We start from the raw sequence: 53,234 nt of genomic DNA on the forward strand, positions 1-53,234 counted from the left end.
CGCCAGCAGTCAGGGTATGAACATGGCTTTGAACGTCTCCGCCCTGCCTCGATCCCAAAGACCTCGCATTTGCAGTGCAAATCTCACTGTTAGGAAAAAATACATGCAGAAAGCCGTATATCAAACCGATAGCAATGGTCTGTACCTCTACGAATCCGTGGCGAATGAGCTCTCTCTGTCACCGGGATCGTTCAATATTCCGTTTGGTGCTTATTTGGACGCGCCGCCAGCGACCGAGGTCGGCAGCAGGCCTCGCCGCGAAGGCGATAAGTGGAGGCTGGTCGAGGACCACCGCGATACGTCTCTGTGGTTCGCGGAAACGGGCGAACAATACACGCTGGGCAACGTGCGTACCGTCAACGGTGTGGACGTCAGCTATCCGGGCTGGGGGCCTCTTCCCGCGTGGCTCACTGATGTCCCGCCACAGCAGTCGGCACCGGACGCAGTTGCGGTGCCGTAGAAAAACGCGTTAAGCGGCAAGCGGCAGAGCGTCGAAATCCGCTTGGCGCTCCCTGCGCATTTCATCGAGTTGTCGCTTGCCGAGAGCACTGCGCGCAAGTTTTTGAGCAAGCTCGCGTCCGTGTGGATGGTAGTACCGCAGCAGCATGCGCGTGTCGACGTTGCCGTTGACCTTGGCCAACTCGTGCATCTCGAACACCGTGGCGAGTTCCGAGGTGCCCTCGTGCCGTAAGTCATGAAAGCGCAGATCGCGGAAGTACGCCGCGTTGGGTCGGCGGCCAAGTTGGCGGCACATGCCCTCGTAGTGCTGCCGGGCGCGCCGCCTGGCGCGAATGAATGCGCGTGTGACCGATCCGGGTTGCATTGAGAAAATGCGACCCCGCATCGGCTTTCCCGTGAGCCAGCGTCTTAAGGTTTCACGCGCCCTTGGGGTTAAGGGCACATCGCGTGCGCGGCCATTCTTCGTGTGAGGCAAGTGAACGACCCCATGCATCATGTCCAAGTTTTCTCGGAGTATTCCAACGACTTCTGACCGTCGCATGCCTGTTTCTTTTGCGACGGTCAGGATGGTCGGAAGCTCGGGGGAGCGCGTGGCCCGGATGATCCAATCCAGCTCTTTGCGCGGACATTGGTCATCGGAGATCCCGCGCAGCGTAATGCGGTCAAACAGCCGTCTATCTCGGGCATCGTCTACCGCTGGCCGCCGAACCAGTTGCACGGGATTGGCCAGTTGGTCAAAGCCCCAGTCTTTCCGAATTACCGTGTAAACGTGGGATAGGAACGCCATCCGTCTTACTACGGTGGCCGGCGCCTTGTCCTTGAGCCATTCATCGCGCAGTTCCATCAGATCAGAGCTGCGGATTCGGTCAACCGGCCGAATTGCCAACCTGGTGCCCCGCCAGATTCGTGCGATCGACACCTCGGACGTATGACCCTTTTTCGTCGATGACACCTCCACCAAATAGCGCGCAAGCGCTTCGGACAAGGTGGGCGTGGACTTTCTGCGGGGCTGACGGCGGGACCAGGGTTTCATGGAAGCAAAAGCCCCAGGTTGTAACGCATATCCGCTTTTCTTATTTGAACTGGACGGCCCGGGGGCGCTTTCGTCCGAACGGCAGGCAATCATGCGAACCGTCTTCAGGAGCAACACATCTATGGAACCCGGTTCTACAGGCCTAGGAGGCCTCGCGGCCTTGAAAGTCGCCATGGCGTACGGCATTCCCGCGGCGATTACCGCCATGCTCGGCCTCCTGATCATGCCGCCGCGCACGGTCAGGGAATTCACAGTGCGTACCGTGTCCACCGTTGCGTGTTCGTTCCTGTTCGGGCCCGCGCTGGCCGGCGCCGTCATTGCCTGGAAGCCCGGGCTGATGCAAGCCATGACCTGGCTGGCGCATCACGGCGCCGGCAGCGATGACGCCTTGCTTGCAAAGTTCTACGTACTTGGCCCCAGCATGCTGCTGGCGGGACTGCCCGCTTGGTGGGTGTTGGGCGCCTATATGCGGTGGATGGCAAGCATGCGGCAAAAGGGCGTGCTGGCGTGGTTGGCGGAAGTGCGCGCCAAAGTGCTGGGTTTGCGGCAGGGCGGGGGAGACGGCCATGGATCTTGACCTGCTCACGCGCAATGCCATCAACCCGGCGCTGGCGTTGCTGCCGCCGCGGATGGACACGCCCGAGGCGCGGGTCATGCTGCTGGCGATCGGCCTGCAGGAAAGCCGCTTTCTGCACCGGCGTCAGATCGGGGGGCCGGCGCGCGGGTTCTGGCAGTTCGAACAGGGCGGAGGTGTACGCGGCGTGCTGACGCATTCCGCCAGCCGGGATGAAGCAAGCAGAATGTGCGCGCTCCGCGGGGTGGCGCCGGTGACGGCGGCCGTCTACGCGGCGTTGGAGGCGGACGATGTACTCGCTTGCGCTTTCGCGCGCCTGTTGCTGTGGACCGACGCCAAGCGTCTGCCGCCGTTCGGCGATGCACAAGCCGCGTGGGAGCTCTATCTGCGGACCTGGCGTCCAGGCAAGCCGCATCCGCGTACGTGGCCGGCGCTCTACGCCCAGGCCGCTGCAGTGGTGGAGGGTGAGCATGCGCGACTGGCTTAACCGCTTTAAGGCTGGAGTGATTGCCGCGAGCGGGGCCGTCATCCTGCTGGTCGCGGCGTATCTGCGCGGCCGAGGCGCCGGGCGAGAGGACGAGCGCCAAGAACGCGATGCGAGTATTACCAGGCAGGCCGATCGTGCCCGCAAGGAGGCAAGGGATGTACAAGGCCAGACGGCGCGCATGGATGATGCCGCTATCGCTGATGAGCTTAAGCGTGACTGGGTGCGTGGCGCCGGCCCGGGTCGGCGTTGAATACTGCGACCATGCAAGACCGGTCTATTTCGCCGATGCGGGCCAGGTCGACGCCACGCCCGCCGATATTCGTCGGCAGATCCGGGACGGGAATGCCACTTGGCGTGCCCTGTGCGCGGAGCGTTGATTCATGGTCTAGTCGTTATTGTTGATTATGGCTCTATATGTATAGGCCAAGACGGTGCACTATTGAGCCTCCAAATTCCCTTCCAGGACCCCACCATGACCTCCCGCCTTGATTACGCCAATGCCTCCCCCGACGGTTACAAAGCCTTTGGCGGCGTCTATGTCTACCTGCAGAAATGCGGGCTTCCTAAAACGCTGATCGACCTGGTCTATTTGCGGGTATCCCAGATCAATGGCTGCGCCTATTGCATCGACATGCATTCCCGCGACCTCATCAAGTCCGGACTGACCGTCGACAAGCTGGTGCTGGTGCCGGTCTGGCACGAGGCGGGCGCCGTGTTCAGCGGCCGCGAGCGCGCCGCGCTGGCCTGGGCGGAAACCGTCACGCGTGTGTCGGAAACCGGCGTTCCCGACGAGGACTATGCCGCGGCTGCAGCCGAGTTCAGCGACAAGGAGCTTGCTGACCTTACCTACGCGATCGGGCTGATGAACGCGTTCAACCGCCTGGGCGTCTCGTTCCGCGCTACGCCCGCTGCGACCGCTGCCGCAGGCAAGGCCTGATTCCACGCAGACGGCAAGGAGCCCATGCTGTTGTTTTTTTGATCCGCGCCGAGCGAGTTCTGGTGGTTGATCCGGCTTCGGGATGCTAGAACGTATCTGATAAAAAATGCGGGCCGGATAGTACCGGGCTGCGATATCCCGATACGGAACATCAGGAGGCCGTTTGCGCAAGCCCAGGATCACCTTGCTTCAACTCGTTGTCGGCCTCTCGGTGTTCAGCGCTACCGTGGCCTTCGCCAATGCGCTGTTCGCGGCCTACAACGTGCAGAAGGAACAACTGGTCGCCACGACCATGGAGGCAAACCGCGCGTACGCGGTCAAGCTCGCCGAGGTGGTGGACCTGTACATCGGCTCGATCCAGCAGCAGCTCAAAGCCAGCGCCAGCCGGGTCGCCGGGATGTTGGAGACGCCGGCGGCGATGCGCGAAGAGGTCGTGCGCGTGGCGGAGCAGTCCGACGGGATCATCGCCGCGGCCATTGTGGATGCCAAAGGCGACATGCTGGCCTATGCGTCGATGCTGCCAGGGGCCGAGACGCAAGGCCGCACGAGCGCCGGCGTGGACCTGCGCGGCGCGTCGCAGGCAAGCAACGTGACGCCTCCCTATCTGTCGTCGCAAGGGCTATGGACCGTGGCGCTGACCGAACCCGTCAAGAACGCCCAGGGGAAGTACCTGGGGTTTGTCGGGGCCGCGATCTACCTGCAGCACAACACGGAACTGGACAAGCTGCTTCAAGAGCATTTCTACCGCGACGGCTCGTATGTCTTTGTGGTGGGGGCGGATGGCAGGATCCTCTATCACCGCGAACATCGCTGGATCGGCACCGAGCAGAAGAACAACCGGGTTGTGCAGGCCCTGCAGCGCGGCGAGGCCGGGGCGATGCCGGTGACCAACAGCGTGGGCGTGGAGATGCTGGCCGGTTATGCGCGCATGCAGCTGGGCGGATGGGGCGTGGTGGTGCAGCGGCCGGTGGCGGCGACGCTCGCGCCGCTGCATGGCCTGATGTGGCGAATCTTCGAATACTCGATCCCCGCGGCGCTGATCATGCTGCTGGCGGTGTCGGCCATGGGGTACTGGATCGCCAAGCCGTTATCGGTGCTGGCGCGTGCGATGAAGTCCGGAGACGACACGCAGGCGGCTCCGTTGATCCAGTCGGTGAAGGCCAATTACTTCGAGGCCGAACAGTTGCGCGAAGCCGTCGGCTTCACCATGGCGCAGCACGAAAGCCAGATCGGCAAGTTGAACGCCGAGACCATGACGGACCCGATGACGCAGTTGTTGAACCGCCGTGGTGTTGCCAGCGAGCTCGCCCGGCTGATGGCCTCCCGCCAGGCCTTTGCCGTCCTGGCGCTGGACCTGGACCATTTCAAGCAGGTCAACGATACCTTTGGCCATGCGGCCGGCGACCAGGTCTTGATGACGCTGGCGGACATCATGCGTGGCAGCGTGCGGGCGGAAGACGCCTGTTGCCGCGTCGGCGGCGAGGAGTTTCTGGTGCTGATGCCGGGCGCATCGGCCGACGCGGCAAGCGCCGTCGCCGAAAGGATCCGCGAGGCCACCCGCGCGCACGCGATGCCGGGCGGCGTGGGCCATGTCACCGTCTCGATCGGAGCCGCCCGCTGGCCTGACGACGGGAATGACCCGGATACGGTCTTGAAGCGTGCGGATCAGGCCTTGTATCAGGCCAAGACGTCCGGACGGGACAAGGTGGTGGCCTGGGCGGGCTAAAGGGCGCGAAGGTCCGCGTCCAGATCCACGGTGCGCAGCGGCGCGGTTCGATCCTCCATAGCACTGGCGCATAGCGCGCTGGCATCCACGATGGCGATGCGGCCATCAACCGTGCCCACCGCCAGCCTGTCGCCGGCGGCATCCAGCGCGAAGATCAGGGTGGGCAGTCCATCCACGCGCACCTTGGCGTCCAGCCGCACCGTGCCGGTCCGCGCGTCGATCAGTTGCAAGCTGCCATCCAGGAAGGCCGCCGCGATCAGGCCGGCCTCTGGCATAGGGACGATGGCGCTGGCCGATGCGCGGGTAGGCAGGCGCCACAGCTCGCGGTCGCGATCCAGCGGCTTGCGGTAGAGGAATCCCGTGTACTCGTTGCCAGCTTGGGGCGCGTAGTGTTTGCCGGACACGATCACGCTGGCGCCTTGCGCGTCGTCGACGTAGCAGCCGCAGAGTTCCATCGCATGGCTGGCCGACGTGCGGTCCGCTTTCAGCAAGGGCCAAAGGCGGCGCACGCTGCCATCGGGCTGGACGATGCACAGATATTTGTGTTCGTGCGAACTGGCCGGCGTGCCCTGCAGCATGAATAAGCAGGGGGCGCCGCGTATGCCGATGTAATGGTTGAAGCAGTCGTAGTGGCCCAGGTCCAGCCGGCGTTCCACACCGGTAGCCACGTCCAGCAGGACATCCTGCGCCCGCGTGCCTGCAAGATGAAAGCGGTTCTGGCGCCCCAGCAGCGCGCCTTGCGGCGTGCTGGAAAAGGTGAGTTCGCCGTCGTAGGCGCGAGTCAGATGCAGGCCGTCTTCCGCCAGGGCGTACAGCCGGGAATCCTGCCGGCCGAAAGTACCCGGATGATCTGACGTCTGCACGACATGCACGAGCAGGCCGGGGCACCGGAGGAGTTCAGCGCCGTGGCCGGGGCCGGCGTAGGCGGCAAGGCGTTCGCCGTCGCTTCGGTAGATCTCAAGTTGACAGGCGTCGTGCACGACGGCGATACGGTCGTCGTTGAGCCAGGCGATGTCCCTAATGGCGCCCCGTTCGGTCCAGGCGTCCAGGCCGAACCATTCCATGAGGCGTGCCTGCGGCGTGCGCGAATCGGCCGCCGGCTCAATGCGCGGGGCGATGGCTGCGGCATCAAGCTCCAGGTCTACCGGATAACGCGGGGCGGCGGCCGTGCCAGGCGCGTCTGCGCAGACGACGAACAAGGTGTCGAATGCCGCGTCGGGGTCATCGTCCGGTGCGCCCCACTCTTCGTCCCAGGGGCGCACCCAGGCTTCGATCTTGTCCCCGGCGGCGTCAAAACGGCAGCGCATGACTTCAGGGACATTGTTGAACAGGCGCCTGCCGCGTGGCCTTTGCCAGTCCCAGACCACCAGATCGCCTTCGAACAGGTAACCGCCGTCATAGCTGCCGGCCCCGATCACGACGGACGTGCCGGCGGGATGAAAGCCCACATCGTTGACGGGAAACGCCAGATCGTCGAACGCGGCGAAAGGGACAAGGCTGTCGCACCGGTAAAGCGCAACGCGGTAGCGCAGTGTCCGGCCCCCGTAGGCGGCGCGGGCGCGCGGGTTGGCCAGCAAGGGAAATTCCGAGGCGACGGCCACCACGTCTTCGTCCGCGTTGAAGAACACGCCGGTGATTTTTCCGCTGCCGCGCAGCGTGGGATCCATGATGGTGGTCATTGCAAGCACTTACGAAGATTCGATGCCTGGCACGCCTTGCCGGATAGTCCGCGAAAACGCCGTGGGTATTCCACTGGCACGCGCCCGGTCCGTATAGCGGCCCAGCCGGCGGTATTGCCCGACGTTGTCCGCGCCCTGCAGCACATCCAGGCCGTAAAGATATTCCGGCAGGTAGCCCGATACCAGTTGCCGGTAATCCAGCGGCAGGCCCGGCACGATGCGCCGGGCCATCTGGAACACGATGGTGGTGCAGTTGGCGGTCAGCGTGTGATAGAAGCGCGGCGTGTCCCGCAACCGGTTGGCGCTGCCCACATACGCCATGAAAAGCGACCGCGCGGCCTCCAACGGCATGTTGACGCGGTACAGGTAGCCGTCTTCGCCACGCACATTCGTGCGTACGCGCAGGCTGTCTTCCTCGGTGGAGGCAATGACGCTCAGTTCGTACTGTTTGAAGAAGCCGCCGATCTCTGAAAACTTGTCGCCTTGCTTGCGCCGGATCTCCACCGAGAACACCACGTAGCGCTCGTGGCCGAATCCGAAAGACACCAGTGCATGGGCGATGGCGGGGCGGTTCCAGTAAGAAAGCGCCACATCCACGGACTGCAGTTCGTCCAACGCGTAATGCCGCGTTTCCCAGCGGGGCGTGAAGTCGGTGCGGGATCGCCACGCGAAGTTGCGCACGTTGTGCAGGGTGACGCGGTTGCCGTCGACCTCGCCGTGCGTCTGCCGCGCCACTTCCGGAATCCAGTCGCGGTCATTGGACGGCCGGATGGTGTGCCACCACGCCAGCAACGCCACGACCGCCGCGGCGAATCCGTAGGCAGCAGGCTGCCAGGCCGGCCAGGCCAGCGCGGCGATAGCGGCTAGCGCCAAGGCCAGCCAGCCTATCGTCAGCGCAGCGCGTGCGGCGCGAGGCAAGGGCGCGCGTATCCACATCGCGAGTGCGCCCCAGGCGGCAACCAGCGCGATGGCGATGCCAATCAGAAGGGAAGCAGCCATGGGGTTCCGGCGCGCTCCAGAGAGGGCTCAGCGGTCGGCGACCGTTGTCAGCAAGTCTGAATCGTACATGGCCGCGGGCGAGATGATCGGCTCATCCCAGGGGATGTCGCGGCCGTAGCGTTCCTGCATCTTGGCCTGCACGGCCGGCGAGCTCAAATCAAAGCCCTTCAGCGGCGCAAGCGCTCCGATTTCCAGGCCCAGCGTGCGCTGGTAGATCTTCCAGACAAGTTCCGAACAATAGATCCGGTCGTCCGACCAGGCGAACACCAGGTCATAAGGCTTGCCCACATAGGCGGCGCCCGCGGCTGCCAGCTGTTCGCGCACGGCGGGCGTCAGCGTCGAGGCGTCACGCAGGCGCTTGACGACGTAGTGGCCGCGTTCCCCTTGCGCCGCCCATTGGTCCAGCGGTGTGTAGCTGACGCGGGCAGCCGCCTCCAGCACGTAGGGGCGGCCCTGACGCGTCACGATCATGCCCATGTGGCTGTAGGGGGAGTGGGTGGCTTGCTGGATGGCCAGGCTTTGCGCTGACCGGGATTGCTGGAATACCAGGTCGCCGGTCTGCACATCGGGGGCGGCCACGGCGGCCAGGGAAAGCAAGGACAGCGCTGCCAGGACGGCGGCGCGTGACCAGGCAGACAGTGTCATGAACGCGCCCGGCTGGCGGCCGGCGGTTCTTTTTTGCTACGCGGTTTAGGCGCAGGCTTCGGGGTTTCGGTCGGAGCGTCGAACTCCTGCTTGTTGCGCTCACCACGTGGGGTATTTTCCGGATGGGGTTTGGGAAAAGCCCAGGGCTTCGTTTTCTGATCCATTGCATGTACTCCTTGCACAGGCGGAACAGTAGCATTAGCCGTGGCCATGAGTAAGTGAGGGTTGACGTCAATATTCATCACATCGTGATTTTTAAGTAAAAATTTCGGGGATTGGACCGCACGGGCGGCCGGAATGTTCCCCGCTTGCGGTGATTGCCCTTTCGGTTCCCGCAAGCCTCGCAACCGCGTGACGCGGCGGCGCATGTTATCGCGGATCCGGCGTCGCGGCGCGGCGCGCTTTGCCGTTCAGGGTGTTGCGCCCTGCCAATTGCGGTCGAACTGCAGGCGCACCTGGCGCGCCCAATCGTCGATCGCCGTGCGCACGTCGTCTGCCGTGGGCTTGCGGTCCGGCGGAAGATTGCTGCCGGTGACGGTGCCCAGCGACGCGATCAGCAACTCGTTCGTGTTGGCGTCGCGCACCGAAGCCTCGATGAGCAGCCGCGCCGATTCATCGCGGTAGCCGGCGGCCTTGGCGGTCTGCCCGATCACGTAGCCGATCGGAATGTACTCCATCGCCCGGGGATCGCGGTCGTTCTTGAACGTGCCCGTGATCGCCGCGCGGATACGCAGCGCATGGGGTGCGGGAGCATTCAGCAATTGATAGCCTGCTTCCGAAAATTCGCGTCGTACTGCCTCGTTCATGTAGGCCAGCACGCGCTCGCGCAACGCCGCGTTGTCCTTGAATTCCAGGTCGTCCGGGCGGTCGCCGGCAATGTAGGTCATCGGTTCGAGGATGAGCTTTTTCTCATACACGCTGCCGATCGGCGGGCCCGGGCGGGTCCAGATGCGGCCGGCGCTCCAGCTCGGGTCGGGCTGAAGCTGCGTCTGATCCTCGCCCAGCGAGGTGGAGTAGTCCTGCGCGCGCGGCAGGTTGGTACAGCCCGCCAGGGCGATGGCGACGCAGCCGGCGGCCAAGGTCAATCGAGAGATCATGATCGTTCCTTTCCAGGCAGTGGCGGCATCCGTGCCGACGCTTTTCCGATTATCTGCCTGTTCACGCCCACCGGCGCAGGAATCTGCGGCGGCGGATGCCGCGCAGTTTGGGTAAACCCTCTAGGGAAATGGAGCTCATCCTTTTTTCCGTGGCGACGGCGCGTTCGCGCAGGCGGCGCCAGGACTACGATGGAAGGCGTGCACATAGGGAGGAAACTATGGACACCGCCAAGGAATGGTATGCCGCAGTCAAGGAATGGCAGCGCGCCCGCGACGAGCTCACCGCAGCGATCGCCGCGATCAAATGGCCCAACCCCACGCAAGGGTGCCTGGAAAGCTACGACCTCGCGTACGCGCGTGAAACCGAGGCGCGCGACCGCATGAATCAGGCCTATGAGCGCGTCCGACGGTAGAAGGACGTTTGCCGGCCTGCCGGGACGGCTCCCCTGGCTCCATAAAACAGAATTCCGATGGCCCTGTGCATGGGGCCACGAAGGCGGTATGTTGTGTTTTTCTCTGCCTCCCTAGCGCCCCATCATGTATCTGCCGTCCGCTTTCCGTGAAGACGATCTTGCCGTCCAGCACGACTTCATCCGCGCCCACCCGCTGGGCGTCATCATGACCAGCGGGGAGGGCGGGCTGATGGCCAACCACATCCCCTGTCTGCTCTATCCCGAAGGCCCGCACGGCGTGCTGCGGCTGCACGTGGCGCGTGCCAACCCGCAACTGGCGCAACTGGCGGCGGGCCAGGAATGCCTGGTGGCGTTCCACGGCGCGCAGGCCTACATCACGCCGTCCTGGTACGCCACCAAGGCGGAAACCCATAAGGTGGTGCCGACGTGGAATTTCGTGGCGGTGCACGTCTGGGGCACCCCGGTGATCCAGGATGACCCGGCATGGTTGCGCGCCCAGCTTGAAGCCCTGACCGACAGCCAGGAAAAGGCGCGCACGCAACCCTGGAGCGTGGATCAGGCGCCGCCCGAATTCATTGCCGCGCAGATGCGCGCCATCATCGGCGTCGAAATCCCGATCTCGCGCATTGAAGGCAAATGGAAGGTCAGCCAGAACCGCACGGCGGCCGACCGGCAAGGGGTGGCCGAGGGCCTGGCCAGCGAGGGCGGCAACGCCGTCATGGCTGGACTGGTGGCGCGGCGGGGCGGCTTGGCCTGAAGGCGGTGGCGCCCAGGCCGGCCGCAAAGCAGACGATGGCGGCCGCTTGCAACAAGGCGGCCGTAGCCAGGAAACCCACCATCGACTGCCCCGTCCCGTCCAATACCGCGCGCAACACGCCGAACAACGCCGGGGCAAAGGCGTAGGCGCCTTGCGATAGCGCGACGATCAAGGGCACCACGCGCATCGTGTCCTCGCGCGCGAATTCCGTTTGCGCGATCAGGGGCGGCAACGATGTCGCGTTGCCAATGCCCGATCCAAACAACACCACGCCCAGCCATATCGCCCAACCATGGTCCGGCGCCAGCATCAGCGTGAGCGATCCGCAGATCTGGATGGCATAGGCCAGACAGGCCACTTTGCGGCGGTCTGCGCCGGCGGGCATCAGCCATCCCACCAGCGTGCGGCCCGCGATGGCGGCTGCGGTGGCCACACCCATCGCCACGCCCGCCATCTGCGCGCCCAGCAGCGGCGCCAGCAGCGACAACAGATGCGCGATCAACCCGATCTGCGCGAACAGCCCCAGCGCCATGCCGCCGGACAGCGTCAGGAAGGCGCGATCGCGCCATAGGTTTCCCACGCGGGGCAGGGCGGTCGCCGCCACCGATGCCGGCGCTGCCGCACCGTCGCCGTCGGCCAATTGCCCCAGTTGCTGCGGCGTGACGGCGAACACCTTGCGGGACAGCACCGCGATCACGCCCACCATCACGACCCCCACCCATAGCGCGGCCTGCGCGAAGCCGGCCTGCGCGATCAGGAACACCCACAGCGGCGAAAACACGATGCCGCCCACGCTGGCGCCGTTGTAGGCCATGCCCAGCGCAGTGGGCCGCCGCCGCACGAACCACGGTGCGATCAGCGCGTTGACCGCCGCCGCGCCCAAGGCCACCCAACCCATGCCGCTCACCACCGCCGCGGCGTACAACTGCCACGGCGCTTGGGCCACGGCCCAGCCCGCGACCCCCAGCGCAAGCAGCACGGCCCCGCCGAACGTGGTTTGCGGGACGCCGGCGCGGCGATACAGGCGGGGCAGGTTGGCGACCACCACCGTGCCCGCCAGGAAGTGCAGGGTGACGGCGCCGGAGACCAGCGCCACGCTCCAGCCGGTGCGTTGCACCACAGCATGCAGGAACACGGGCGGTCCGTAAAAGCCGACGCCCCAGCCAAAGATGGCCAGCGTGAATGTGGCGGCGAGGACTTTCCAGCCGAAAAAGGAGTGGGCAGCGGGCATGGGATTTGGTACGAGTCCGGTGTCTTATCGGGATGAGTCGCAGTATGCTTAGGCCTTGCACACAACACTTTGGTCTACAGCGAATCATGGAATACGAGTTCGCCGACATCAATCTCTCCGGGGTCGCAGGCGCCATTGCCGATCCGGCCCGCGCGCGCATGCTGTGCCTGCTGCTGGATGGCCGTGCCCGCACGGCGACTGAACTGGCTGCGGCCGCCGACATCGGCGCCTCCACGGCCAGCAGCCATTTCCAGCGGCTGCGCGAGCAAGGGCTGGTCGATATGGCCGTGCAGGGCAAGCACCGCTACTTCCGGCTGGCCAACAGCGAGGTCGCGCATGCGCTGGAGGCCCTGCTCGTCGTGGCGGGCGCCGAACGTGTGCCGTTCAAACCCAATACGCCCTCCGCGCTGCGCGAGGCCCGGACCTGCTACGACCACATGGCCGGCACGCTTGCCGTTCGTATCCATGACGCCATGCTGGCGCGCCAATGGTTGGTGGCCGATGGCCGCGACTACGCGTTGACCCCGCTGGGCGAAGCGTCGCTGGCGCAAATCGGCGTTGACGCTGCGCAGGCGCGGCAGCGCCGCCGGCGTTTCGCGTGCGCGTGCCTGGACTGGAGCGAGCGCCGTTCGCATCTGGGGGGCGCGCTGGGCGCGGCCTTGCTGGATGCGCTGGTGCAGCGCGGCTGGATCACCAAAGACCTGGATTCGCGCGCGCTGGCGGTCACGCGCAAGGGCGCCCAGCAGTTTCCGGCCTTCTTCGGCAAGGCCGACGCGCAGGCGGCCGGCGGCTGGCAGGAGGGCACGCATGCCGCGGCATAGCCTGAAATCGTCCCCGCTGCGCCAATACGGTTCCGTCATGTAGACGGCACTTCGAACACATCCATTCCCAGCCGCGAATGCGGCTTTTTTTTCGTTCATCAACGCTCGTTAATCAACCCTGTACAGGAGGTGGCCTTGCCTACGTTGGCACTGCACGCATTCCGTTCCTTCTCGCGTTTCGTGACGGAACTTCGCATCGACGTCAATCATGCTCCGCAAGACGTGGAGAAAGAACTCGATGCCATACACGATCGGATGCATCGCCCTTGGGATCGCTTGCACGGACTGCCGGAGGTCAAGACCGACATCCCTGGCATCGTGCTTCGCTATCGCGAAGCCGACGGCGAGTACTACGTGTATGTGGTGGATGTGCGGCGGGACCGGGTGGCGGGCTACACGGTGTTCAACCGGCTGATCGAAGTGGGCAGGCGGGCAGATCCGTACGTGCGCGCGCCGCACTCCAAATATGCCGCCGCCTATCAAGGCATGGGCCTGGCCACCGCCGTGTACCGGTGGGGGCTGGATGCGGGGCTGTGCATCTTCAGCGGCGCCCGCCAATCCACCGGCGCGCACCGGCTCTGGATGGGGCTGGCGCGGCACTACGAGCTTGGTCACGTCGATCTGCGGCGCAAGCAATTGCGTTATCTCGGGGCTGACGTGCGGTCCGAGGTCCTGGAGGACCTGCATACCCGGATGTTCCTGCTTGGTCGGGGCTGGACCTTGCCCGAATACATGCAGGCAACAGGCATGACTCCGTCCGAAGATGCGCTTTCGCAACAGGACCTAGGGAAAGCCCCGTAAATCAGCGGCAAGGCGGTACGGCGCGTTCGCCGCGCCGGGCCGCAGGCCGCATCAGGCTTGCCGTTGCGGCCGGTTAGCCGTCGGTTTTCTTGCTATTCGAGAATCGGGGACGCACTTGTTGTACTGCAACAATGTTTCTATTTTCTGCCTGGGTTACAAAACATATCTGAACTGTCATGGACAGGCGAGGTATGCTCGATCGCAGAAAGAGGGCATCCGAAGTGCATCAAAACAACTTGATCTACAAGGGATACCGGCTGACGGCCAAGGTGTCCCGGGGCGCGGACGCTGAGGTTCCGGCGCTGCCCAGCGGCCCCGTATTCGTCGCATCGGTAATGGTGGTTCAGGCAGGCGCCGTGCTGGAAGGCGGCGACGAATACCCGGTTCCCCGTTTCGCCGAAGGCGGCTTCGTCTTCAGTCCGCGAGAAGCGGTGCACGCGGCCATATTGCATGGCCGCGAGATCGTCGACGGCCTGACGAACATGCCGTCCTAGCCGGAAAAGACTTCCCGCCAGTCCCGCGTCTTGGCTAGCGTCTGCACGGTTGCGGACTGCTCCAGGATGGTCACGGCCTTCTTGAATTCTTCTGCCGATGCGCCGTCTTCCAGGATGACCATGCGCGAATTGCGCGCATCCGCCATCTTCACGTCCGACATCTTGCCGTGCGTCTGGTAGACCTGCGTCCAATCCATCTTCTTGCCGGCCTTGAGCGCGATCGGTTCGATGTAGGTCAGCGCCGTGCTGCCCGCTGCGCGGACGGCAAACGCGAAATCAGCCGTATGGCCGCTGCTGCCCTTGGCGCGCGCGCCCTTGACCATGCGGTTGGGGCCGACCCCTTCAGCCAGCGCGCGGCCAACCTGGGCGCGAAAGCGCAACTGGCTGAATCGGGGCATCCACTTGGCGCATTGGAACGACAAGGCCATGGCCAGCTTCACCGCATCCCACAGGGCTTCCTGCAGCTGTTCGTTGGGACCCGAGGCGACGATGGCGCCGTCACGATCGAAGTGCGCCAGGCTCACGCCAGGCGTTTCATTCAGCAGGTCGATGCGCTTGGCGCCCACGTCGATGCCGTAGCTGGACGCATGCATAGAGGTCTCACAGGCGTCGGTCAGGTAGAACGACGTGTCGTCAGGGTGCGCGATGAAGAAGGCGGCGTGCTGGCCGTCCAGCCCCAGGGTCATAGGGGACACCGCGCGAATGGCGTGTTCACCGGCCGGCAGGACGGTCCAGCCGGAGGCTTCCAGAAAATTGCTCATAGGATCAGTTCGATTTGGCGGCCTTTGAGGGGATGCGCAAATCCGCCGGCAAGCGTCAGGTTCGCCCGCGGCAGGAAGTACTGCATCAGCGTGCCGATATTGTGCAGGGCGGGCACGATGGGTTCGGCATAGCCTTCGCCTTCGTCCACCCAGATATGTTCATGGCTGCGGTCCGCAAGCGGCTTGCGGTACTGCGGCCGGCCCACGCCCACCAGGCTGGTGTGGAAGGAGTCATCCGTATCCACGCCAAACACCCGATGCGGGCCGACGAAAAGACTGGCACAGAACGCTTCCGTCAGGAAGATCGTGGCCTGGCCGTGCACCGCGGTGCGCGCCCCGCGGTAGATCACGCGGAAAATCACATCGTCGCGCACTTCGCCCTTGACCTTGCACGCGCTGGCGAACTCCATCCACTGGATGTTGTTGGCGGCGGGCTTCGGGATCCAGGAGATCGGTTTTACGGTTTCCTTGGGTTCGGCAAGGATCTCTTGCACCTCATCAACGGTGATTAACGGTTCGAACTTGTTGGCCATGGAACTGATCTAGGGTCTTGGAATTGCGCTACGGATGCGCTGCGCCGCTCGCCAAGGGCGCAGGGAACTCATGCGCGCAACAGGGCGAGGGGGCGTAATCTTACAAGATGAAGACGGTGCGGACCCTTTAACTGTATATCCATACAGCTAAAGGGTCCGCGCGTGAAAACGGGTCAGTGGCGGATCAGAGCGAGCTGGCTGCGAACGTGTCGCATTGCTTGATGTTGCCGCTTTCCAGTCCGCGCTTGAACCAGCGCACGCGCTGGGCAGAGGAACCGTGCGTGAAGGAGTCCGGCACGGCATAGCCCTGGGCCTGCTTTTGCAGCCGGTCGTCGCCGATGGCTGTGGCCGCGGCCAGCGCTTCTTCGACGTCGCCGCCTTCCAGGATGTTGCGCGCGGCGTTGGCGCGTTGCGCCCACAGGCCGGCAAAGCAGTCGGCCTGCAGTTCCACCCGCACCGACAGCGCATTGGCTTGCGCCGGATTGCGGCGGCGCAGCTGGTCGACCTGGTCCGAAATGCCCAGCAGATGCTGCACGTGGTGTCCCACTTCATGCGCAATCACATAGGCCTGGGCGAAGTCGCCCGGCGCCTTGAACTTGTTCTGCAATTCATCGAAGAAGGCCAGGTCGATATAGACCTTGCTGTCACCGGGGCAGTAGAAGGGGCCCATCGCGGATTGGCCCGTGCCGCAGGCCGTGGGCGTGGCACCGCGGAACAGCACGAGCTTGGGCGCGACGTACTGGCGGTTCAAATCCTTCTGGAAGATTGCGCTCCAGGTGTCTTCGGTTTCGCCCAGCACCTTGGCGACAAAGCGCGCCTGCGGGTCGTCGACGGGCGGCCGGGTGGCCGGCGACTGCTGCTGCGTCTGGGGCGGCCCTTCGGCCATTTGCAGGACCACGTTGGGATCCACGCCAAAGTACATGGCCACCAAGGCAAGTACTATCGTACCGATGCCGATGGTTCCACGGCCGCCGATACGTGGACCACTGGCACGTCGGTCTTCCACATTGTCGCTTTCACGCGAGTCATCGAGGCGCATACTGTTTCTCCGGGCGGGTCGGCGTTCCCGCCATTTTGCATCGCCGCGCCATGTTGGGCGGCATTCAAGAGTGTTAGGATAATCCCATGGCCTTGTATTTATCTATTCATCCTGCGAATCCTCAACCTCGCCTGCTCAAGCAGGCAGCCCAATGGCTGAACGATGGAGGCCTTGTGGCCGTACCCACCGATTCCAGCTACGCCGTCGTCGCGCGCCTGGACGACAAGGACGCCGCGGACGGCCTGCGCCGGTTACGTGGCCTGGACGAAAGACACCATCTGACACTGTTGTGCCGCGACCTGGCTGAAATCGGCCACTTCGCCCGCGTGGACAACAAGCAATACCGCTTGTTGAAGGCCGCGACGCCCGGCCCCTGGACCTTCATCCTGGAAGCCACCAAGGAAGTGCCGCGGCGTGTGTCGCACCCGTCTCGCAAGACCATCGGCATCCGCGTTCCGGATCATGCGGTCATGCTGGGCCTGCTCGAGCAAGTGGGCGCGCCTTTGCTTTCCACCACGCTGATCCCCAAAGACGATACGCAAGCGTTGAATGACGCCGAAGACATCCGCGAACGCTACGACCACGATCTGGCCGCCATCATCGACGCGGGCGCCTGCCCGCAATCGCCGACCACGGTGATCGACCTGACCAGCGATGATCCGGTGGTCGTGCGCGTGGGTCGTGGCGACCCGGCCACGCTTGGCCTTGCCTGAATCAATCCCCCACCGTAGTGCCTTGCGTGCCGGCCCCTGCCGGCACGTGGCTCATCTACAATCCGGCTCGCCATGAACGACATCATCCAAACCATTGCGGTCTACGCGATCCCGGTCATCTTCGCCATCACCTTGCACGAAGCCGCGCACGGCTACGTGGCACGAATGTTCGGCGACCCCACGGCCTTCCAGGCCGGCCGCGTCAGCCTGAATCCGATGCGCCACATCGATCCCGTCGGGACCTTGCTGGTGCCGGTCGTCATCCTGCTGGCATCCAAGCTGCTGGGCAGCCCGGGCATGCTGTTCGGCTGGGCCAAACCCGTACCGGTGGATTTCGGCCGTTTGCGCCGTCCCAAGCGCGACATGCTGTGGGTGGCGCTGGCCGGCCCCGCGGCCAACCTGTTGATGGCGATTCTCTGGGCGTTTTCGCTGCGCCTGATGCTGGAATCCGGCATGCAGGAGTCTTTCTGGTTCCAGATGGGCGTGGCCGGCGTGAACATCAACCTGGTGCTGATGGCGCTGAATCTGCTGCCGATCCTGCCGCTGGATGGGGGACGCATCCTGTTCAGCCTGCTGCCCAACCGCCTGGCCTGGCAATACTCGAAAATCGAGCCCTACGGCTTGATGATCGTCATCGTCCTTCTGGTCACCGATGTGCTGTGGCTTCTGATGCGTCCGGTGTACGAATTTGGAACGACTATCGTTCAGTGGTTTCTGTAGGATTTCGGCCAATTTCCGTTAAACTCAGCGGTTTCATTGATTCTGGCCCTGAGGCATCCTGCCGTGGGGCGTTGGAGCCCTACATTTATGGCATCCCCTGCAACCGCCGCAGGCGTTAATTTCCAGGGCAGCTTGGTGGCCCTGGTCACTCCCATGCAGCCCGATGGCAGCCTGGATTACGCTGCCTACCGGTCATTGATCGACTGGCACGTCCAGGAAGGAACCGACGCGCTGGTGGTGGTGGGCACCACCGGGGAGTCGCCCACGGTCTCGATGGAAGAGCACGCGGAATTGATCCGCGTCGCGGTCGAACATGCCGCTGGCCGCATCCCGGTCATCGCTGGCGTGGGCGCCAACTCCACCGACGAAGCCATTCACCTGACGCGCCACGCCAAGGCAGTCGGCGCGCAGGCCGGCCTGTCGGTCGTCCCCTATTACAACAAGCCTTCGCAAGAGGGCCTGTATCGCCACTTCCGCACCATCGCGGAAGCCGTCGATCTGCCGACGATCCTGTACAACGTGCCGGGCCGCACCGTTGCCGATATGAGCAACGATACGGTTCTGCGCCTGGCGCAGGTGCCCGGCATCATCGGCATCAAGGACGCCACCGGCGACATCGCCCGCGGCGGCCTCCTGCTGCGCGAAGCGCCGGCAAGTTTCCAGGTGTTCAGCGGGGACGATCCCACGGCTGCCGCCCTGATCCTGCTGGGTGCGCGCGGCAATATCTCCGTGACCGCCAACGTGGCCCCCAAGCTCATGCGTGACCTGTGCGCTGCCGCGCTGGCCGGCGATGTGCCGAAGGTTCGTGAACTTAACGCGTACCTGGCGCGTCTGAACAAGGCTTTGTTCGTTGAAGCCAATCCCATCCCCGTCAAGTGGGCGTTGGCCGAAATGGGCCGGAGCGCACTGGGCTACCGGCTTCCGCTGGTTGAACTGGGCACGCAGAACCACGAAGTCGTGCGTCGCGCGCTCCAGGAAACGGGTCTGCTCTAAATATCGTGAGGATACGTATGAACAAGCGTCATGCCGGTTTGTCGGCATTGATGTCTGTGGTGTTGTTGGCCGGCTGCAGCGAGGTCAACCAATTCCTGGGCAATGAAGAATCCGTCAACTACAAGAGCGCCGTCACCCAGCGGGGAGAGCCTCTGAGCATCCCGCCGGATCTGACTCAGGCCAACAGCGATCCGCGTTACCGCGCGCCCGCTTCGGGCTCGACGACGTACTCGCAGTTCCAGCAACAGGGCCAGGCGCAAGCCAGCGCCCCGAAGACTAGCAACGTGCTTCCCGGCCGCCAGGACATGCGTGTCGAGCGTGACGGCGACTTGCGCTGGCTGGTCGTGGACCGTGCTCCCGAAGACGTCTTCCCGCGTCTGGTGGACTTCTGGACCGAGAACGGCTTCACCGTGGCCAGCAACAACCCCAGCGCCGGCCTGATTGAAACCGACTGGGCGGAAAACCGCGCCAAGATCCCGGAAAGCTGGCTGCGCCAGGCACTGGGCGCGGTGCTGGAATCGGCTTGGGATAGCGGCGAACGCGAGAAATTCCGTACCCGCGTCGAGCGCGTCAATGGCCATACCGAGGTCTATGTCAGCCATCGCCAGATGCTCGAAAAGCGCGTCGGCTCCGACGGCGGCCAGGTGCAGTGGCAGAACGGTAAGGAAGATCCGGGCCTGAACGCCGCCATGCTCGCCCGCATGATGGTCTACCTGGGTTCGGACGTGGACAACGCCCGAAAGCTGGTGCAGCAGGCGGAAGCCGCGCCGCAGAAGCCGGCGGTGCAGGAAGATGTCCGTGCGCAGGGCGCATCCCTGCTCGTGGCCGAATCGTTTGACCGTGCATGGCGCCGCGTTGGCGTGGCGCTGGACGGCGGCGGCTTCGCCGTGGACGACCGCGACCGCTCTGCAGGCGACTACTTCGTGCGCTACGTCGATACCGACACCGGCGAAAAGAACGAGCAGCCGGGCTTCTTCGGCCGCATGTTCTCGGGCGACAAGAAGGCCGAGGCGCCGCAATACCGTATCCACCTGGCCGCCACGGGCGACCAGACCACGGTGACGGTGCTGGATTCCACGGGCGCCCGCGACAACAGTGCGACGGCCCAGCGCCTGCTGAGCGTCTTGAAAGACAAGATGTAAAGCGCGCCGAACCGGTGCCTGGTCGCCGGTTTGATGCAAAGGCCCCCGCAAGGGGGCCTTTTTCATGGGTCCGCCGTGGCTTCACGACGGGCTCTCCGCGGGCGGGCTGCTGGCGGGCCTATCGCTTTGGAAGTAGCAGGGAATAGGCAGGCGTAAAAAAGCCCCGGCAGTGTCGCTGCCGGGGCTTTTTCACGTCTTCAGAGCGGGGGTTCGTCTCTGTTTTATTAAGACGCCGGAGTGGTCGAGCCGCCCGGGGTATTCGAACCGCCGCCAGGCGTGGTGCTGGGTGCGGGCGCCGGAGCCGGCGACGTGGCCGGAGGCGTGGACGACGGAGCAGGCGTGCTTGCGCCCGGAGTGGGGTTGGTCGCGGGCGCCGGGGCATCTTCCTTCTTGTTGCAAGCGCTGAGCGACACTGCCAGCACCGAGGCAATAATCAAGGTTTTGCTCATCATTTTTGGACTCCTGTAGATGACGACTCTTGAAACCCCCTTAGGGGAAACCAGAATTCAGGCTACAGGAAGCTGAAGGCCGATCGCGTGTGAAAGTTAAAAAGGTCGCATCCCAACGGCAACAAACCTTTCAGCTAGGTGTTATGTCTTTCCTTATGTGACTGCCAGCACAGACCTGATTGCGTTCTGTGCAAGTCAGATACGCGGACGTGTCCGGATACTACGCCGGGACGTAGCGGATCCACCCCGAATCCAACCAGTCCGCCAGGCATGAACGGGCGTCGTCGGAAAGCTTCGCGCAGGCCGGGTCGGCGCAATCCAGGCTGCGGGCATCGGCCAGCGTGCGCAGTGCGGCGTCGACGGGTGTCATCGCGGTTTCGCCGTTGATGAACAGCTGCTTGCCGCGATACAGCATGCGGCTGCGGCGATCCAGCACCAGGCGGCCGGAGGCGGGCCAGTCTTCTTCCAGGTCCACGTCCATGCCCTCGGGGGCGTCGAACACGCTGAGATTGTGCGGTTCGGTCAGCCAGCAGCCCAAAAAGCGCGAGGCCAACGCATCGTCGAAGCGCAGCTTTTCAACGGTCGCGAGCGTGGCGGTCACCAGATCATCAGGCAGTGCAGCCGGCGTGTCGACGGCCGGCTGGCCCGGGTCGCGATAGACGGCGGACAGCTTGGGACCGGGCAGGGCCGGTTCACCGTAGGGACCACCCAACAGGCCGACGCGGGCCATCACCTGGTCGGCGGCGGCTTCCAGCAAACCACGCGCAAGCGTGGCCTGCGTGGGGGCGCGGAATCCGATCGAGATGGTCATGCAGCCATCGCCCATGGCGATGCCGTCGTGGGCCGCCTGCGGCGGCAGATAGAGCATGTCGCCGGGGACCAGCACCGCCTTTTCTTCCGGCTGGAAGTTGCTGAGGATCTTCAGCGGCAGGCCGGGTTCCAGGGACAGGTCTTTCTGGCGGCCGTAGCGCCATTCGCGTTCGCCGGCGGCTTGCAGCAAGAACACGTCGTAGCTATCGAAGTGGGGGCCCACGCCGCCGCCATGGCTGGCGATGCTGATCATCACGTCGTCCAGGCGGGCGTCGGGAATGAAGCGGAACAGCCCCATCAGTTCAGATGCCGCGTCGCTCAGCAGGTCCACGCTTTGAATCAGCAGCGTCCAATCGCCTTCGTTGTCTTTGGGCAGCCGTGCGAACGGGCCGTTTTCCATCTGCCATTCGCCGTTCTCGCGCCAGATCAGGCGCGATTCGACGTCGTCGCGGCGGGCGAGCTTCTTGATGGCCGCGATCGTCAGCGGCGGCTTGAAGCCGGGGATGGCCTGGCGGATCAGCAGCGGCTTGCGCTGCCAGTAGCGGCGCATGAAGTCGTTGGGGCTTTGGTTGCCCAGCAGCGGCAGGCGTTGGTCGAGGTTCATTGAAGGTGCTTCTTAAGACGGTAGAGGGCATCCAGCGCTTCGCGCGGGGTAAGACTGTCGGGGTCGATGGCGGCCAGCGATTCGCGCAAGGCGTCCAGCGCCTCGATTGCGTCCGAGCGCTCGGTTTCGGCGTAGGCTTGCGCGTCGGCATCCGCCGCAGCCGAGAACAGACCCAATTGCGGCGTGGGCGCACCCTGTGCTTCAAGGCGTTCGAGTTCGCGCGTGGCCTGGCGGATCACGGCTGCCGGCACGCCGGCGCGCTGGGCCACCTGGATCCCGTAGCTGCGGCTGGCGGGGCCTTCGCGCACTTCATGCAGGAAGACGATGCCGCTGGCCGATTCCGCCGCGGCCAGATGCACGTTGGCGGACGCGGGCTGTTCGGCCGGCAGGCGGGTCAGTTCGAAGTAGTGGGTGGCGAACAGCGTCAGCGCGCGGTTGTGCGCCAACAAACGGCAGGCGATGGCCCACGCCAACGCTAGGCCGTCGTAGGTGGATGTGCCACGGCCGATTTCGTCCATCAGCACCAGGCTGTTAGGCGTGCTGGCCGACAGGATGGCGGCCGCCTCGGTCATTTCCATCATGAAGGTCGAGCGTCCACCCGCCAGATCGTCGGCGGCGCCGATGCGGGTGAAGATGCGGTCGATCTTGCCGATGCGGGCGCGCGTGGCGGGCACGAAACTGCCGATGCGCGCCAGCAGCACGATCAGCGCCACCTGCCGCATGTAGGTCGATTTACCGCCCATGTTCGGGCCGGTGATCAACAGCATGCGGCGCGCCGGGTCCAGGCGGCAGCCGTTGGGCGTGAAGCGCTCAATGGCGTGTTCCACCACTGGGTGGCGGCCGGCTTCGATATCGATATCGGCCTGCTCGGACAGGTCGGGCGCCATCCAGTCGTGGCGGCGCGCGTGGTCAGCCAAGGCGGCCAGCGTGTCCAGTTCGGCCAGCGCGGCCGCGCAGTCCGACAACGGCCGCACGTGTTCGGCCAGCACGTCCAGCAGTTGCTCGAACAGCCACTTTTCGCGGGCCAGCGAGCGGTCCTGCGCGGACAGCACCTTGTCTTCCCACGTCTTGAGTTCAGGCGTGATGTAGCGCTCGGCATTCTTCAGCGTCTGGCGGCGGCGGTAATCTTCCGGCACCTTGGCCGTCTGGCCCTTGGAGACTTCGATGTAGAAGCCATGCACGCGGTTGAATTCCACGCGCAGGTTGTTGATGCCCGTGCGCTCGCGCTCGCGGGCTTCCAGCTGAATCAGGAAGTCGCCGCCGTCGGCCGCCAAGCCGCGCAGTTCGTCCAGTTCCGCATCGAACCCGGTGGCCAGCACGCCGCCGTCGCGGATAGCCACGGCGGGCTCCGGCGCAATGGCGCGCACAAGCAGCGCGGCCAGCGCCGGGTCAACAGACAGGTGCGAAATCAACTCACCCAGGCGCGGGGAGTCGGCCATGGGTTCGACCAAGTCGCGCAAGGCGGGCAGGGATTCCAGCGCATCGCGCAGGCTGGCCAGCTCACGCGGGCGCACCGAGCGCAGCGCCAGGCGTGCGGCGATGCGTTCGATGTCGGGGAAGGCATTCAGCGCCGCGCGCAGCGCTTCCAGCAGGCCTGCCGAACCGAACGTCTGTTCGACGTCCATGCGGCCGGCCAGCAGCGCGGAGATGGCTTGCTGGCGCGCCAGTGCCTGCTCGTTTTCGCGCAGCGGATGGTGCAGCCACCGGCGCAGCAGCCGGCTGCCCATGGGCGTGCGGCAGCCATCCAGCAGCGAGAACAGCGTAGGCGAATCTTCGCCCGACAGCGTTTGCGTCAGTTCCAGGTTGCGGCGGGTCACCGGGTCCAGCAACACGTACTGGCCAGGGCGCTCGGCCGACAGGCTTTGCACGTGGGCCAGCGCCTGCGACTGGGTGCGCGCCGCATAGCGCAGCAGCGCGCCGGCCGCGCAGACGCCAGCGGGCATGTCTTCGATGTCGAAGCCGGCCAGCGTATCCGTCTTGAAATGCGCCAGCAGGTGTGCGCGCGCGCCGTCGCTTTCAAAGTGCCAGTCTGGCACGCGGGCGCGGGCGCCTTCGAACGGGAAATCGAAGTCGGCGCTGTCGGCGCAGATAATTTCCGCGGGGGCGATGCGGTGCAATTCGGATTCCAACTGCGCCGGCGCGCATTCGGTCACGCGGAACTCACCGCTGGCCAGGTTCAGCCAGGCCAAGCCGGCGCGCGGGGCGCGAGCGTTGCCGGTGACGAACACGGCGGCCAGCGCGCGGTCGGCCTTGGCAGGCAGCAGGGCGTCGTCGGTCAGGGTGCCCGGCGTGACGATGCGCACGATGCGGCGTTCAACCGGCCCCTTGGACGCGGCCGGATCGCCGATCTGTTCGCAGATGGCAATGGATTCGCCCATCGCGACCAGGCGGGCCAGGTATTGCTCCATGGCGTGCACGGGCAGCCCGGCCATCGGGATGGGAATACCGTTGGACGAGCCGCGCTTGGTCAGCGTCAGGTTGAGCAGACGCGCGCCGCGCTCCGCGTCTTCATAGAACATTTCATAGAAGTCGCCCATACGGTAGAAGAGCAGCAAGGGACCAGCCTCCGCTTTCAGGCGGAGGTATTGCTGCATCATTGGGGTGTGGCCCGCGTGGGCGTCGGCGGCGGTGTTTTGTGTTGCTGAATTCATGCCCGTGATTGTATCGGGCCGGAGCGGGGGGCAGGGAGAAGGGTTGGGACTTGTTTGTCCGGGCGCATCGGACGTTGCGGCGGCGCCGTCCCGCTAGCCCAACTTGCCCCCGCAGGATGCCGGCGTCACAATCTTGCGACGTGGCACTGTGACTGCCGCGGGAGCCGCTGATGCAGGAATACCCTTTTGCCGACCCTTTGGATGCGACCGAGCGCGTCGTCATTTCAGGCGGTGGGCATCAAGCCGAATTCGCGCCTGGTGGCGGAGGGCGCCTGACCCGCTTGTCGACCGGTGCGTTGGATTGGATCGTGCCGCTGACGCCGACCCAATGGCCGGCGGGCAAATGGCCGCGGGCGGGGTCCTACCCGTTGGCGCCGTATTCCAACCGCATCCGCGATGGCGTGTTCACTTTCAATGGCGCGCGGCATGCGCTGCAATCTGTGGCAGGCCGCCCCAACGCGATACATGGCGCCGGCCTGTTCCAGGCGTGGCAGGTGCGCAACCTTGCGGCAGACCGTGTTGATCTAGTGCTGAGCCAGCCGGCCGGCGTGCTGGGATGGCCCTGGCCGTTCGAATGCGTGCAGCGCTACCGGCTGGACGCGCGCGGGTTGAGCTTGTCCTTGAGCATCACCAACCAGGGCGATACGCCCATGCCTTTCGGACTGGGCATCCATCCGTACTTCACCGCCGAGCGGGTCACCCTGAATGCACGGCGAGTGTGGCCGGCCGATGAGGACGGCATACCGACGGGCAGCCGGGTCAAGCATGTGCGCGAGTTGCGCCAGTCGGCCCAAGGGTGCGATACCTATCTGTCGCAATGGGAAGGGCGCGCCACCCTGCACTGGGCGGACGGGCGTGAATTGGCGCTACACGCGGATCCCGCGTTTGCGCATCTTGTGGTCTATACCGCGCCGGGCTCGGACTTTCTGTGCGTGGAGCCGGTCACCAATGTCGCGGATGCCTTCAACCGGGCGGCCGACGGCGATACACGCACGGGCATGCGGACGCTGGAATCGGGAGCCCGGTTCAGCGCCACCTGTTTGCTGGGCCTGACCCTGCCGCGCGGCTAGCGCTGAACCCTGCTGCCTCAGAACGCAGTGCTTGGAAAGCGCCGGTACCTCCGGCGATAATCCGGGCAAATCCAACCCAGGAGTCCCTACGTGAAAAAGCTCAGCACCGAACAATTGCAGGCCGCAGCCGAGACGTTGCGCCGGGTGCAGGAGAAGCTGGCCCGCTCGGGCAGCCTGCCGCTTGAGCCCACCATCTATGCCAGCGCCAAGGGTTTCCGGCGCAATGTGCCCGACTACGTCTGGACCTGGTTGTCGGGCCTGCTGGCGCCGCACAAGAGCCTGGCGTCGTGGATGGACACGCATCAGGCCGGCTGGCGCGACGGCAAGACGCCTGCCGCAGTGGTGTACGCGCGCACGGAAAAGGGCTGGTTCGATTGGCTGATCACGGAACTCGACACCGAGATCAATGACCCGCACGCCCGCGCCAAGCGGGAAGGGCGCGGCTAGCCTAACCTTCAGCCTTGAGCACGCCCGGCGCGTATCCGCGCGAACAAGTGAAAGGCCGTTTCCAAGACCGCTGCGGCCAGCAGGGCCGCCAGAATGGAGCCGAAGACCAGCGAGTCCCACAGGCGGGGCGGGCCGACGCGGAACTGGATCGTGTCGAACACCATGCCGGCAGCGACGCCGGCCACGATGACGGCTTTCCAGCCCTGCAACGGAGCCAGCCGAAGCATCAACAGGGTAAACGCGACCATTCCCCACAGGAGCGGCTCTCGCGTTTGATCGATTAAATGGGCAAGCAGGGGAAGCTCCCGGTAATTTACGTGCGGAACAGTCCGCCCGCGTTTTTACCGCTTTCCGGCCTGAATGGCGAGGGGCCCCGCCCGGAAACGGGCGAAGCCCCTGGGATGCCCCGGCAAACGCCCGGTTCAGAACCCTTCCAGCACGACCTTGCCCTGTGCCTTGCCGCTTTCGATGAACGCGTGGGCGCGGCGCAGGTTGGCGGCGTTGATCGTGCCGTAGTGCTCGCCCAGCGTCGTGCGCAGGGTGCCGTTGTCGATCAGGCGGGCCGCCTGGTTCAGCAGTTCGTGCTGGGCGATCATGTCGGGCGTGTTGTGCAGGGGGCGCGCGAACATGAATTCCCAATGCAGCGACGCGGATTTGCCTTTCAGCAAGCGGACGTCGATGGCGGCCGGGTCGTCGATCAGCGCGATCTTGCCCTGCGGGGCGATTGCCGCCGCCATCTGCGGAAAGTGCTTGTCGGTCTGGTTCAGGCCGGCGATATAGCTGACCTGATCGAAACCGATGCGCTTGAGCTCTTCGGTCAGGGGCTTGCTGTGGTCGATGACATGGTGAGCGCCCAGCTCGCGCACCCACGCTTGCGTTTCGGGACGCGAGGCCGTGCCGATCACCGTCAGGCCGGTCAACTGGCGCGCCAACTGCACCAGGATCGACCCCACGCCGCCGGCCGCGCCGATGACAAGCAGGGTGCGCTGGCTGGGCGCGGCGTTGTCCAGCACGCGCAGGCGGTCGAACAGCAGCTCCCAGGCGGTGATCGTCGTCAACGGCAGGGCTGCGGCCTGGGCGAAGTCCAGGGTGTCGGGCATGGGGCCGACGATGCGCTCGTCGACCACATGGCGTTCGCTATTGGCGCCCGGCCGGTTCAGTGCGCCGGCATACCAGACACGGTCGCCGGGCTTGAACAGGCTGGTCTTGGCGCCCACGGCGCGCACGATGCCGGCGGCGTCCCAACCGATGACCTCGGCTTGGCCGTCCTTGGGCGCGCGGTTGGCGCGGATTTTCACGTCTACCGGGTTGACGGAAATGGCGTGCACGTCGACCAGCAGGTCATGGTCGCCGGGCACGGGTTCGTCAAGCGTGATGTCTTGAAGGGCGTCGGCGTGGTCGGCGGGCAGGTTCTTGAAATAGGCGATGGCTTTCATGGGGCGGCTCGGTGTGGGGTAAGGGCGGAAATCACAGGATGGAGCGGACCACGCCGCCGTCGACGCGCAGGGCGGCGCCGTTGGTGGCCGAGGCTTGCGTAGAGCAGGTGTAGACGACCATGTTGGCTACCTCTTCCACCGTGGCCAGGCGGCGCAGCAGCGACGTCGGGCGGTGCTGGGCGATGAAGTCGCGTTCCATGTCGTCCTGCGACACGCCTTGTTCCTTGGCCATTTCCGCGAAGAAGTCGGCCACCCCTTCCGAGCGCGTCGGGCCGGGCAGCACCGCGTTGACCGTGACGCCGGTGCCGGCGGTCAGTTCGGCCAACCCGCGCGACACGCCTAGCAGGGCTGTCTTGCTGACGCCGTAGTGGATCATTTCAGCGGGGATCTGCACGCCGGATTCGCTCGAGATGAAGATGATTCGGCCCCAGTTCGCGGCCATCATGCGCGGCAGGTAGTAGCGCGACAGGCGGATGCCGCTCATGACGTTGGTGTCCATCATCGTCTGCCAGTCGTCGTCGGTGATTTCGGTGAAGGACTTGGGCGCGAAGAAGCCGGCGTTGTTGACCAGGATGTCCACATCGGGATGGGCGGCGCAAACCGAGGCCGCCCCATCGGCCGTGGCCAGGTCTGCCTGCACGGTGCTCACGTGGGCAGTGGGGAATTTCCGGGTGATGGCTTGGGCAGCGAGGGCCAGCTTGTCGGCATTGCGGCCGTGCAGGACGACTTCGGCGCCGGCTTCGGCCAATCCAAGGGCGATGGCCAGCCCGATGCCGCCAGAAGATCCGGTGACCAGGGCTTTCTTGCCGTTCAGTTCAATTTTCATACGGTGACTCCAAAGATGTCGGGGAACAGGGCCATGATTACCCAGTCCGCCGCGATGAAAAACCGGCTAGCATCCGACTCAGTTTCAATACTTTTTTGAAAATGAGGCGATCATGGTCCGGTTCGAGGACTTGAAGATCTTCGTGGCGGCAGCTGACCACGGCAGCTTTTCCGCCGCTGCGCGCGAACTGGACTTGACGCCCGCCGTGGCCAGCGCCGCGCTCAAACGGCTGGAATTGACGCTTGAGACTCGCCTGTTCGTGCGCTCGACGCGCAGCCTGCGGCTGACGAGCGATGGGGAACGCTACCTGGAGTACGCCCGGTCGGCGATCTCCACGCTGGAAGCCGGCAAGAACGCGATGGCTCGCGACAAGACCGCGATTTCGGGCACGCTGTCGGTTTCCATCCCCTCGGACCTGGGGCGCAATGTGCTGTTGCCCTGGCTGGACGATTTTCAGCACCAGCATCCGCGCGTCAGCTTCCAGGTGCGCATCAGCGACCGGCTGGCGGATCTGTATCGCCAGCCGGTCGACATCGCCATCCGCTATGGCACGCCGAACGATTCGGCGCTGGTGGCGCTGCCGCTGGCCGAGCACAACCGTCGCGTCGTGTGCGCATCGCCCGCCTATCTGGCGCGCCATGGCGTGCCGCAGGCGCCCGCCGATTTGCGCCGCCACAATTGCCTGTCGTTCGTGCTGGGCGAAACCTTGCATGACCGTTGGACCTTTGAACGCGAAGGCACCAGCACGACGGTGCCGGTCAAGGGCGACCGCGTGGGCGACGACGGCGACCTGGTGCGGCGTTGGGCACTGGCCGGGCACGGCGTGGCCTATAAGTCACGCTACGACGTGCTGTCCGATCTGCGCGCGGGCAGGCTGGTTGAACTGCTGCCGGACTACGTCACCGAGCCATCACCCTTGTACCTGCTGTGCGTGCATCGCATGCTGCTGTCGCCCGCCGTCAAACGCATGCGCGAATTCCTGCAGGAGCGCTTCAGGCTCTTCGACGCAGGCTAGGTGCAGCCTCGTTCAATGCGCGGCGCGATGGTGCGCGCCGCCCGCCTGCTTGTTCGCTGCGCGCGTGCGGGCCGCTTTCTTCGCCGCGGCGGACCGTCCCGCCGCACCCTTGGTGGCGGCCGCTTTCTTGGCGGCTGCCGAGCGGTCCGCCGCCGTGCGCCGGCTGGCGGTCTTGGTAGCTTGGCGGGACAGCGCGGCGCGCGACGCGGGCTTGGTACTTTCTTTTTTCAACGCGGCGGTGGTGGCGCGGGCGCGCGTGGCGGACTTGGCGTGCCCCTCTTTGGCCGCGCGGGTGTCCTGTTCAGCCTTGCGCTTGGTCGCCGCGCTGGCGCCCTTCGAAGCCGGCAACTTCACGCCAGCGCGGCGCGCCTCGGACAGTCCGATCGCGATGGCCTGCTTGGTGGACCGCACGCCGTGCTTGCCCTCACGGACGTGGTCGATTTCTTCGCGCACGAATTCTCCGGCCTGCGTCGATGCCGACTTGCCTTGGCGTTTGTCGCGCTTGGCGCGTTCCAGGGTTTTTCGTTCAGGCATGGTGGTCTCCTTGCTGGGTTGCGGGAGCGGATTCCGTCGCCTGTCGAGACCGGGCGACGGAACTCGTAACACCACTCTATCGCTGCGGAGGTATCCTGTGTGTTCGAATGGATTGCCGGTCGTAAGCGCCGGAAAGGCGCTTGGGCCGACGATTGAAGACTCACATCGTTAGCGGAGACGAGCTATGTCGAACCATGTCTACAAGCAAATCGAACTGGTGGGCTCTTCCACCAAGTCCACCGATGATGCAATCGCCAAAGCCATCGAGCGCGCCTCGGAAACCCTGCGCAATCTGGATTGGTTCGAAGTGACCGAAGTGCGAGGCCACATCAAGGACGGCAAGGTGGCGCATTGGCAGGTCGGGTTGAAGATTGGCATGCGGCTGGAAGGCAATGAGTGATGTCCGTGCTGCGTCTTTTTTGAGCAGCCCTTCCAAGTGATTGTCGGATAAGGACTTTTCAGGCTTGTTATCCGACTGTTCAGAGGCTTGTCCACATTCGATGGGGACAAGCCTGTCTGCTTATCCCCATCGCTTGGCAAGGGTCGAGGCCGTGCCGCTTTACGCATCTGGCTGAGCGTTTCTTGACCGCTCGCTCCAAGTCCTTGCTGCATAAGGGGATTTGGCGACTACCCGCACACTGTCCTCAGGCTTATCCACATTTGGCGGGGACAACCCGGGCTGCAAATCCCGCCTCTGGGCCTTTATTGACCACCCCTTGCAGGGCATTGATATCGCAAGGGATTTCGGACCTGCCCTCAAGCTGTCCTCATGCTTTTCCACAGAATGCTGGGACAAATCCACATGCGGTCTTCATGCCAGTAAAGGCCTGGACAGGCATCCAGCCTTTTCGTGGATAAAATCGCGAAAACTCATCCAAAAGGATGATTGGGCATTGTTTGATCACCCCCTGCAAGTGCTTGGCAGGACAGGGGATTTCCGGTCTACCCCAAAGCTGTCCTCAACGTTCTCCACAGTTGGCGGGGATAAGTATCGAGCCGGCGTCATGCCGCAGGGCGGCGACGCCGGCGACGCGATAGCTCACGCCGCTTCTTTTGGTCGGCCTTTGCGATGTTGTTGGCGACGAATAGGCCGAAGCCGACCACGGCGGCGAAGTAGCCAAACATGACGACGGTTCCGAATTCCATTCAACCCTCCTTGCCGCCAGACGCCGCGGCGTCGGGGGTAGCAATAGCTAGCCAGCGCCAGCGTCAGCAACAGCACCACTATCAGTGCGACCAATTTCAAATACCACGCCCATGCCGCTTGATCCGCGGGAGTCTCGAATGCGATAGAGGCGGCCCCCACGCTGCTTGCGATCGCAGTGCCTGCAAAGAACTGCGCAAACGCATCCCGTTGCTTGCCCTTTGGTTTGGTTAGCGCCTGCAGAAGCGGAGCCCACAGATCGCGCGCCAGTATCCGCGCTTGCCGCCGGGCAGGCGGGTGATGCCACAAGGCCAGCAGCCACATCATTGCCAATGGGCTGAGAATCAAGAGCGGGATGAACATCACTTCTCCAGCGAAACGCAGGGCAAGTCACGGGACATCAGCATGATAGTCAGCCGGTGTCTGGAGTACCTGAGGAAGAGTGACGAATCCGTCCTATAAAAAAAGCCCCCCGACGCATCGGGGGGCTTGATCGCCCGGAGGTAGATCGGGCGATCGGCGCCGGCCGGGCCGTGGCCCTGGCCGGCAGCGGCGGCGATCAGCTGTTCAGCTTCTTGACCCAATCCACATAGCGGTCAATCCAGCCTTGCAGGAATTTGCGCGTGCCTTCGTTGGTGATGGTGAACTGGTCGTCGACCAGGCCTTCCGAATATTGCAGGAAGACTTCGGGCGTGGTCAGCGCATTGGCGCCTTCGGCGGCCAGGATGTTGCGCAGGTGCTGCTGCATCATTGCGGTGCCCGCGGCGCTGGGCGATGCGCCCACGATGCCGACGGCCTTGCCGGGCCACGAATTCTGGCCCCACGGGCGCGAACCCCAGTCAATCGCGTTCTTGATGGCGGCGGGCAGCGAACGGTTGTGCTCGGGCGAGACAAACAAGATGCCTTGCGCGTCGGCGATCTGCTGCTTGAGCTTGGCGGCCGGCGCGGGCAGATTGTTCTCGTTGTCCTGGTTGTAGAGCGGGATGTCGCCCAGGCTCACATACTCGAACTTGAAATCGGCAGGAACCAGCTTTTCAAGCGCACGGGCCAGCCGCAGATTGATGGAGGCGGCGCGCAGGCTTCCGACGAAAACAGCAATCTTGTAGGTGCTCATGAGGCGTGTGCTCCAACGGGAAATGGAATGCTCAGTGTAGACCTGGACAGCAGCCTGCTCAATGCCGATTCCGAATATCGTTATCGCACGCAGGCCAGTCGAGTGTGGCGGCGCGCCGTGGCAACTTTATGTCATCAGGCTAACGTGCGCGGACACTACGCGCCAGCCCGCGGGCGTGCGCATCCAGGTCTGGCTTTGGCGACCGATGCGCTCGCTGCCGTCGCGTTGGAATTCCAGGTTGGCGGTGGCGAAGTCGGTGCCGTAGGTGGTGATGGCCGTGCGCAGCACGCGGCGGGCAAGGCCCTGCGGCGAGCGCCCGGCGCGGAATGCGCGGATCGCGTCGTAGCCGTACAGGTTTTCGCCTGCGCCGTAGCGCAAGGTGTGCGGGCTATCCCAGAACAGGGTGTCCAGCACGTCCACCTGGTTGTTGACCAGGGCGGTCTCGTAGCGCTCGAACGCCGCTGTCACTTCCGCCACGACGTCGGGCAGGTTGATTTCCATGCGTCTTCTCCATATGCACCGTTCTGGTGCGAGTTCTAGGGTAATCACCAATATGGTGTCTGGTGCGGTGCGTCAATTGTCCGCGGTGGCGTTCGCAACGCCATTCGCCCAGGGGGATTGTTGCGCCGCAAGGCTGGCATGCCGCTTGCTAGGGTTAACACTGCATTCGCATGACATAACACGCTGCACCGCTGCCCAGGAGTTCCGCCATGTCCAGTTCCGCCCTTTCCGCCCCGGTGACCATGCTGGTTACCCGGCACATCGCGCCCGAGCGCTATAGCGATTTTCTGTCCTGGATGCGCCAGGGCGAAATCCTCGCGGCGGGGTTCCCGGGCTTTCTCGGGTCGGGCGTGCTGCAACCGCCCGAAGGCGGCGACCAGTATCAGATCGTGCTGCGCTTTACCGATGCGGCCAGCCTGAACCGCTGGGAAAAATCCTTGCCGCGCCGGATGTGGCTGGAACGCGGGGCAACGCTGGTGCGGGCCAGCCACGAACACCGGGTCAGCGGCACCGAGGGCTGGTTTGCGCCCAAGGCCGCCAGCGCGCCGCCGCGCTGGAAGCAGGCCGTCAGCATCTGGCTGGCCTACTTTCCGGTCCTGCTGGTGTTCTCGATACTGGTCAGCGAGCACTTGAGCATCCTGCCGATATTCTGGCGCGTGTTGATCACCAGCGTGATCCTGACGCCCATCATGGTGTTTGTCTGCATCCCCGTCATCACGCGCGTGCTGCAGCGCTGGCTGCGGGCGGGTTGAAGACCATCCTGGACCGCGCCTAGGCCGCCTTGGCGCGGCGCGTGGAATACAGACGGTGCAGCGTGATCTTGCGCACGGCCGTCTGGCTATCCTGAATATGGGATTGCAGCAGCCGGGCGGCGTCGGGCGCATCGCGCGCCAGCAGCGCGCGCAAGATTGCGCCATGTTCCTCGTAGGTCTTGCCGACGCGGTCGGGCAAGGTGAAATCCAGCCGCCGCACGATGCGGATGCGTTCGGTGGCGGCGCGGTGCACGCGCGATATCTCGGGATTGCCGGCCGCGGCCACCAGGTCGATGTGAAAGCGTTCATCCAGGTCGGCCAGCCACTCGCCGTCGGTGGAACGTTCGCTGTCGTCCACCAGCCAGATGTCGGCCAGCGCATGCAACGCACGCAGGGGGGCCGGCACCTGGCCTGGGGTGCACAGCGCGTGCACGGCCGCGATTTCCAGCACGCTGCGCAACTCATAGAAGTGGTCCAGCGTATTGAAGTCCAGCGGCTTGACCAGCCAGCCATTGCGCTGCCGCACCTCAAGATAGCCTTCGCGTTCCAGCCGGAACAGCGCTTCGCGCACGGGCGTGCGGCTGACTTGCAAGCGGTCCGCGATCTCGGTTTCCGTGAAGCGGTCGCCCGGGGCAAGCCGGAAGTCCAGGATGTCCCGTTTCAGCGACCCGTAGGCCGTGTCGGCCAGCGTGCGCGGCATGTCGATGGCGGTGAAAGCGGTTTCCATAGCGTTGCCTTGAAAGGGAATCGGGAAAGGGGCGGTTCAGGGCGTACGGACCCGGGACACGCCGGCCTGCTCCAGCGCGTAGGCGGCGCCAAGACAGTCGGCTTCGCGCCAGGGGGCGCCGATCAATTGCACGCCTAGCGGCAGATGCCCGTCCTGCTCGGTTTCGGGCCAGGTGGGCGCCGTGCAGACCGGCAGACCGATGCAAGAGATCGGTTGCGTCAAAAGACCCATGCTGGCGCGCGCCGGCAAAGACTTGCCCGCCAGCGTCAACCAGTCGGTGCCGACTTTGGTGGCGGAAACGGGCGTGGCGGGCGCGATCAGCACGTCATATTGGTCGAACAAGGCCAGCGCTTGGCGATAGACGCGATGACGCACGCGCTGCGCCTGCTGCACCCAGGCGGCGGGCACCAGGCTGCCCGCGACGAGACGGTCGCGAGAATGCGGTTCGTAATAGTCGTAGTGCGTGACGAGCCGGCGGCGATGCAGCGCACCGCCTTCGGCCGCGGTGATGATGAAGGCGGCGGCGCGAGCCTGCGCTGCGCCGGGCAGTTCGACGACGGCGGTGGCGTCCAGCGCACGGGCGGCGATCTCGACGGCGCGACGCGCCTGCGGGCCGGCCCATTCCGCAAAGTACCCGCCCAGCACCGCGACGCGCAGGTTGCGCGCACCGGCGCGTAGGCCAGGCAGGACGGGATCGACGGCGTATTGCGCGCAGGCCGCGTCGTCGGCGTCCGGGCCTTGCAAGGCATCGTAGGCGGCAGCCAGATCGCTGGCGCTGGCGGCGAAAGGCCCCAGATGGTCCAGGCTGCCCACGAAGGGGAAGGACCCCGTGCGCGGCAAGCGGCCCAAGGTGGGCTTCAGGCCGAAGATGCCGCAAAGCGAAGCCGGCACGCGGATAGACCCGTTGGTGTCCGATCCCAACGTCAGCGGCACCAGACCGCCCGCCACGGCGGCGGCGCTGCCGCCGGACGAGCCGCCTGCGATGCGGCTGGTGTCGTGCGGGTTGCGGCATGCGCCGTAATGGGTGTTCTCGGTGGTGAAACCGTAGGCGTGTTCATCCATGTTCAGCGCGCCGACCAGCACCGCGCCAGCCTCGCGCATGCGGGTTACCAACCGCGCATCCTGGGGGGCCGGCGCGTTGGAGGCGTTGACTCGTCCGCCGGCCAGCGTGACTTCGTCGGCGATGTCGAACAGGTTCTTTACCGCGTAGGGCACGCCTGCCAGCGGCGGTAACGGTTCGCCGCGGGTGCGTCGCGCGTCGATAGCCGCCGCCTCTTGCCGCGCGCGGCTTTCCGTGACTGCGGTAAAGCAGTTGTAGCGGGGATCGTGCTCGCGGATGCGCGCGATCGTCGCGTCCAGCACGGCCACGGCGCTGCGCTCGCCGCTGGCGACCTGGCGGGCGATGTCTGCGGCGGGGCCGGTCACGGGCGGAACACCGAAGCCGATTCCAGCTCGACGGGCAGCGCTTCGTCCACGAAGCTGGCCGCAATGTCGTGGATGCGCGAGAACTGCTGCACGACCTCGGCCGTGGTGGCTTCGCGCAAGGCATACCCCGACAGCGCCAAGGCGCTGCGCACGTATTGATCGATGGTTTCCTGGGTCATGGCGGACTCTCCCGGTGGACTGGATGGTGACTGGCTTGCTTACTTGCGCACTTCGCGCTGGAAGATTTCCAGGCTGAGTTTCTTCATCTGGATGAAGCTGGGTTCGGACAGCGTTTCCACGGTGCGGGGGCGGGCGTCGGCGTAGTCCAGGATTTCGGCCACGCGCGTGGGCCGCTTGGTCAGGAGCAGGATCTGGTCGGCCAGGTACACGGCTTCTTCCAGGTCATGCGAGACCAGCAGCATGGTGGTGCCGGTCTGCATGAAGACTTCCTGCAGCTTTTCGCGGATGAACAGCGTCATCTCGAAATCCAGCGCCGAGAACGGCTCGTCCAGAAACAGCACTTCGGGGCCGGGGGCCAGCGCGCGCATGATGGAGGCCGTCTGCTGCTGGCCACCCGACAATTCATAGGGGTAGCGTTTCAGGTCGAACTTGACGTCGAATGACGCCACCAGTTCTTCCACGCGGGCGTCCACCTCGGCCTTGCTGCGGCCTTCCAGGCGCAGCGGATAGGCGATGTTGTCGATGGTGCGCAGCCACGGGAACATGGCTTCGCGGTAGTTCTGGAAGACGTAGCCGATCTTGGTCTGCGCCAGTGACTTGCCGTCGAACAGGATCTCGCCGGCGTCGATGGGGATCAGCCCCGCGATCATGTTGATCAGCGTGGACTTGCCGCAGCCGTTGGGGCCGAATACCGAGACGATCTTGCCTTTGGGAATGTCCAGGTTGAAGTCTTCGTACAGCGGCCAGCCCGCGAAGTACTTGGTCAGGCCGCGGATGGTGATGTGCGTGCCGAGCGGGCCAGGCGCGAACGGTGCTGCGGCAGGCGCGGGGGCGATGATGGGGTTGATGACGGTGGACATTTATCGGCCGCTCCAGTGGACTACGCGCTTTTCCAGCATGAGAAAAAGAATGTTCAGCACATAGCCCAGGGCGCCGGCCGCCAGGATCGACGCGTACATCTCGCGCACGTTCAGCACCTGCTGCGCATTGATGATGCGGTTGCCCAGCCCGCTGTCCGAGCCGATGAACATTTCCGCCACGATCACGATCACCAGCGCCATCGACACGCCGCTGCGCAGACCCACGAACGTGGGCTGCAGGCTTTCCCAGATGAGCACGTCCTTGAAGATTTGCCACCGCGACGCACCCATCACGCGCGCCGCCATCACGCGCTGCTTGCGCGCATTGATGACGCCGTAGGCGCTGTTGAACAGGATGACCAGCACCGCCGCGAAAGCGGCGATGGCGATCTTGTTCATGTCTGTCACGCCGAAGATCATCAGGAACAGCGGTATCAGCGCGGACGACGGGGTGGATCGGAAAAAATCCACCAGGAATTCAACGCTGCGATAGGCCTTTTCATTGCTGCCGAGCAGCACGCCCAAGGGCACGCCGATGACGCCGGCGATGATGAAGGCCTGCAGCGTGCGGTTCAAGGACGACAGGAAGTCCCACAGCAATGGGCCCCCCGCCAGGCCCTTGACCAACGCCACGACCGTGGCGCTGGGCGTGGGCAAGAGCACGGGGCTGACCAGTTGCAGGCGTACAACCAGGTCCCACACCACGAACAGCGCCAGCGGGCCGATCAGCGGCAAGAGACGGGTTCCGTTGAACCTGGCGGGCGGCTTCTTCGCTGTGGCGGCGCCGCTTGCGGTGGTTGCGGTCATGGATCAGCCCTTGTAAAGCATGGTCGATACGTCGACCTTCTGCGCGAAGATTCCCTTGTCAGTGAAGAGGTCGAAGAATTTCTGAAAGTATTGGATGTCGCCGGGCGTGAACTCGTTGTAGAGCGTGTAGGCGGCCAGCGGCACGGCTTCGGTCATCGGGCCTTCGATGGCGGTGTAGCCCTTCATGAAGGGACGCGCCTCTTCGGGCTTGGTACGGATCAGTTCGATGCCGCGCGCATAGGCGGCGATGAATTTCTTGCTTTCTTCAGGATGCTTTTTCAGGAAGGCGGTGGTCAGCGAGGCCGATCCGCCAAACCACGGCGCCATCGGGTCGCCCAGTACGTATTTGGCGATGACGCCGGTTTCCAGCACGCGGGTGGTGCCGTTCAAGCGACCCACAGTGCCTGTGGGCTCCAGCGTGTAGCAAGCATCCAACTGGCCGGCGGCAACCGCGGCGACGTGCTGGCTGATCGCCAACTCGACCACGGTTGCCCCGGTTGCGCCGGCGCGCTCCAGTACTGCTTTGGCCAGCGTGGCGTTCTGGATGCCGGGTCCAGATCCGACCTTTTTCCCCTTGAGGTCTGCGATGGATTTGATGGGACTGTCTTTCGCGACAATGAACTCGTCCAGCACGTTCTTGGCGTTGCTGGGATTGGAGGCGAAAATCTTGAACAGGCCAGGCGAGGCGATTTCCCCGATAGCCAGGTTGGCCGAGCCGGTGCCGTTGGCGCTGCCGTCCGCGCGTCCGGCCAGCATGGCCTCCATGACCTGCTGGGCGCCCGCAAACTTCAGCGGTTCCACATTCAGGCCGGCTTCCTTGAAGTAGCCTTTTTCGATGGCGGCGTAGAAGGGCAGGCCGGCGGCCACGGGCCAGAAGCCGATGCGGATCACCGGGCCCGACTGCGCGCGTACCAGCGCGGGCGCGGCCAGCGTTGCGGCGCCCATCGCGGCCCCCTGGATCAGGCGGCGGCGGGTGGCGTTGAAGGCGTAGGGCGCATTGCGGTTGATCATGGGGGCTCCTGGTGTGCTCTCGGTGTTTCCGGTGACGGCGCTTGCCTTGTAGACAAGCTTGCATACCAGTCTTTAAGCAAGACCCGTGCCAACTTTCGCCAGCGGGCCCGCGCCCTATGACGGATGCATTCCCGGGCGTCGCACTGGTGCCTGAAATGATCCACTTTGGTGCATGGCGCACCACTTAAGGGGACGCAACAACGGCGCGGGCCCGCATCCGCGCGGTTAGGCGGTAGCATGTACGCGGACCGGGGCTTGCCGCCCCGGGCGTTTGAAGCAGACGGGAAGAAGGGCGCCGCCCGTCGGCGCCGGTTCAAGATGAATACGCGTTTTGTCGAAGCATTTCTGTGGTCGGCGCGACTGGGCAGTTTCCGGGCCGCGAGCGACCGTCTCCATATCACCCAGGCGGCGGTGGCCAATCGCATCGCCTCGCTGGAAGAAGACATCGGCGCGCGCCTGTTTGAGCGCGACGCCAAGGAACTGCGGCTGACCGCGGTCGGTACCCGGCTGCTGGACTACGGCGAACGCTTGCTGGAAATCCGCCAGCAGATCCTGTCGCTGGGAAAGCGGGGCGACGAGGTCTTCGGCCTGGTGCGCATCGGCGCCATCGAAACGGTGGTGCACACCTGGCTGATCGGCTTTCTGACGAACCTGAAGTCCACCTACCCGGGCATCGAAGTGCAGTTGACGTCCGAAACCACGCGCGCGCTGCACCGGGGCCTGCGCGAAGGCGCGCTGGACATCGCGCTGCAGACAGACCTGCTGAGCGACCCCGGCATCATCAGCACCGCCTGCCTGCCGATGGAAATGGGCTGGGTGGGGCGCGCGGGCGATGAGGATTCGCTGACCGTGCAGCAATTGCTGAGCGAACCCGTGCTGACCATGAGCCCAGGCTCGCAGCCGCACGAAGCGCTGAAGGCGCTGTACCGCGAGGCCGGCATGCCGCTGGGCAAGGTGCACTGCGTCAGCTCCATTTCGGCGCTGGCGCGGCTGGTGAAAAGTGGCTTTGGCCGCGCGCTGGTGCCGCTGCCGCCCATCTACGAGTATGTGGCGCGCGGCGAAGTGCAGGTGATCCGCAGCGACATGCCGGTGCCCCCGCAACTGCTGGTGGTGAGCTATGTGGAAAGCGCCGGGTCGGACGCCATCCGTCTGGTTGCGGAACTGGCCAGCCGCGCGTCCGACCAGTTCACGACGTCGGTCGCGGAACCGCGTTTCGGATCGGCGCAATAGTGTTATCCCTAGGATAGCGCTCAGTAATTCTGTTGCTGGCAGGAAGAATTACTCGTTTGTCCCTGTCCCGCCCGGCGGATGAAGATGTGGCCTTCTGAAATTGAAGGAACGTTGGTCTTCCGCTATGAGCCACTCTGCCGCATCTGCCTCGACTCCCAATGGCCTGCTCTTCGTCGCGTCCGACGTCGGGGCGGCCGATGAACCCGATTTCAACCGCTGGTACGACCGCGAGCATGTCGAAGAGCGCGTACGCATCCCCGGCTTCCTGTCTGGCGCGCGTTACGTGTCGCGCAGCGGCGGCCGCAAGTACCTGGGCCTGTACCGCACCGAATCGCTGGCTGCCTTCACCACCGCCGACTACCGCGCCGCCTTTGAACGCCAGACGCCGTGGTCGATCGCCAACCTGGATCGCATGCGCGACCCGATGCGCCGCGTCTGCGCCGTCGAGGCCGTGACGGGGTTCGGCAGCGGCAGCCAATTGGTGGTGCTGCCCTTGCCGATGGCGGACGACGCGGCGGCGCTGATTGCACAGGCCCGCGAAGTCGGCCAGGCCTTGTCCCAGGCAGACGGCTTCGTTCAGTCCTACTTGCTGGTGCCCGACACCACGCTCAGCACGCCTTTGCCGCGCGAATCCAAAGACAACCGCCAACTGGCGCCGCTGTTCGTCGTCGAGGCCAGCACCGAGCCCGCCGCGAATGCTCTGCGCGAACAGGCGGCCAGCGTTTTCAAGACGGATCCGGCGGATGGCTGGCTGCTTGAACTGGGCTGGAAGCTGAACGCCTCTGACCTGCGCTAAATCGCGGCTACGCCCGACTCTCTACCGATATACAACAAGGGGAAATCCATGGCAGAACATGCCTTGCACGCCGCGAAGGCGGCCAACACCGCGGCGACGCCGAACAAGATGCGCCGGCTGGCCATGGCCAGCTCGGTAGGCACCACGCTGGAGTGGTACGACTTCACCATCTACAACCTGATGGCGGCGCTGGTCTTCAATTCCATCTTCTTTCCGTCCTTTGATCCCTTGACGGGCACGATCCTGGCGTTCTCGACCTATGCGGTGGGCTATGTGTCGCGGCCCTTGGGCGGCTTCGTGTTCGGCCACCTGGGCGATCGCCTGGGGCGCAAGTTCGTGCTGGTCGCAACGCTGGTCATCATGGGCGTCTCGACCGGTTTGATGGGCCTGTTGCCAACTTATGCCTCGTGGGGCGTGTGGGCGCCGGTGGCGCTGGTGGCGCTGCGCTTCGTGCAGGGCGTGGCCCTGGGCGGTGAGTGGGCGGGCGCGGTGCTGCTGTCTATGGAGCACGGCAAGCCGGACCAGCGCGGCCGCAACGCGTCCTTCACGCAGGTTGGCCCGTCGTGCGGCACGCTGATCGGCACCGGCTTCATCGCCCTGGTGACGGCCTTTGTCAGCGCCGAGGACTTCCAGGCCTGGGGCTGGCGCATTCCGTTCGTCTCCAGCGTGGCGCTGGTGATGTTCGGCCTGTGGCTGCGCCGCGGCGTCGAGGAAACGCCGGTGTTCCGCGAAATGGAAGAAAAGCGCGAGACGGCCAGCACGCCCATCAAAGAGGTGCTGAGCCAGTACTGGCGTCAATTGCTGATCGCGGGCGGTTCGCGCATTGGTTCGGACGTGCTGTATGCGTTGGTCGTCGTGTTCACGCTGACCTACGTGACGACGGTGCTGCACCTGTCCCGACCCATGGCGTTGACGGCCACCATGCTGGGCGCGGCGCTGAATGCGATTGCCGTCCCGCTGTGCGGCGCGCTGTCCGACAAGATCGGCCGTAAACCGGTGTATTTGGCGGGCGCGGTGCTGGGCATGATCTGGGCGTTCGTGTTCTTTGTGCTGATGGATACGGCGCATCCCATCGCCATCTGCGCGGCGGTGGTGGTGGGCCTGCTGATCCATGCGTTGATGTACGGTCCGCAAGCGGCGTTCATCACCGAGCAATTTCCGGGGCGCGTGCGCTACGCCGGTTCGTCCTTGGCCTACACGCTGGCCGGCATCGTGGGCGGCGGTTTCGCGCCGCTGATCATCGCCAGCCTGTACAAGTCTTGGAGCTCGACCCTGGCGATTTCGCTGTATGTGGCCGCTGCGCTGATCGTGACCGCGATCGCGCTGCTGGCGGCGAAGGAAACGGCCAAGGCGCCTTTGCAGCGGTAACGCTGCCGGGCGCAGGCCTGAAAGCTTGGCTGGAACTTTGGCCCGGACGCGATGTCCGGGCTTTTTTTGTTCGCACCGCAATGCCTTAGCCGGCCAGCCGGTTGGCCAGGGGCTCTGCTTGTGTCCATCGGCGCAGATTCGCCAGGAACAGGCCGCGCACGCGCGCGCGGTTGCCGTCCGAGAAGCCCGCGCTATGCGGCGTGACGATGGTGTTTTCCAGCGTCCACAGCGGGGATTCCGGCGGCAGCGGCTCCTGCTGGAACACGTCCAGGAAAGCGCCGCCTAGCCGGCCGGTGGCCAGGGCTTCGATCAGCGCGGCTTCATCGATGACATGGCCACGAGCCACGTTGACGATCGAGGCATGCGCGGGCAGGACGGCCAGCGCCTGGCGGTCCACGAGTTCCCGCGTGGCGGGTGTCAGCGGGCAGGCCAGCACCAGCCAGTCCGCGCCGGGCAGCAGCCCCGCCAGGTCCTTGTAGGTAACGGTATGCCGCGCCTGGCGCACGGGGGTGTCGGAATGACGCACCACGGATAGCGTCAGGCCCAGGGCAAGCAGCAACTCGCCGATGCGCTGTCCGATGCCGCCCCAGCCGACCACCACCGCATGCTGGCCCGCCAGGTCGCGCGGCGTGCGGGCACCCAACAGCGGGCGCCAGGCGCGGTCGCGCTGGTCCGCGGCCAGCAAGGGCAGGCGACGCGCCAGCGCCAGCACGCCGCCGATGGCGGTTTGCGCCACTACCGCGTCACTGGCGCCTTGCGAGGTCGTGATGGCGACCCCGCGCGCATGCAGGCTTTGGTAGATCTCGCGGTCGGCGCCGGCCGAATGCACGTGCACCCACCGCAGCTCGGGCGCGTGGCGCATGGCCTCGTAGTAGCGTGCGGTCTCGGGCGTGATCTGGAACTTGGTCGAGGCGCCCGTGATGTCGCGGGATACGAAGGCCACCTGCGCATCACAGGGCTGGCCGTCTTCAGGGTGGCACAGGACGAAGCGCGCGCCCGCAGTGGGCAGTGCCTCGCGCAAGGCGGGCGCTTCGGCGGGCGAGCACAGAATGCGAATAGCTTGAGGTTGCGTCATGGACGGTCAATTGGCGCTGGGTTCGAACTTGCGGACCAGCGCCGCCCATTTGTCGTGTTCCTGCCGGATGAAGGTCGCGAACTGCCCGGGCGTGCCGCCCACAGGCTCGGCTCCTTCGTTCAGCATCTGCGCCTGTAGCGCCGGCAGGGCCGCGTTGACTTCGCGGTTGATGGTGTCGACGACGGCGGGCGGCGTGCCTTTGGGCGCGAAGAACCCGAACCAGGAACCGGCATCAAAGCCCGGGTAGCCGGATTCGGCGATGGTGGGCAGCTCGGGCAGGGTGGTGGAGCGCTGAAGAGTGCTGACCGCCAGCGGCCGCAGCTTGCCGGCACGGATCTGACCGATCACGGACGGGATGGTGGCGAACATGAAGTCGATGCGTCCCGCCAGCAAGTCGTTGACGGCGTCGGCGCCCTTGTAGGGCACGTGCGTGGCTTCCACATCCAGCTGATCCATCAGCATGTAGCTCGACAGGTGCGAGGACGTGCCCACGCCGGTGGAACTGTAGTTCAGATGCTGCGCCGTCTTCACGTACTGCAGGAAGCTCTTGATGTCCTTGGCGGGGGAAGAGGGCGGCACGACCAGCACGTTCGGCACGGTGGCGATCTGCACCATCGGGACCAGATCCGTCAGCGGATCGAACGGCAGCTTCGCCAGCGACGCGTTCACCGCGATGGGGCCGACGGAATTGACGATCAGGGTGTGCCCGTCCGGCGCGGCGCGTACGACGAACTCGGTGCCGATGTTGCCGCCGGCCCCGGGCTTGTTCTCGACGACGAACGGTTGCCCCAGCTTTTTGGACAGCGAATTGGACATGCTGCGGGTCAGCGTGTCGGTCGTGCCGCCGGCGGTGAACGCCACAATGACTTTGACGGGCTTGTCGGGGTAGTCCGCGGCCATCGCAGGCAGCGATGTACAGGCGCACGCCGCCGCTGCGGCGGCGAGCAGGGCTCGGGCAGTGTTCATATCGTCTCCGTTCGTGGTTGTTGTCTTGGTTTGTGCGGCGCCGTGCCGCCACGTCGGCCGGCGCCATGGAAAATCGCAGAATCAGTCGCGGAAGCCCGGGTCGATGCGGTCCAGCTTGCGCAACAGGGCCGGCCATTCCATGACGCCATAGGGGCGCCGCGTGCCGGGCTGATAGTTATTCCAGGTTTCTTCCAGCACCGCAGGACTGACCGCCCGCAGGGGCGCGCCGGTGGCCATCGCCGCCAATTGCGCGCGGCATGCCAGTTCCAGCCGGTGCATCCAGTTGAAGGCTTCGCCCACCGTCCGGCCGACGGTCAGCGCGCCGTGGTTGCGCAGGATCAGCGCTTCGCCTTGGCCCAGGTCTTGCAGCAGGGAGGCTTGTTCCTTCAAATCCAGCACCACGCCCTGGTAGTCGTGATAGCCGATCTTCAGGAAACGCATGGCCGTCTGCGTCAGCGGCAGCAGGCCGCAGTCCAGGGAAGCTACCGCCATGGACGCCCAGCTGTGCGTGTGGATCACGCAATCCACCTCATGGCGCGCGGCATGCACGGCGCTGTGGATCACGTAGCCCGCCTTGTTGATGCCGTAGTCCAGGTCGCCGTAATCGGGTTTGGCCAGGATGGTGCCGTCCAGGTCCACCTTGATCAGGCTGGACGCGGTGATCTCTTCGTACATCATGCCGTACGGGTTGATGAGGAAGGCATTGTCTTCGCCCGGCACGCGCGCCGAGATGTGATTGGCCATCATGTCGGCCATGCCATAGCGTTCGACCAGCCGATAACAGGCGGCCAGGTCCACGCGGGCCTGCCATTCCTGTTCGGAACAATGCGGCCGCATGGAAGGAATGGGAAGCAAGCCCGGGCGTCGGGTGTCAGTCGTCATCAGCGTTCGAGAAGGTCCATGGCCGCAGCACCATGCCGCGGCGTCCACGAATGCAATTTATCCGCGGGACCTTCCCCGGCCTAGACATGCGGCCGGCATGGGGGCATCACGAATCGAGAAGGGTCGCGCCCGGCCACGCGCCATGGCGCACCTGCGCGCGCATCACGTCCACCAGCACCACGCGCGCGGCGAGCGCGGCCGGCGACAGCTCGTCTTCGTTGATGCAGTGCACCGCGTTGCGCCGGAACAGGAACGGGTCGTCGATGGGGTGCATGTTCAGCAGCCCGGCTTCGGCCCGTGCGACGGCGGCGCCCGGCTGGATGGTGGCGATGGCGTTGGCCTGCACCAGGTCCATCAAGGTGGTCAGTCCGTCTACCTCGACTTCGACCCAAGGCTCGATGCCCGCGCGCTCGAACGCGGCTTCCACCCAGGCGCGCAGGCCATGCGCCTTGCTGGTGACCGCCAGCGGCAAGGCCGCCAGTTCGGCGATGGTGACGGGTTCGCCGTCGGGCAGCGCGAACATGCCTCGCCGCGCCAGCAGGAACAGCCTTTCGTCCAGGACGGGAATCGTGCTGCGCGCCTGGCCGCTGTCGTTCTGGAACAGCACGGCCAGGTCCAGCCGGCGGTTATTGAGTTGTTCGCCCAGGTTGCCCGACAGGCCTTCGACCAGGTGCAGCCGCACGTTGGGATAGCGCTCGGCCATCGCGGCGTAGAACGGCTTGGCCAACACGGATGCCGTGGTGGGGGCGAACCCCACGCTGACCATGCCCGACAGCCGGGCTTCGCGCGCTGCGGCGATGGCGTTTTCAGCGTGGCGCAGCGTCAGCCGCGCCTGCCGCAGGAACGCCGTGCCGGCGGCTGTGGGCACGACGCCGGTGTGCGTGCGCATCAACAGCCGCGTGGCCAACTCGCTTTCCAGACGGCTGATCTGCTGGCTGAGCGCCGAGGCGACTACGCCCAGATCGCGTGCGGCGCGGCCGATGCTGCCCAGTTCGGCCACGCGGACGAAGTAGCGGAGTTGGCGGAGTTCCATGGCGGAGAAATGAGGGACGGGGAATGTCGGATAGTAGCGGTCCACAGCCGCGTTCAGCGTGGATTCGTCCTTGTTTTACGTTCAAAAAAACGTCAGGTATCTGACTTTACGCTGAATATCAAACGAAAATTGTTTACACTCGCATCCACAAAATTGAAGTCGGAACGGCCCGCCGCGGGGGCGGACACCGTTCGAGTTACGGGAGAAAGTCGATGCGCAAGTTGCTTTTGGGTGCGGTGCTGGCCGCCGCGGTATTCGGGGGAACGGCCCACGCCGCGGTTGAGCCCAAGGCCGTGGTCGCCACCTATTCGGATCTGGCGCTGGCGGGCTATGAAGATTCGCTGACTGCCGCCAAGACGCTGCGCACCGCCATCAATGCCCTGGTCGCCAAGCCCAGCCCCGAAACGCTGAAGGCCGCGCGCGAAGCCTGGCTGGCGGCCCGCGTGCCGTATCAGCAGACCGAAGCCTACCGCTTTGGCAACCCCATCGTCGACGACTGGGAAGGCCGCGTGAACGCCTGGCCGCTGGACGAAGGCCTGATCGACTACGTGGATGCGTCCTACGGCACCGAAAACGACGAAAACGCCTACTACGCCGTCAACGTCATCGCCAATTCCAAGATCTCGGTGGGCGGCAAGACGGTCGACGTCAGCAAGATCACGCCGCAACTGCTGTCCGAAGTGCTGCACGAGGCCGACGGCAACGAGGCCAACGTGGCCACGGGTTACCACGCCATCGAATTCCTGCTGTGGGGCCAGGACCTGAACGGCACGGGCCCGGCGCCGGCCGACCGCAAGGGCACGCCGCAAGAACGCCATTCGGGCAACCGTCCGCATACGGACTTCGACACCAAGCAATGCACCGGCGGCAACTGCGAACGCCGCATCGAATTCCTGAAGGCCGTGACCGATCTGCTGGTGACGGACCTGGAAGAAATGGTGGGCAACTGGAAGAAGGACGGCGCTGCGCGCAAGGCCGTCGAAGAAGACCCCAAGGCTGGCCTGATCGCCATGCTGACCGGTCTGGGCAGCCTGTCGTACGGCGAACTGGCCGGCGAACGCATGAAGCTCGGCCTGATGCTGCACGACCCCGAAGAAGAGCACGACTGCTTCTCGGACAACACGCACAACGCGCACTACTACGACCAATTGGGCATCCGCAACGTCTACCTGGGCGCCTACACCCGCATCGACGGCAAGGAAGTCAAGGGCGCCAGCCTGTCGGAACTGGTCAAGGCCAAGGACCCGAAGCTGGACGCCGAAGTGCGCGCCAAGCTGGACGCCACGGTGGCGGCCATGCAGGCGATGAAGACGCGCGCCGAAACGGTCGAAACCTACGACCAGATGATTGCCGACGGCAACAAGGAAGGCAACGCGATGGTGCAGGCCGCCATCGACCGCCTGGTGGACCAGACCCGCAGCCTGGAACGCGTGATCGCGTTGCTGGATCTGGGCAAGGTCGCCATCGAAGGTTCCGACAGCCTGGATAAACCCGACGCCGTATTCAAGTGAAACTCGTATTAGCCGCCGTACTGGCGGCGTCGGCTCACGCCGGCGCCGCCGCCGCACCTGATGTGCCCGCCGGGCGTGATGACCTGACGCCCGAAGACCAGAAGCGCGTTACCGCGATTACCGCGCCCACGCGCGATTTCTCGAAGGTGGAAACCTTCGAGACCATGCAGGCCGGCGCGGCCACGACCAACAAGCTCATCAACGCCGATATCTTTTCGCAGCCGTCGGCCAACATGAGCTTCGAAGGCCGGCAGGAATTCCAGGTCGGCAACGGCCTGTTCCGCAAGGATTGGGTGTCGGCGCCTGCTTCCACGCAGGCGTCCGACGGTCTGGGGCCGCTGTTCAACGCACGGTCGTGCCAGGCCTGTCATACCAAGGACGGACGCGGCACGGTGCCGGGTTTCGATCCTTTGGAGCGCACGGACGCGGTGGCGCTGTTGCTGCGACTGGCCGTGCCGAACGGCCCCGATCGCGGGCACCCCAAGCTTGCCGCGGGCGAGCTCGCGGCCTTGCCCGAACCCGTCTATGGCGTGCAGCTGCAGAACTTCGCGGTGGCGGGCCTGCCCGCCGAAGGCCGCATGGAGATCGAATACGAGCCCATCGCGGTCGCGCTCAACGGGGAGGAGACCGCCACGTTGATGAAGCCTACCTACCGCATCGAGAACCTCGGCTACGGGCCGATGCGCGCCGACACGCAGATCTCGCCCCGTCTGGCGCCGCCCATGATCGGGCTGGGGTTGCTGGAATCCATCCACGAGGCCGATATCCTGGCCAACGTGGGCGCGGACAAGCGCGACGGCATCGTCGGTAAGGCCAATTGGGTCACGGATGCGCGCACGGGCGCGCGCGTGCTGGGCCGCTTCAACCTGAAGGCCGGGCAGCCCACGGTCGAGCAGCAAAGCGCTGCCGCGTTCTCCAACGACATGGGCCTGTCTACGCCGATGTTCCCCAAGCACTCGGGGGATTGCACGCCGTCGCAGAAGCAGTGCCTGGACATGCCGCATGGTGCACAGCCGCGCTTCGGCCCTGAGGAAGTCCCGGCCAAGCTGATGGACTTCGTCACGATCTATTCCACCAATCTTGCGGTGCCGGCGCGACGCGACGCGGACGATGCGCGCGTGCTGGCGGGCAAGAAGCTTTTCTACGAAGCCAATTGCGTGGCCTGCCACGTGCCCAAGTATGTGACGAGCCGCAATGCCAAGCAGCCGGAGCACCGCTTCCAGCTGATCTGGCCCTACACCGACATGCTGGTGCACGACATGGGCGAGGGCTTGGCCGACGGCGTGTCCGATGGCGAGGCCAACGGCCGCGAATGGCGCACGCCGCCGCTGTGGGGCATCGGCCTGACCAAGACCGTGAATCCCAATGCCACCTGGCTGCATGACGGGCGCGCCCGCACGCTGCTGGAAGCCGTGCTGTGGCATGACGGCGCGGGCAAACCCGCGCGTGACCGCGTCGTGGCGATGACGCCCGAAGAACGCGCCGACCTGATCCGTTTCCTGGAGTCGCTGTGATGGCCCGATCCTTCCAGCCTGTGTTCAAGCATGCCTTGGCGGCCGTGTTGCTGGCTGCCGCGCCCGTGGCCGCACAAGCCCGACTGCCCGCCGATTTGGGCGAACGGCTGGCGCGTGACTACGCCCGCCCGGCCGTGGGCAAGATGGCGGACGCCGCTGCCGCGCTCAATAGCGCGTTGGGCGGTTGGTGCGCCAAACCGGATGCGGCGGGCGCCACGCGCGTGGGCGACGCGTTCACGAACCTGGCCCTGGCCTGGTCGGGCGTGGAGATTCTGCGCTTCGGTCCGCTGGTGCAGGCCAACCGTTTCGAGCGCCTGGCCTTCTGGCCGGACACGCGCGGCGTGATGCCCAAGCAAGTGCAGCAGTTGATTGCGGCGGGTGACCCTGCCGTGCTGGCGCCGGGCGCGCTGGCAGGCCGCAGCGTCGCCGTGCAGGGATTGCCCGCGTTGGAATACGTGCTGTATGGCGAGCCTGCGCTACTCAAGCAGACCAGCGCGCCGACGTTCGCTTATGCATGCGACTACGCCCGCGCCGTGGCCGCCAACGTCGCGACGATTTCCGGCGACGTGGCCCGGGCCTGGAGCGCCCAGGGCGAATTCGGCCGCCAGTTCGCCAAGCCGCAAGCCGGCAACGACCTTTACCGCGATCCGCAGGAAGTGGCGGCCGAGGCCATGAAGGCCTTGTCCACCGGCTTGCAGTTCGCCCGCGACGTGAAGATCCTGCCGGTGCTGGGCGAATCGCCCGAGGCGGCGCGTCCCAAGCGCGCGGCTTTCTGGCGCAGCGATTTGTCCACGCGTTTGCTGGCGGCCAACCTGGACGGGCTGAAGGCCTTCTATCAAGCCGGTGGCTATCCATTGCCCCGCGGCGACGAGTGGATGGACGTCGCCGTGCGCGGCGAATTGCAGAATGCGGCGCAGACCTTGCAGGCGGTGCCCACGCCGCTTGAGGCGACGCTGAAAGACGAAGACGGCCGCCGCCAGTTGCAGTTGGCGTCGCTCACGATCAAGAACGCCAAGGCCATCGTCGATCAGGACCTGGCGCCGGCGTTGGGCGTCACCATCGGATTCAATGCGCTCGATGGGGATTGATCGCCGACGCTTCCTGTCGCTGGCCGCGGCGCTGGGGCTGTCTCCCGGCGCGGCGCTGGCGGTGCTGCCCGCCGATGGCGGGCCGTTGTACCTGAGCGCGCGCAAGCGCGGCGGGCGCGACGAAGCGGTGCTGCTGGACGAAACCGGCCGCGACCGCCTGGTCGTGCCCATGCCGGCGCGCGGGCACAGCTTCGCCATCGACCCCGCCAGCCAGCGTGCGGTCGTGTTCGGCCGGCAACCCGGATTCTTCGCCGTGGCGTTTTCCTTGCGTGGCGGCGACGAGCCGCAGGCGCTGCCGATGCCCGACGAACGCCATTTTTTCGGCCATGGCGCCTTCATCGCCGGTGGCCGGCTGCTGGCCGCCACTGAGAACGACTTCGAGGGCGGCCGTGGCGTCCTGGGCATCTACGACGCCTCGCCCGGCGGCGCCTGGCGGCGTGTGGGCGAATTCGATTCCGGTGGCATCGGCCCGCATGAAGTGGTGCTGATGCCCGATGGCAAGACGCTGTGCGTGGCCAACGGCGGCATCCTGACGCATCCCGACTACGGCAAGCTGGAACTGAACCTGGACACGATGCGCCCGTCGCTGGCGTATATCGACGCCGCCAGCGGCCAGCTGCTTGAAAAAGTGGAACTGGCGCCCGAGCTGCATCGCTTATCGATCCGGCACTTGGCGCTGGCGGCCGACGGCTGCGTGTGGTTCGGCTGCCAGTACATGGGGCCGGCTGCCGACCGTCCGGCGCTGGTGGGGCGGCATCGCCGCGGCGCGCAGCTGGAATTGTTCGAAGGGCCGGTCGAGACCTTGCGCAACATGCGCAACTACGTGGGGTCGGTCACCGTGGACGCGGCGGGCGGCATCGTGGCCACCTCCAGCCCCGTCGGCGGACAGGTGATCTATTGGGACACCGCCAGCGGCCGCTGCCTGGGCACGACACTGCTGGCCGATGGTTGCGGCGTGGCACCCGCCGCCGATGCCGGCTTCCTGGTCAGCAGCGGATTGGGCGCGATGCTGCGCACGGATACCGCGGGCAGGGAATCGCCGGTGCTGTCCCCGTCGCGCGAGGTGTCCTGGGACAATCATTTCCGCATCGTGCCGGCCTGACATCTGGCCGCGCGCCCGTCGGGCGTATGCTTACAAAGCTTGACATACCAGGGCCGCATTGCGGCCCTTGGCTTATCGATCATCTGATACAGTTTTCGGTCGCAATTTTTCGCAGGAGATTCCATGGAAGACGCCTTGAGGGAATTTAACGCCTGGGCTCCCAGGATGGTGGATATGGGCATCAATCTGCTTGTTGCCCTGCTGATCCTCGTCATCGGCTGGTGGGTGTCATCGCTGTTGGGCAGCTGGGTCCGCCGCGCGGCCACGCGTTCAAGCAAGATCGATCCCACCATCGTGCCGATGTTCTACAGCACGGTCGTCTGGGCGGTGCGCATTTTCACGGTCATTGCAGTCCTGGCGCGCTTCGGCGTGCAGACGGCCAGCCTGATCGCCGTGCTGGGCGCGGCCGGTCTGGCAGTCGGCCTGGCGTTGCAAGGCACGCTGCAGAACATCGCCGCCGGCATCATGCTGCTAATCTTGCGTCCCATCCGCGCGGGTGAATACATCGCGCTGAGTTCCGGGGCGGAAGGCACGGTAGCCGAAGTGGGTCTCTTCCTCACGCGGCTCATCCAGGGCGACGGCATCCATCTGACGCTGCCCAACAGCACGGTCTGGAACGCCACCATCACCAACTACAGCCGCAACCAGACCCGCCGCCTGGATATTCCGGTGCCGGTGCGTTACGGCGACGACCTGAACGCGGTGGTGGCCAAGCTGCAGAACATCGTGGACGCCCGTCCGGACGCGCTGAAGGATCCGGCGCCGCTGGTGAAGGTGTTCGACTACAAGGAAAACGGCGTCATCGTGAACGTGCGCGTGTGGGCCGAAACAAGCAAGTACTGGGACCTGCGCTGGGGCTTGTACCAGCAGATCCGCAGCAGCCTGGAAGAGGCCGGCTTCCAGCCTCCGATTCCGCTGCGCGAGATCCAGAACCCCAAGACGGCCGGCAAGTCCGACGCGCCTACGAGCGCCGCGACCTGATCTGCGGGGTAGGCAGCAATGCAAACGGGCGCCGTCAGGCGCCCGCTTTTTTGGCTAAGTGGGCCGCGCGGACCGCTCAGGCCTGCATCGCCAGGCGCGCCAGTTCCGCCTTGATCCAGCCGGCGATTTCGCGCTGACGCTGGGCCGGCATGCGGTCGATGATGGCTGTGACGCTGACGGCCAGCAGCGGTGCGCCTTGCGAATCCAGCAGCGCGCAACCCACGCCCAGCGCACCGCGCACGGCGTGGTTGCCCACCACCGAATAGCCGCGCGCCCGGGTGTTTTCAATCAGCCGGTACATTTCCTGCGGCGTCATGCCGCCGTATTCGTCCAGTCGCCCCGAGTTGCGCTCGACAATGCCGCGGGCCATGTCGTCGGGCAGCGCGGCCAGCAGTGCCATGCCGCCCGAGCCCACGCCCAGCGGCTGGCGCTTGCCGGCGTACGTGGCCAGGATCTGCACCGGGTAGCTGCCGATCTCGCGATGCAGGCTGATGGAGTCGTCTTCATCGCGCACCACCAGGAACACGGCATCGCCCGTGCGGTCGGCCAGACGGCGCAGCACGGGCAGCAACTGGCGCACTCGCGGATCACGCGAGCGCGTGTCCGGGTCCACCGCCAGCTGGGCGCGGTATTTCTTGGTGCCCGTCACCGGCAGCACCAGGCCCGCGTCGAGCAGGGCGGCCAGCAAGCGGTAAATGGTGGGGCGCTGTATGCCCGTCAGGCGGGCGATATCTGTCACGCTGAGGCCGTCGGGCCCTTGGTCGCGCAAGGCGGCCAGAACGGCTAACCCGCGCCGCAACGTGCGTGGGCCTGCGGCCGCGGCATCACTGTCTTGCATGCAAATCTCTGAAAACTGTAGGTTATTGCGGAACGGTCAAGGGAAAACCATTGTCCGTAGCGTGGACTCTACCTTGATGCAACCCGTGTGTATAGCTCAGAATGCATCATCCAATAATTCAAATCGTCCACTAGATGGACAGTACCTGCACGGAGACATTATGACTACAGGTCACAAGCCTGGCCTGCGGCGTCTGGCCGCCACCCTTCTGGCTACCGCCGCAAGCGCCTTTGCCATGGGTTCCGCCCACGCTGCCTATCCTGACAAGCCTGTCCGTATCGTGGTCGGTTTTTCCGCCGGCGGCACGACGGACGTGATCGCCCGCATCATGGCCAAGGAACTCACCGAGAGCCTGGGCCAATCGTTCGTGGTCGAGAACAAGCCGGGCGCTGGCAGCAATATCGCCACCGACCAAGTTCAGCGCGCTGCCCCT

The 53,234-nt window shown here is 65.2% G+C and carries 60 protein-coding genes (1 of these 60 running past the window's edge); 29 read left to right on the top strand and 31 right to left on the bottom strand.

Annotation, left to right across the window (positions count from 1 at the left end; genetic code table 11):
* A partial coding sequence (locus AC3WMU_RS00005) for a hypothetical protein (protein WP_492281618.1) occupies positions 1-460 on the top strand: 460 nt, incomplete at its 5' end.
* Positions 461-469: 9 nt separating this feature from the next.
* On the opposite strand, the gene AC3WMU_RS00010 is transcribed toward AC3WMU_RS00005, so the two are convergent.
* Entirely contained in the window at positions 470-1,492 is a 1,023-nt protein-coding gene (locus tag AC3WMU_RS00010) for a tyrosine-type recombinase/integrase (protein WP_492281619.1), read from the bottom strand.
* Positions 1,493-1,613: 121 nt separating this feature from the next.
* Here AC3WMU_RS00010 and AC3WMU_RS00015 point away from each other — a divergent pair, with 121 nt between their 5' ends.
* The 5 genes from AC3WMU_RS00015 to AC3WMU_RS00035 all read left to right on the top strand — a co-directional run bounded on the left by AC3WMU_RS00015 (position 1,614) and on the right by AC3WMU_RS00035 (position 5,216).
* Positions 1,614-2,069 carry a hypothetical protein gene (locus AC3WMU_RS00015; RefSeq protein WP_454677512.1) on the top strand — a complete coding sequence of 152 codons (456 nt, stop codon included), beginning with the start codon at positions 1,614-1,616 and terminating at the stop codon, positions 2,067-2,069.
* Positions 2,059-2,553, top strand: coding sequence for a hypothetical protein (locus AC3WMU_RS00020; RefSeq protein WP_492281620.1), 495 nt, complete (start codon positions 2,059-2,061; stop codon positions 2,551-2,553). The genes AC3WMU_RS00015 and AC3WMU_RS00020 overlap by 11 nt, the downstream gene beginning before the upstream one ends.
* A complete protein-coding gene (locus AC3WMU_RS00025) occupies positions 2,537-2,803 on the top strand; it encodes a hypothetical protein (RefSeq protein WP_006224047.1) in 267 nt (88 codons plus the stop codon). Before AC3WMU_RS00020 ends, AC3WMU_RS00025 begins: the two co-directional genes overlap by 17 nt.
* 222 nt (positions 2,804-3,025) lie before the next feature.
* Positions 3,026-3,490: a carboxymuconolactone decarboxylase family protein gene (locus tag AC3WMU_RS00030; protein WP_280026839.1), complete on the top strand. Its 465-nt coding sequence runs from the start codon at positions 3,026-3,028 to the stop codon at positions 3,488-3,490.
* Between the two features lie 184 nt (positions 3,491-3,674).
* A complete protein-coding gene (locus AC3WMU_RS00035) occupies positions 3,675-5,216 on the top strand; it encodes a sensor domain-containing diguanylate cyclase (RefSeq protein ID WP_492281621.1) in 1,542 nt (513 codons plus the stop codon).
* On the opposite strand, the gene AC3WMU_RS00040 is transcribed toward AC3WMU_RS00035, so the two are convergent.
* The 5 genes from AC3WMU_RS00040 to AC3WMU_RS00060 are packed head-to-tail and all read right to left on the bottom strand — an operon-like array spanning position 5,213 to position 9,636.
* Positions 5,213-6,895 (bottom strand): hypothetical protein, encoded by a 1,683-nt coding sequence (locus AC3WMU_RS00040; protein ID WP_006224044.1) that lies wholly within the window; start codon positions 6,893-6,895, stop codon positions 5,213-5,215. The genes AC3WMU_RS00035 and AC3WMU_RS00040 overlap by 4 nt on opposite strands.
* Positions 6,896-6,904: 9 nt before the next feature.
* The gene (locus tag AC3WMU_RS00045; RefSeq protein ID WP_492281622.1) at positions 6,905-7,894 is read right to left on the bottom strand and encodes an Lnb N-terminal periplasmic domain-containing protein; all 990 of its coding nucleotides are present in this window, start codon (positions 7,892-7,894) and stop codon (positions 6,905-6,907) included.
* Between the two features lie 27 nt (positions 7,895-7,921).
* Positions 7,922-8,539: a YiiX family permuted papain-like enzyme gene (locus AC3WMU_RS00050; protein WP_280026836.1), complete on the bottom strand. Its 618-nt coding sequence runs from the start codon at positions 8,537-8,539 to the stop codon at positions 7,922-7,924.
* Entirely contained in the window at positions 8,536-8,907 is a 372-nt protein-coding gene (locus AC3WMU_RS00055) for a hypothetical protein (RefSeq protein ID WP_492281623.1), read from the bottom strand. Before AC3WMU_RS00055 ends, AC3WMU_RS00050 begins: the two co-directional genes overlap by 4 nt.
* Positions 8,908-8,949: 42 nt before the next feature.
* Positions 8,950-9,636, bottom strand: a complete 687-nt coding sequence (locus tag AC3WMU_RS00060; RefSeq protein ID WP_035212891.1) for a DUF3313 domain-containing protein — start codon at positions 9,634-9,636, stop codon at positions 8,950-8,952.
* 218 nt (positions 9,637-9,854) lie between these two features.
* Here AC3WMU_RS00060 and AC3WMU_RS00065 point away from each other — a divergent pair, with 218 nt between their 5' ends.
* On the top strand, positions 9,855-10,049 hold the full coding sequence (locus AC3WMU_RS00065) for a hypothetical protein (protein ID WP_006224039.1): 195 nt from the start codon (positions 9,855-9,857) through the stop codon (positions 10,047-10,049).
* A gap of 124 nt (positions 10,050-10,173) precedes the next feature.
* On the top strand, positions 10,174-10,806 hold the full coding sequence (locus AC3WMU_RS00070; protein ID WP_006224038.1) for an FMN-binding negative transcriptional regulator: 633 nt from the start codon (positions 10,174-10,176) through the stop codon (positions 10,804-10,806).
* Here AC3WMU_RS00070 and AC3WMU_RS00075 read toward each other — a convergent pair.
* Positions 10,766-12,037, bottom strand: a complete 1,272-nt coding sequence (locus AC3WMU_RS00075; protein WP_006224037.1) for an MFS transporter — start codon at positions 12,035-12,037, stop codon at positions 10,766-10,768. The two genes, AC3WMU_RS00070 and AC3WMU_RS00075, sit on opposite strands and share 41 nt — an antisense overlap.
* Positions 12,038-12,123: 86 nt before the next feature.
* Here AC3WMU_RS00075 and AC3WMU_RS00080 point away from each other — a divergent pair, with 86 nt between their 5' ends.
* The 3 genes from AC3WMU_RS00080 to AC3WMU_RS00090 all read left to right on the top strand — a co-directional run bounded on the left by AC3WMU_RS00080 (position 12,124) and on the right by AC3WMU_RS00090 (position 14,153).
* A complete protein-coding gene (locus tag AC3WMU_RS00080; protein ID WP_006224036.1) occupies positions 12,124-12,858 on the top strand; it encodes an ArsR/SmtB family transcription factor in 735 nt (244 codons plus the stop codon).
* A gap of 135 nt (positions 12,859-12,993) precedes the next feature.
* Entirely contained in the window at positions 12,994-13,659 is a 666-nt protein-coding gene (locus tag AC3WMU_RS00085; protein ID WP_424624405.1) for an N-acetyltransferase, read from the top strand.
* Positions 13,660-13,880: 221 nt separating this feature from the next.
* Positions 13,881-14,153 carry a hypothetical protein gene (locus tag AC3WMU_RS00090; RefSeq protein ID WP_006224034.1) on the top strand — a complete coding sequence of 91 codons (273 nt, stop codon included), beginning with the start codon at positions 13,881-13,883 and terminating at the stop codon, positions 14,151-14,153.
* On the opposite strand, the gene AC3WMU_RS00095 is transcribed toward AC3WMU_RS00090, so the two are convergent.
* From AC3WMU_RS00095 to ypfJ, 3 genes are all read right to left on the bottom strand, one after another.
* Positions 14,150-14,914 carry a DUF1828 domain-containing protein gene (locus tag AC3WMU_RS00095; protein WP_006224033.1) on the bottom strand — a complete coding sequence of 255 codons (765 nt, stop codon included), beginning with the start codon at positions 14,912-14,914 and terminating at the stop codon, positions 14,150-14,152. The two genes, AC3WMU_RS00090 and AC3WMU_RS00095, sit on opposite strands and share 4 nt — an antisense overlap.
* On the bottom strand, positions 14,911-15,447 hold the full coding sequence (locus tag AC3WMU_RS00100) for a hypothetical protein (protein WP_280026832.1): 537 nt from the start codon (positions 15,445-15,447) through the stop codon (positions 14,911-14,913). The genes AC3WMU_RS00095 and AC3WMU_RS00100 overlap by 4 nt, the downstream gene beginning before the upstream one ends.
* 184 nt (positions 15,448-15,631) lie before the next feature.
* The gene (ypfJ, locus tag AC3WMU_RS00105; protein WP_006224031.1) at positions 15,632-16,486 is read right to left on the bottom strand and encodes a KPN_02809 family neutral zinc metallopeptidase; all 855 of its coding nucleotides are present in this window, start codon (positions 16,484-16,486) and stop codon (positions 15,632-15,634) included.
* An 86-nt stretch (positions 16,487-16,572) separates the two neighbouring features.
* On the opposite strand from ypfJ, the gene AC3WMU_RS00110 reads away from it, so the two are divergent.
* The 4 genes from AC3WMU_RS00110 to bamC all read left to right on the top strand — a co-directional run bounded on the left by AC3WMU_RS00110 (position 16,573) and on the right by bamC (position 20,054).
* On the top strand, positions 16,573-17,199 hold the full coding sequence (locus AC3WMU_RS00110) for an L-threonylcarbamoyladenylate synthase (protein WP_006224030.1): 627 nt from the start codon (positions 16,573-16,575) through the stop codon (positions 17,197-17,199).
* A gap of 72 nt (positions 17,200-17,271) precedes the next feature.
* Entirely contained in the window at positions 17,272-17,919 is a 648-nt protein-coding gene (locus AC3WMU_RS00115) for a site-2 protease family protein (protein WP_006224029.1), read from the top strand.
* Positions 17,920-18,006: 87 nt separating this feature from the next.
* Complete coding sequence (gene dapA, locus AC3WMU_RS00120; RefSeq protein WP_006224028.1) at positions 18,007-18,912, top strand: 4-hydroxy-tetrahydrodipicolinate synthase; 906 nt, start codon at positions 18,007-18,009, stop codon at positions 18,910-18,912.
* A gap of 17 nt (positions 18,913-18,929) precedes the next feature.
* Positions 18,930-20,054: an NlpB/DapX family lipoprotein gene (gene bamC, locus AC3WMU_RS00125; RefSeq protein WP_006224027.1), complete on the top strand. Its 1,125-nt coding sequence runs from the start codon at positions 18,930-18,932 to the stop codon at positions 20,052-20,054.
* A gap of 224 nt (positions 20,055-20,278) precedes the next feature.
* On the opposite strand, the gene AC3WMU_RS00130 is transcribed toward bamC, so the two are convergent.
* The 3 genes from AC3WMU_RS00130 to mutS form a co-directional block, all read right to left on the bottom strand.
* A complete protein-coding gene (locus AC3WMU_RS00130; protein WP_081534137.1) occupies positions 20,279-20,506 on the bottom strand; it encodes an endopeptidase in 228 nt (75 codons plus the stop codon).
* Between the two features lie 217 nt (positions 20,507-20,723).
* The gene (locus AC3WMU_RS00135; RefSeq protein WP_006224025.1) at positions 20,724-21,917 is read right to left on the bottom strand and encodes a ribosomal protein uL16 3-hydroxylase; all 1,194 of its coding nucleotides are present in this window, start codon (positions 21,915-21,917) and stop codon (positions 20,724-20,726) included.
* Positions 21,914-24,568, bottom strand: a complete 2,655-nt coding sequence (gene mutS, locus AC3WMU_RS00140; RefSeq protein WP_341767836.1) for a DNA mismatch repair protein MutS — start codon at positions 24,566-24,568, stop codon at positions 21,914-21,916. Before mutS ends, AC3WMU_RS00135 begins: the two co-directional genes overlap by 4 nt.
* A 170-nt stretch (positions 24,569-24,738) precedes the next feature.
* Here mutS and AC3WMU_RS00145 point away from each other — a divergent pair, with 170 nt between their 5' ends.
* Together AC3WMU_RS00145 and AC3WMU_RS00150 are read left to right on the top strand one after the other, a co-directional pair.
* Entirely contained in the window at positions 24,739-25,638 is a 900-nt protein-coding gene (locus tag AC3WMU_RS00145; RefSeq protein ID WP_492281624.1) for an aldose 1-epimerase, read from the top strand.
* Between the two features lie 90 nt (positions 25,639-25,728).
* Entirely contained in the window at positions 25,729-26,085 is a 357-nt protein-coding gene (locus tag AC3WMU_RS00150; RefSeq protein ID WP_488704434.1) for a hypothetical protein, read from the top strand.
* A gap of 8 nt (positions 26,086-26,093) precedes the next feature.
* Here the strand turns inward: AC3WMU_RS00150 and AC3WMU_RS00155 are convergent, their stop codons facing one another.
* The 3 genes from AC3WMU_RS00155 to AC3WMU_RS00165 form a co-directional block, all read right to left on the bottom strand.
* Positions 26,094-26,333, bottom strand: coding sequence for a hypothetical protein (locus AC3WMU_RS00155; RefSeq protein WP_006225472.1), 240 nt, complete (start codon positions 26,331-26,333; stop codon positions 26,094-26,096).
* Between the two features lie 174 nt (positions 26,334-26,507).
* Complete coding sequence (locus AC3WMU_RS00160) at positions 26,508-27,521, bottom strand: zinc-binding alcohol dehydrogenase family protein (RefSeq protein WP_492281625.1); 1,014 nt, start codon at positions 27,519-27,521, stop codon at positions 26,508-26,510.
* 31 nt (positions 27,522-27,552) lie between these two features.
* On the bottom strand, positions 27,553-28,347 hold the full coding sequence (locus tag AC3WMU_RS00165) for an SDR family NAD(P)-dependent oxidoreductase (RefSeq protein WP_088589117.1): 795 nt from the start codon (positions 28,345-28,347) through the stop codon (positions 27,553-27,555).
* 112 nt (positions 28,348-28,459) lie between these two features.
* On the opposite strand from AC3WMU_RS00165, the gene AC3WMU_RS00170 reads away from it, so the two are divergent.
* Positions 28,460-29,362: a LysR family transcriptional regulator gene (locus AC3WMU_RS00170; RefSeq protein WP_006225475.1), complete on the top strand. Its 903-nt coding sequence runs from the start codon at positions 28,460-28,462 to the stop codon at positions 29,360-29,362.
* A 12-nt stretch (positions 29,363-29,374) separates the two neighbouring features.
* Here AC3WMU_RS00170 and AC3WMU_RS00175 read toward each other — a convergent pair whose 3' ends face one another.
* Positions 29,375-29,896, bottom strand: a complete 522-nt coding sequence (locus tag AC3WMU_RS00175) for a DUF6496 domain-containing protein (protein ID WP_006225476.1) — start codon at positions 29,894-29,896, stop codon at positions 29,375-29,377.
* 184 nt (positions 29,897-30,080) lie between these two features.
* Between AC3WMU_RS00175 and AC3WMU_RS00180 the strand changes: the two genes are divergently transcribed.
* Complete coding sequence (locus AC3WMU_RS00180) at positions 30,081-30,296, top strand: dodecin (RefSeq protein ID WP_006225477.1); 216 nt, start codon at positions 30,081-30,083, stop codon at positions 30,294-30,296.
* Positions 30,297-30,935: 639 nt separating this feature from the next.
* Here AC3WMU_RS00180 and AC3WMU_RS00185 read toward each other — a convergent pair.
* From AC3WMU_RS00185 to hpxZ, 3 genes are all read right to left on the bottom strand, one after another.
* Positions 30,936-31,403 carry a hypothetical protein gene (locus AC3WMU_RS00185; protein WP_315136211.1) on the bottom strand — a complete coding sequence of 156 codons (468 nt, stop codon included), beginning with the start codon at positions 31,401-31,403 and terminating at the stop codon, positions 30,936-30,938.
* A 196-nt stretch (positions 31,404-31,599) separates the two neighbouring features.
* Entirely contained in the window at positions 31,600-32,154 is a 555-nt protein-coding gene (locus tag AC3WMU_RS00190) for an NADPH-dependent FMN reductase (protein WP_088589114.1), read from the bottom strand.
* Between the two features lie 126 nt (positions 32,155-32,280).
* Positions 32,281-32,655 carry an oxalurate catabolism protein HpxZ gene (gene hpxZ / locus AC3WMU_RS00195; protein WP_006225480.1) on the bottom strand — a complete coding sequence of 125 codons (375 nt, stop codon included), beginning with the start codon at positions 32,653-32,655 and terminating at the stop codon, positions 32,281-32,283.
* 209 nt (positions 32,656-32,864) lie between these two features.
* Between hpxZ and AC3WMU_RS00200 the strand changes: the two genes are divergently transcribed.
* On the top strand, positions 32,865-33,407 hold the full coding sequence (locus tag AC3WMU_RS00200) for an antibiotic biosynthesis monooxygenase (RefSeq protein WP_006225481.1): 543 nt from the start codon (positions 32,865-32,867) through the stop codon (positions 33,405-33,407).
* 19 nt (positions 33,408-33,426) lie between these two features.
* Here the strand turns inward: AC3WMU_RS00200 and AC3WMU_RS00205 are convergent, their stop codons facing one another.
* The 6 genes from AC3WMU_RS00205 to AC3WMU_RS00230 are packed head-to-tail and all read right to left on the bottom strand — an operon-like array spanning position 33,427 to position 38,417.
* The gene (locus tag AC3WMU_RS00205; RefSeq protein ID WP_492281626.1) at positions 33,427-34,134 is read right to left on the bottom strand and encodes a GntR family transcriptional regulator; all 708 of its coding nucleotides are present in this window, start codon (positions 34,132-34,134) and stop codon (positions 33,427-33,429) included.
* A 36-nt stretch (positions 34,135-34,170) separates the two neighbouring features.
* Positions 34,171-35,559 carry an AtzE family amidohydrolase gene (locus AC3WMU_RS00210; RefSeq protein WP_492281627.1) on the bottom strand — a complete coding sequence of 463 codons (1,389 nt, stop codon included), beginning with the start codon at positions 35,557-35,559 and terminating at the stop codon, positions 34,171-34,173.
* On the bottom strand, positions 35,556-35,738 hold the full coding sequence (locus AC3WMU_RS00215; protein ID WP_006225484.1) for a DUF4089 domain-containing protein: 183 nt from the start codon (positions 35,736-35,738) through the stop codon (positions 35,556-35,558). Before AC3WMU_RS00215 ends, AC3WMU_RS00210 begins: the two co-directional genes overlap by 4 nt.
* A 39-nt stretch (positions 35,739-35,777) precedes the next feature.
* Positions 35,778-36,599, bottom strand: coding sequence for an ABC transporter ATP-binding protein (locus tag AC3WMU_RS00220; RefSeq protein ID WP_006225485.1), 822 nt, complete (start codon positions 36,597-36,599; stop codon positions 35,778-35,780).
* The gene (locus AC3WMU_RS00225; protein WP_035213440.1) at positions 36,600-37,406 is read right to left on the bottom strand and encodes an ABC transporter permease; all 807 of its coding nucleotides are present in this window, start codon (positions 37,404-37,406) and stop codon (positions 36,600-36,602) included.
* 3 nt (positions 37,407-37,409) lie between these two features.
* On the bottom strand, positions 37,410-38,417 hold the full coding sequence (locus tag AC3WMU_RS00230; RefSeq protein ID WP_006225487.1) for an ABC transporter substrate-binding protein: 1,008 nt from the start codon (positions 38,415-38,417) through the stop codon (positions 37,410-37,412).
* Positions 38,418-38,735: 318 nt separating this feature from the next.
* Between AC3WMU_RS00230 and AC3WMU_RS00235 the strand changes: the two genes are divergently transcribed.
* The 3 genes from AC3WMU_RS00235 to AC3WMU_RS00245 all read left to right on the top strand — a co-directional run bounded on the left by AC3WMU_RS00235 (position 38,736) and on the right by AC3WMU_RS00245 (position 41,811).
* The gene (locus tag AC3WMU_RS00235; protein ID WP_035213509.1) at positions 38,736-39,647 is read left to right on the top strand and encodes a LysR family transcriptional regulator; all 912 of its coding nucleotides are present in this window, start codon (positions 38,736-38,738) and stop codon (positions 39,645-39,647) included.
* Positions 39,648-39,771: 124 nt separating this feature from the next.
* The gene (locus AC3WMU_RS00240; RefSeq protein ID WP_006225489.1) at positions 39,772-40,443 is read left to right on the top strand and encodes a DUF4286 family protein; all 672 of its coding nucleotides are present in this window, start codon (positions 39,772-39,774) and stop codon (positions 40,441-40,443) included.
* Positions 40,444-40,551: 108 nt separating this feature from the next.
* Positions 40,552-41,811: an MFS transporter gene (locus AC3WMU_RS00245; protein WP_411431424.1), complete on the top strand. Its 1,260-nt coding sequence runs from the start codon at positions 40,552-40,554 to the stop codon at positions 41,809-41,811.
* Between the two features lie 85 nt (positions 41,812-41,896).
* Here AC3WMU_RS00245 and AC3WMU_RS00250 read toward each other — a convergent pair whose 3' ends face one another.
* The 4 genes from AC3WMU_RS00250 to AC3WMU_RS00265 form a co-directional block, all read right to left on the bottom strand.
* Positions 41,897-42,886, bottom strand: coding sequence for an NAD(P)-dependent oxidoreductase (locus AC3WMU_RS00250; RefSeq protein WP_492281628.1), 990 nt, complete (start codon positions 42,884-42,886; stop codon positions 41,897-41,899).
* 6 nt (positions 42,887-42,892) lie between these two features.
* The gene (locus tag AC3WMU_RS00255) at positions 42,893-43,852 is read right to left on the bottom strand and encodes a Bug family tripartite tricarboxylate transporter substrate binding protein (RefSeq protein WP_006225492.1); all 960 of its coding nucleotides are present in this window, start codon (positions 43,850-43,852) and stop codon (positions 42,893-42,895) included.
* 81 nt (positions 43,853-43,933) lie between these two features.
* Positions 43,934-44,734, bottom strand: a complete 801-nt coding sequence (locus tag AC3WMU_RS00260; RefSeq protein ID WP_035213444.1) for a class II aldolase/adducin family protein — start codon at positions 44,732-44,734, stop codon at positions 43,934-43,936.
* 106 nt (positions 44,735-44,840) lie between these two features.
* Complete coding sequence (locus AC3WMU_RS00265; RefSeq protein WP_035213511.1) at positions 44,841-45,767, bottom strand: LysR family transcriptional regulator; 927 nt, start codon at positions 45,765-45,767, stop codon at positions 44,841-44,843.
* Positions 45,768-45,979: 212 nt separating this feature from the next.
* Here AC3WMU_RS00265 and AC3WMU_RS00270 point away from each other — a divergent pair, with 212 nt between their 5' ends.
* The 5 genes from AC3WMU_RS00270 to AC3WMU_RS00290 all read left to right on the top strand — a co-directional run bounded on the left by AC3WMU_RS00270 (position 45,980) and on the right by AC3WMU_RS00290 (position 51,963).
* Positions 45,980-47,278 (top strand): imelysin family protein, encoded by a 1,299-nt coding sequence (locus AC3WMU_RS00270; RefSeq protein ID WP_006225495.1) that lies wholly within the window; start codon positions 45,980-45,982, stop codon positions 47,276-47,278.
* Positions 47,275-48,792, top strand: a complete 1,518-nt coding sequence (locus tag AC3WMU_RS00275) for a di-heme oxidoreductase family protein (RefSeq protein WP_492281629.1) — start codon at positions 47,275-47,277, stop codon at positions 48,790-48,792. Before AC3WMU_RS00270 ends, AC3WMU_RS00275 begins: the two co-directional genes overlap by 4 nt.
* Positions 48,792-49,880 (top strand): imelysin family protein, encoded by a 1,089-nt coding sequence (locus AC3WMU_RS00280; RefSeq protein ID WP_492281630.1) that lies wholly within the window; start codon positions 48,792-48,794, stop codon positions 49,878-49,880. The genes AC3WMU_RS00275 and AC3WMU_RS00280 overlap by 1 nt, the downstream gene beginning before the upstream one ends.
* Positions 49,870-50,982 carry a DUF1513 domain-containing protein gene (locus AC3WMU_RS00285; protein WP_492281631.1) on the top strand — a complete coding sequence of 371 codons (1,113 nt, stop codon included), beginning with the start codon at positions 49,870-49,872 and terminating at the stop codon, positions 50,980-50,982. The genes AC3WMU_RS00280 and AC3WMU_RS00285 overlap by 11 nt, the downstream gene beginning before the upstream one ends.
* A gap of 123 nt (positions 50,983-51,105) precedes the next feature.
* On the top strand, positions 51,106-51,963 hold the full coding sequence (locus AC3WMU_RS00290) for a mechanosensitive ion channel family protein (protein WP_035213446.1): 858 nt from the start codon (positions 51,106-51,108) through the stop codon (positions 51,961-51,963).
* Positions 51,964-52,039: 76 nt separating this feature from the next.
* Here the strand turns inward: AC3WMU_RS00290 and AC3WMU_RS00295 are convergent, their stop codons facing one another.
* Entirely contained in the window at positions 52,040-52,801 is a 762-nt protein-coding gene (locus AC3WMU_RS00295; RefSeq protein ID WP_006225500.1) for an IclR family transcriptional regulator, read from the bottom strand.
* A 160-nt stretch (positions 52,802-52,961) separates the two neighbouring features.
* On the opposite strand from AC3WMU_RS00295, the gene AC3WMU_RS00300 reads away from it, so the two are divergent.
* A protein-coding gene (locus AC3WMU_RS00300; protein WP_006225501.1) for a Bug family tripartite tricarboxylate transporter substrate binding protein crosses the window boundary here: on the top strand, positions 52,962-53,234 show its 5' end (the start). It continues 717 nt past the right edge of the window; only the first 273 of its 990 coding nucleotides appear in the window; the start codon lies at positions 52,962-52,964; its stop codon lies off the right edge, out of view.

The organism is Achromobacter sp. FW305-C-13, assembly GCF_058783475.1.

Excerpts from the sequence above, each read along its gene's own strand:
- AC3WMU_RS00010 (WP_492281619.1), bottom strand. The coding sequence starts at position 1,492 with ATGAAACCCTGGTCCCGCCGTCAGCCCCGCAGAAAGTCCACGCCCACC.
- AC3WMU_RS00015 (WP_454677512.1), top strand. The coding sequence starts at position 1,614 with ATGGAACCCGGTTCTACAGGCCTAGGAGGCCTCGCGGCCTTGAAAGTC.
- AC3WMU_RS00020 (WP_492281620.1), top strand. The coding sequence starts at position 2,059 with ATGGATCTTGACCTGCTCACGCGCAATGCCATCAACCCGGCGCTGGCG.
- AC3WMU_RS00025 (WP_006224047.1), top strand. The coding sequence starts at position 2,537 with ATGCGCGACTGGCTTAACCGCTTTAAGGCTGGAGTGATTGCCGCGAGC.
- AC3WMU_RS00030 (WP_280026839.1), top strand. The coding sequence starts at position 3,026 with ATGACCTCCCGCCTTGATTACGCCAATGCCTCCCCCGACGGTTACAAA.
- AC3WMU_RS00040 (WP_006224044.1), bottom strand. The coding sequence starts at position 6,895 with ATGACCACCATCATGGATCCCACGCTGCGCGGCAGCGGAAAAATCACC.
- AC3WMU_RS00045 (WP_492281622.1), bottom strand. The coding sequence starts at position 7,894 with ATGGCTGCTTCCCTTCTGATTGGCATCGCCATCGCGCTGGTTGCCGCC.
- AC3WMU_RS00050 (WP_280026836.1), bottom strand. The coding sequence starts at position 8,539 with ATGACACTGTCTGCCTGGTCACGCGCCGCCGTCCTGGCAGCGCTGTCC.
- AC3WMU_RS00055 (WP_492281623.1), bottom strand. The coding sequence starts at position 8,907 with ATGCGCCGCCGCGTCACGCGGTTGCGAGGCTTGCGGGAACCGAAAGGG.
- AC3WMU_RS00060 (WP_035212891.1), bottom strand. The coding sequence starts at position 9,636 with ATGATCTCTCGATTGACCTTGGCCGCCGGCTGCGTCGCCATCGCCCTG.
- AC3WMU_RS00065 (WP_006224039.1), top strand. The coding sequence starts at position 9,855 with ATGGACACCGCCAAGGAATGGTATGCCGCAGTCAAGGAATGGCAGCGC.
- AC3WMU_RS00070 (WP_006224038.1), top strand. The coding sequence starts at position 10,174 with ATGTATCTGCCGTCCGCTTTCCGTGAAGACGATCTTGCCGTCCAGCAC.
- AC3WMU_RS00075 (WP_006224037.1), bottom strand. The coding sequence starts at position 12,037 with ATGCCCGCTGCCCACTCCTTTTTCGGCTGGAAAGTCCTCGCCGCCACA.
- AC3WMU_RS00080 (WP_006224036.1), top strand. The coding sequence starts at position 12,124 with ATGGAATACGAGTTCGCCGACATCAATCTCTCCGGGGTCGCAGGCGCC.
- AC3WMU_RS00095 (WP_006224033.1), bottom strand. The coding sequence starts at position 14,914 with ATGAGCAATTTTCTGGAAGCCTCCGGCTGGACCGTCCTGCCGGCCGGT.
- AC3WMU_RS00100 (WP_280026832.1), bottom strand. The coding sequence starts at position 15,447 with ATGGCCAACAAGTTCGAACCGTTAATCACCGTTGATGAGGTGCAAGAG.
- ypfJ (WP_006224031.1), bottom strand. The coding sequence starts at position 16,486 with ATGCGCCTCGATGACTCGCGTGAAAGCGACAATGTGGAAGACCGACGT.
- AC3WMU_RS00110 (WP_006224030.1), top strand. The coding sequence starts at position 16,573 with ATGGCCTTGTATTTATCTATTCATCCTGCGAATCCTCAACCTCGCCTG.
- AC3WMU_RS00115 (WP_006224029.1), top strand. The coding sequence starts at position 17,272 with ATGAACGACATCATCCAAACCATTGCGGTCTACGCGATCCCGGTCATC.
- dapA (WP_006224028.1), top strand. The coding sequence starts at position 18,007 with ATGGCATCCCCTGCAACCGCCGCAGGCGTTAATTTCCAGGGCAGCTTG.
- bamC (WP_006224027.1), top strand. The coding sequence starts at position 18,930 with ATGAACAAGCGTCATGCCGGTTTGTCGGCATTGATGTCTGTGGTGTTG.
- AC3WMU_RS00130 (WP_081534137.1), bottom strand. The coding sequence starts at position 20,506 with ATGATGAGCAAAACCTTGATTATTGCCTCGGTGCTGGCAGTGTCGCTC.
- AC3WMU_RS00135 (WP_006224025.1), bottom strand. The coding sequence starts at position 21,917 with ATGAACCTCGACCAACGCCTGCCGCTGCTGGGCAACCAAAGCCCCAAC.
- mutS (WP_341767836.1), bottom strand. The coding sequence starts at position 24,568 with ATGAATTCAGCAACACAAAACACCGCCGCCGACGCCCACGCGGGCCAC.
- AC3WMU_RS00145 (WP_492281624.1), top strand. The coding sequence starts at position 24,739 with ATGCAGGAATACCCTTTTGCCGACCCTTTGGATGCGACCGAGCGCGTC.
- AC3WMU_RS00155 (WP_006225472.1), bottom strand. The coding sequence starts at position 26,333 with ATGGTCGCGTTTACCCTGTTGATGCTTCGGCTGGCTCCGTTGCAGGGC.
- AC3WMU_RS00160 (WP_492281625.1), bottom strand. The coding sequence starts at position 27,521 with ATGAAAGCCATCGCCTATTTCAAGAACCTGCCCGCCGACCACGCCGAC.
- AC3WMU_RS00165 (WP_088589117.1), bottom strand. The coding sequence starts at position 28,347 with ATGAAAATTGAACTGAACGGCAAGAAAGCCCTGGTCACCGGATCTTCT.
- AC3WMU_RS00170 (WP_006225475.1), top strand. The coding sequence starts at position 28,460 with ATGGTCCGGTTCGAGGACTTGAAGATCTTCGTGGCGGCAGCTGACCAC.
- AC3WMU_RS00175 (WP_006225476.1), bottom strand. The coding sequence starts at position 29,896 with ATGCCTGAACGAAAAACCCTGGAACGCGCCAAGCGCGACAAACGCCAA.
- AC3WMU_RS00180 (WP_006225477.1), top strand. The coding sequence starts at position 30,081 with ATGTCGAACCATGTCTACAAGCAAATCGAACTGGTGGGCTCTTCCACC.
- AC3WMU_RS00185 (WP_315136211.1), bottom strand. The coding sequence starts at position 31,403 with ATGTTCATCCCGCTCTTGATTCTCAGCCCATTGGCAATGATGTGGCTG.
- AC3WMU_RS00190 (WP_088589114.1), bottom strand. The coding sequence starts at position 32,154 with ATGAGCACCTACAAGATTGCTGTTTTCGTCGGAAGCCTGCGCGCCGCC.
- hpxZ (WP_006225480.1), bottom strand. The coding sequence starts at position 32,655 with ATGGAAATCAACCTGCCCGACGTCGTGGCGGAAGTGACAGCGGCGTTC.
- AC3WMU_RS00200 (WP_006225481.1), top strand. The coding sequence starts at position 32,865 with ATGTCCAGTTCCGCCCTTTCCGCCCCGGTGACCATGCTGGTTACCCGG.
- AC3WMU_RS00205 (WP_492281626.1), bottom strand. The coding sequence starts at position 34,134 with ATGGAAACCGCTTTCACCGCCATCGACATGCCGCGCACGCTGGCCGAC.
- AC3WMU_RS00215 (WP_006225484.1), bottom strand. The coding sequence starts at position 35,738 with ATGACCCAGGAAACCATCGATCAATACGTGCGCAGCGCCTTGGCGCTG.
- AC3WMU_RS00220 (WP_006225485.1), bottom strand. The coding sequence starts at position 36,599 with ATGTCCACCGTCATCAACCCCATCATCGCCCCCGCGCCTGCCGCAGCA.
- AC3WMU_RS00225 (WP_035213440.1), bottom strand. The coding sequence starts at position 37,406 with ATGACCGCAACCACCGCAAGCGGCGCCGCCACAGCGAAGAAGCCGCCC.
- AC3WMU_RS00230 (WP_006225487.1), bottom strand. The coding sequence starts at position 38,417 with ATGATCAACCGCAATGCGCCCTACGCCTTCAACGCCACCCGCCGCCGC.
- AC3WMU_RS00235 (WP_035213509.1), top strand. The coding sequence starts at position 38,736 with ATGAATACGCGTTTTGTCGAAGCATTTCTGTGGTCGGCGCGACTGGGC.
- AC3WMU_RS00240 (WP_006225489.1), top strand. The coding sequence starts at position 39,772 with ATGAGCCACTCTGCCGCATCTGCCTCGACTCCCAATGGCCTGCTCTTC.
- AC3WMU_RS00245 (WP_411431424.1), top strand. The coding sequence starts at position 40,552 with ATGCGCCGGCTGGCCATGGCCAGCTCGGTAGGCACCACGCTGGAGTGG.
- AC3WMU_RS00250 (WP_492281628.1), bottom strand. The coding sequence starts at position 42,886 with ATGACGCAACCTCAAGCTATTCGCATTCTGTGCTCGCCCGCCGAAGCG.
- AC3WMU_RS00255 (WP_006225492.1), bottom strand. The coding sequence starts at position 43,852 with ATGAACACTGCCCGAGCCCTGCTCGCCGCCGCAGCGGCGGCGTGCGCC.
- AC3WMU_RS00260 (WP_035213444.1), bottom strand. The coding sequence starts at position 44,734 with ATGACGACTGACACCCGACGCCCGGGCTTGCTTCCCATTCCTTCCATG.
- AC3WMU_RS00265 (WP_035213511.1), bottom strand. The coding sequence starts at position 45,767 with ATGGAACTCCGCCAACTCCGCTACTTCGTCCGCGTGGCCGAACTGGGC.
- AC3WMU_RS00270 (WP_006225495.1), top strand. The coding sequence starts at position 45,980 with ATGCGCAAGTTGCTTTTGGGTGCGGTGCTGGCCGCCGCGGTATTCGGG.
- AC3WMU_RS00280 (WP_492281630.1), top strand. The coding sequence starts at position 48,792 with ATGGCCCGATCCTTCCAGCCTGTGTTCAAGCATGCCTTGGCGGCCGTG.
- AC3WMU_RS00285 (WP_492281631.1), top strand. The coding sequence starts at position 49,870 with ATGGGGATTGATCGCCGACGCTTCCTGTCGCTGGCCGCGGCGCTGGGG.
- AC3WMU_RS00290 (WP_035213446.1), top strand. The coding sequence starts at position 51,106 with ATGGAAGACGCCTTGAGGGAATTTAACGCCTGGGCTCCCAGGATGGTG.
- AC3WMU_RS00295 (WP_006225500.1), bottom strand. The coding sequence starts at position 52,801 with ATGCAAGACAGTGATGCCGCGGCCGCAGGCCCACGCACGTTGCGGCGC.